This is a genomic window from Phreatobacter sp. (assembly GCF_030691135.1).
Taxonomy (GTDB): domain Bacteria; phylum Pseudomonadota; class Alphaproteobacteria; order Rhizobiales; family Phreatobacteraceae; genus Phreatobacter.
The window spans coordinates 1-55,986 of the sequence record NZ_JAUYFA010000075.1 but is presented as its reverse complement, the minus strand read 5'-3'; the positions used below and the strand labels follow the sequence as shown (position 1 = coordinate 55,986).

Sequence of the window (55,986 nt, the reverse complement as noted above, 5' to 3'; positions counted from 1 at the left end):
GCGCCGATATGATCCTCGTGCGCATGGGTGATGACCAGCGCCCTGAGGCGCTTCTTCTCGTCACGGAGAAAGCGCGGATCCGGCATGATCAGGTCGATGCCCGGCAGGTCGGGACCGGCAAAGGCGACCCCGCAGTCGACCGCCAGCCAGTCCTTCTTCGCCGGCGAGCCGAAGCCGTAAAGCGAGAAGTTCATGCCGATCTCGCCAACGCCGCCGAGCGGACAGAAGACGAGCTCCTCGGCCGTTCCTGGATTGGGTCGTCTTGCCATGTCAGTGCACCGTGCCGGCCAGCGCGGGAACGACCTCGCCGACGGTGATCATTTCCCGGCCGTCCGGGGTATCGAGGAGAAGGCGCCCTTCGGTGTCGAGCCCGACGAAGACGCCTTCGATGCGTCTGTCGCCGTTCTTCGCCACCATGGGGCCGCCGAGATTGTGGGCGCGGGCGAGCCAGCCGGCGCGGATGGCGTCGAAGCCCTCGCCGCGCCGCCAGATGGCGAGCGCCGTCACCATCGAGCGGCTGAGCGCCGAGAAGACCGCACCGCGGTCGACGGCGATGCCAGCCGCCCTGAGGCTCTGCGTCGGATAGGGCATGCCGTCGGGATGATGGGCGACATTGACGCCGATGCCGATGGCGACCTGTGTCGTGGAACCACGCGTCGTCGCTTCGATCAGCGTGCCGGAGACCTTGGCTCCGTCGAGCAGCGCGTCGTTCGGCCACTTCACCTTGAACCGGCTTTCCAGATCGGGCGCCAGCGTCAGGAGCGCGTCGTCCAGCGCCAGGGCACCGACGAAGCAGAGCTGGGCGATGCGGGCCGGCGGCGCCGGATCGGTCAACAGGAGCGTCGCGAAGAGATTGCCCTCGAAGCCGGCCCAGGAGCGGCCCCATCGCCCTCGACCTGCCGTCTGCCGGTCCGCCACCACCCAGGTCGGCCGCGTCTCGCCCGCTGCACCGCGCGCCAGCGCCTCCGCATTGGTCGAGCCGACCTCGGCGAGATGGACGAGTTGGAAGCCTGCCGCGTTGGCGGTGTCGGAGAGGGTCAGCACGAAATCCTGCTCAAGAGACGACGGACCGGGGAGGTCCACCCGCGAGAAAACCACCGCAAGACCGCCCGCATGTGCCGGCAGTCCTATAAGCCGCGAAAGGCCGGGACAAGCCCGGCCGTGCTGCAACGCGGCAGGAGCGAGGCCGGATCGGCCGCCGGGCTCAGAACAACGCCCGCGCCGCGGCGGCGGCCGCGGCGACGAGAGGGGCCGGATAGACGACGAAGAACGTGTTGAACAGCGCCGAAGCGACGAGAACCGTCTTCAGCTCGATCCGGACCGGCGAGAAGGCCGGCGCCGGTTCGTCGAAATACATCAGCTTGATGATCCGCAGATAATAGTAGCACCCGACGACGCTCGACAAAACGCCGATCACCGCCAGCGTGTAGAGCTGGGCCTCGATGGCCGCCGAGAAGACGTACCACTTGGCGAAGAAGCCGGCGAGCGGCGGGATGCCGGCGAGCGAGAACAGCAGCGCCGCGAGAGCCGCCGCCATTAGCGGATTGGTGCGCGACAGTCCCGCCAGATCGTCGATGGTCTCGACCGCCTCGTCGCCGCGCCGCATGGCGATGATGCAGGCGAAGGTGCCGAGCGTCATGATCATGTAGATGGCGATATAGGCGGCGACGCCCTGCACGCCGGCGGCCGTGCCGGCGGCGAGGCCGACCAGCGCGAAGCCCATATGGCCGATCGAGGAATAGGCCATCAGACGCTTGATATTGGTCTGGCCGATCGCCGCGAAGGCGCCGAGCAGCATGGAGCCGACCGAGACGAATACGACGATCTGCTGCCACTGCTGCGTCGCCGCCGGAAAGCCGGTGACCAGGACGCGGGCGAAGATGGCGATGGCCGCGACCTTCGGGGCCGCCGCGAAGAAGGCGGTCACCGGCGAGGGCGCGCCCTCATAGACGTCGGGCGTCCACATGTGGAACGGCACGGCGGAGACCTTGAACGCCATGCCGGCGATCAGGAACACGAGGCCGAAGATGAGACCGAGGCTGATCGGACCGGTCTTCAGGGCAGCGGCGATACCGGCGAGCTGAACCGTGCCGGTGAAGCCGTAGATCAGCGAGCAGCCATAGAGCAGCATGCCCGACGACAGGGCGCCGAGGACGAAATATTTCAGGCCGGCTTCCGTCGATTTCGCATTGTCGCGATGGATGGAGGCGATGACGTAGAGCGCCAGCGACATCAGCTCCAGGCCCATATAGAGCGCGATGAGATCGCCGGCCGAGATCAGCACGCCCATGCCGGTGGTCGACAGAAGGATGAGGATCGGGAACTCGAACTTCTCGATGCGCTCCCGCCGCAGGAAGTCCTGCGACAGGACGAGCGCCACCGCCGCGCCAAGGAAGGCGAGAACCTTCATGAACCGCGCGAAGGCGTCGAGGACGAAGGAACCGTTGAAGGCGCTGCGCGGCGTTCCGCCGATGAGCATCACCGTCACCGCCGCCGCGACCAGCAGCACGATGGCGCCGACGGTCACGGTGCGGGCCGAACGGTCGCCGGTGAAGACGCCGTACATCAGCAGCGCCATGGCGCCGAGCGCCAGGATCAGCTCGGGAAGGATGGGGACGAGGTCGAGGACAGGAGCGTTCATCGTCGACACCATCAGCGCGGCGGAACGGCAGCGGCCGTGCGGGCCGCTCCGTTCGCCTGTTTGTAGGATTCCACCAGCGCGTTCACCGCGACCTCGGACGTCGCCAGGATCGGGCGCGGATAGACGCCGAAGAAGATGGTCAGCACCACCAGTGGGACGAGGATCGTCAGTTCGCGGCGGTCGACATCGGCGATGCCCTTGAGCGACGGCTTGGTCAGTTCGCCCCAGACGACCTGGCGGTAGAGCCAGAGCGCATAGCCGGCCGACAGGATGACGCCCGTCGTGGCGAGGAAGGCGGCGAGCGTCGAGCTCTTGAACGTGCCCATCAGCGTCAGGAACTCGCCGACGAAGCCCGACGTGCCGGGCAGGCCGACATTGGCCATGGTGAAGACCATGAAGATCACCGCATAGATCGGCATGCGGTTGACCAGACCGCCATAGGCGGCGATCTCGCGGGTGTGCATCCGGTCATAGACGACGCCGACGCACAGGAAGAGCGCGCCCGACACGATGCCGTGGGAGATCATCTGGAACACGGCGCCCTGGATGCCCTCGGCATTGCCGGCGAAGATGCCCATCGTCACGAAGCCCATATGGGCGACCGAGGAATAGGCGATCAGCTTCTTGATGTCCTCCTGCATCAGCGCCACGAGCGAGGTGTAGATGATGGCGATGACGGACAGCGTGAAGACGAAGGGCGCGAAGAAGGCGCTCGCCTCCGGGAACATCGGCAGCGAGAAGCGCAGGAAGCCGTAGCCGCCCATCTTCAGCAGCACGCCGGCGAGGATCACCGAGCCCGCCGTCGGTGCTTCCACATGGGCGTCCGGCAGCCAGGTATGAACCGGCCACATCGGCATCTTCACCGCGAAGGAGGCAAAGAAGGCAAGCCACAGCCAGAACTGCATGTCGCGCGAGAAGATCTGCGGGCCGGTCTTGATCAGCTCGGCGATGTCGGAGGTCCCGGCGGCGAAGATCATCGCCATGATGGCGAGGAGCATCAGCACCGATCCGAGCAGCGTGTAGAGGAAGAACTTGTAGGCCGCGTAGACCCGCCGCTTGCCGCCCCAGATGCCGATGATGAGGAACATCGGGATCAGGCCGGCCTCGAAGAACAGGTAGAAAAGGACGATGTCGAGGGCGCAGAAGACGCCGATCATCAGCGTCTCGAGCACCAGGAAGGCGATCATGTATTCCTTCACCCGCTTGTCGATGGAGACCCACGAGGCGAGGATGCAGAAGGGCATCAGGAAGGTGGTGAGGATGACCAGCGGCAGCGAAATGCCGTCGACGCCCATGCGGTAGCTGATGACGCCGCCGAGCCAGGCGGCACGCTCGACGAACTGGAACTCGGCGGTGGCCGGGTTGAACAGCCAGACCGGGATCAGCGACAGGCCGAACGTCACCAGAGTGGCGAACAGCGCGATCATGCGGATGTTGCGCTTCGCCGCCTCGTCGTCGCCGCGCACCAGGAGGATCAGCGCGGCGCCGAGCAGCGGCAGGAAGGTGATGATCGAAAGGATCGGAGCGTTCGACATCAGCGGACTCCTGCGACGCCGCCGGAGAACATGAACCAGGTGGCGAGCGCCGCGACCCCGATCAGCATGGCGAAGGCATAGTGGTAGAGGTAGCCGGTCTGCAGCCGCACGACGCCGCGGGTGACGTCCACGACCCTTGCGGCGATGCCGTCGGGGCCGAAGCCATCGATCAGCCAGCCGTCGCCCTTCTTCCACAAGAACCGCCCGAGCCAGCGCGCCGGCCGCACGAAGATGCGGTCGTAGAGCTCGTCGAAATACCACTTGTTGAGCAGGAACTGGTACAGGCCGCGGTGCTCGCGGGCGAGCTGTGCCGGCACGTCCGGCCGCTTGATGTACATGTACCAGGCCAGCGCGAAGCCGATCGCCATCATCACGAAGGGCGTCCAGGGGACCCAGCCGGGCACCGCGTGGAAGTTGTGGATGATGTGGTTCTCCGGCCGCATGAAGATCGAGTCGCGGAAGAACGACTTGATGCCGTCCCCGTAGAGGAAACTCTTCGCGAAGACGAAGCCGGAGAACACCGCGCCGACCGCCAGGGCGCCGAGCGGGATCAGCATGACCAGCGGGCTCTCGTGCGGCTTGTGGGCATGGCCGTGACCATGGGCGGCATGATGATCGTCATGGGTGCCGTGGGCGGCGACATGCGGATCGGCATGGCCGTGGGCATGAAGTTCCGCCGGGGCGTGCGCGTGGTCGTCGTGGCCCCAGCGCGGCTTGCCGTGGAAGGTCATGAAGATCAGGCGCCAGGAATAGAACGAGGTCATCAGCGCCGCGGCGACCGTCATGAAGAAGGCATAGGGCCCCATGGCGCCGTGAGCGGCATAGGCGACCTCGATGATCGCGTCCTTCGAGTGATAGCCGGCGAAGCCGATATGCAGGAACGGCAGGCCGAAGCCGGTCAGCGCCAGGGTGCCGATCACCATCATCGCATAGGTGAACTTGATATGGCCGGCGAGGCCGCCCATCCGGCGGATGTCCTGCTCGTGGTGCATGGCGTGGATGACGGAGCCGGCCCCGAGGAACAGGAGAGCCTTGAAGAAGGCATGGGTGAAGAGGTGGAAGACGCCGACCGAATAGGCCCCTGCCCCGAGCGCCACGAACATGTAGCCGAGCTGGGAACAGGTCGAATAGGCGATGACACGCTTGATGTCGTTCTGTACCAGGCCGACGGTGGCGGCGAAGAAGGCCGTCGTCGCGCCGAAGAACATCACCACCTGCAGGGCGGTCGGCGCATATTCGAAGACCGGCGACAGCCGCGCCACCATGAAGACGCCGGCGGTGACCATGGTCGCCGCATGGATGAGGGCGGAGACCGGGGTCGGCCCCTCCATCGCGTCGGGAAGCCAGGTGTGCAGCAGGAACTGCGCCGACTTGCCCATGGCGCCCATGAAGAGCAGCAGGCAGACGACGGTGAGCGCGTCGACCTGGTAGCCGAGGAACTCCATCGGCTTGCCGGCGAGGCCCTGGGCGGCGCCGAAAACCGCCTCGAAGCTGACCGAGCCGGTGAGCATGTAGAGCCCGAAAATGCCGAGCAGGAAGCCGAAATCGCCGACGCGGTTGACGATGAAGGCCTTCATCGCCGCGGCATTGGCCGAGGGCTTCTTGTACCAGAAGCCGATCAGCAGATAGGAGGCGAGACCGACGCCCTCCCAGCCGAAGAACATCTGCAGCAGGTCGTTGGCCGTCACCAGCACCAGCATGGTGAAGGTGAAGAACGACAGATAGGCGAAGAACCGCGGCCGGTCCGGATCCTCGTGCATGTAGCCGATGGAATAGAGGTGGACGAGGAACGAGACCGAGTTCACCACCACCAGCATGACGACGGTGAGCGTATCGATGCGCAGCGACCACGACACGTTGAGCGAACCGGCGCTGATCCAGCGGAACAGCTCGACCGTGGTGCCCTGGCCGGCGTAGCCGACCTGGTAGAAGGCGACCCAGGACAGCAGCGCGGCGATGCCGAGAAGGCCCGTGGTGACGATCTCCGAAGCGCGCGCCCCGATGGCCCGGCCGAACAGGCCGGCGATCAGGAAGCCGACGAGCGGAAGGAAGACGATGGCCTGATACATGGACCGGTCAGCCCTTCATCATGTTGACGTCTTCGACCGCGATCGAGCCGCGGTTGCGGAAGAAGACGACGAGAATGGCGAGCCCGATGGCCGCCTCGGCCGCCGCCACCGTCAGCACCATGAGCGCGAAGACCTGGCCGACGATGTCACCCATATGGGTGGAGAAGGCGACGAGATTGATGTTCACCGCCAGCAGGATGAGCTCGATCGACATGAGGATGACGATGATGTTCTTCCGGTTGAGGAAGATGCCGAGCATCCCGAGCGTGAACAGGATGGCCGCGACGGAGAGGTAGTGGGAGAGGCCGATGGTCAGCATGGTTCAGACCCCCTCGCCCGTCTTGACCTTGACGACCTCGATCGCCGTCTCCGGCGTGCGGGCCGACTGTGCGCCCGGATCCTGCCGCTTCACGCCGGTGCGGTGGCTGAGCGTCAGCACGATGGCGCCGATCATGGCGACCAGCAGCACCAGCCCCGAGAGCTGGAAGAAATAGACATACTGGGTGTAGAGAACCCGCCCCAGCGCCTCGGCATTGGTGATGTCGGGCGGGATCGGCGCGGTGATCGTCTTGGGCGACACCCCGCCGAGGGTCCAGGCGCCGATCACCATGAACAGCTCGGCCAGCACGACGAGGCCGACCAGCGCCCCCACCGGCAGATATTGCAGGAAGCCCTGGCGCAGCTCGACGAAGTCGACATCGAGCATCATGACGACGAAGAGGAAGAGCACCGCGACGGCGCCGACATAGACCACCACCAGGATCATCGCCAGGAACTCCGCGACCATCAGGACGAAGAGCCCGGAGGCGTTGACGAAGGCGAGGATCAGGAACAGCACCGAGTGCACGGGATTGCGCGCGGCGATGACCATCACGGCCGAGGCCACCAGCACGGAGGCGAAGAGGTAGAAGAAGAGACCGGCGAGCATCTGCCCCTTTGCCCCGTTCCTGTTGCGGAGGGCGCGCTTGTGACAGACTCGGGGGGAGCCCTGCGCGCGCCTCTCTTAAAGTCCAAGTTGCAACGCGTCCAGACGGCGCTCCGCCGGGCTGCGTCCCTGCGTCGTCACCTGTAGGGCGCGTCCTTCTTCAGGCTGTCGGCGATCTCGCGTTCCCAGCGGTCGCCGTTGGCCAGAAGCCGTGCCTTGTCGTAGTAGAGTTCCTCGCGGGTCTCGACCGCGAATTCGAAATTCGGCCCCTCGACGATGGCGTCGACCGGACAGGCCTCCTGGCAGAAGCCGCAATAGATGCACTTCACCATGTCGATGTCGTAACGGGTCGTGCGCCGCGTTCCGTCGTTGCGGCGCGGGCCGGCCTCGATGGTGATGGCCTGGGCCGGGCAGATCGCTTCACACAGCTTGCAGGCGATGCAGCGTTCCTCGCCGTTCGGATAGCGGCGCAGCGCATGCTCGCCGCGGAAGCGCGGCGAGATCTGCCCCTTCTCGAAGGGGTAGTTGATGGTCGCCTTCGGCTTGAAGAAATAGCGCATCGACAGGAGGAACGCCGAGACGAACTCCGTCAGAAACAGGGCTTTGGCCGCGCGGTCGAGCCGGAACGTCGACGCCATGGACCTCTTCTCCTCAAATGCCCCAGCCGCTGAGCGTGCGGCCGAGCCAGTAACCAAGGCCCGCGAAGGCGGGCACGATGACGACCATCAGGATCCGCTGCGCCAGGACGATCCGGCGCTCGTAATCCTGCCGCTCGGCCTCGGTGGTCGAGCGGTCGGTCTGCCTGAGCTTGCCGACCAGCAGACCCGAGACGATCCGGTAGTCGACCCAGCCGACCGCGGCGCCGATCAGGGCGCCGAGCAGTCCGGCCGGGTTGAACAGGCTGTCCATGCCGGGCCCCTTACGGCGCCCAGCCGGTGAATTGCAGCACGCTCGCCACCACGACGACCATCACCAGCGAGATCGGCAGGAACACCTTCCAGCCGAGGCGCATCAGTTGGTCGTAGCGGTAGCGCGGCACGAAGGCCTTCACCATGGCGAACATGAAGAAGACCAGCGAAATCTTGAGAACGAACCACACCACCCCCGGCACCCAGGTGAAGGGGGCGAAGGGGAACGGCGGCAACCAGCCCCCGAGGAACAGGATGGTGATGAGCGCGCACATGGTAATGATGGCCACGTATTCGGCCAGCATGAACATCATGTAGGGGGTCGAGGAATATTCGACCATGAAGCCGGCGACCAGCTCCGACTCGGCTTCCGGCAGGTCGAAGGGCGGGCGGTTCGTCTCCGCCAGCGCCGAGATGAAGAAGATCACGAAGACCGGGAACAGCGGCAGCCAGAACCAGCCGAACAGGCCGATGCCCTTGTCCTGCGCCCTGACGATGTCCGACAGGTTCAGCGAGCCGACGCAGAGCAGCACGCAGATGATCACGAAGCCGATGGAGACCTCGTAGGACACCATCTGCGCCGCCGAGCGCAGGGCGCCGAGGAAGGGATACTTCGAGTTCGACGCCCAGCCGCCCATGATGACGCCATAGACGCCGAGCGACGACACCGCGAAGATGAAGAGGATGCCGACATTGAGGTCGGCGATGGCCCAGCCCTCGTTGAGCGGGATGACCGCCCAGGCAGCCAGCGCCAGCAGCACCGAAACGAAGGGCGCCAGCAGGAACACACCCTTGTTGGCCCCCGACGGGATCACCGGCTCCTTGAAGACGAATTTCAGAAGGTCGGCGAAGCTCTGCAGCAGGCCGAAGGGGCCGACGACATTGGGGCCGCGGCGCAACTGCACGGCCGCCCAGATCTTGCGGTCGGCGAGCAGGATGAAGGCGACAAAGACCAGCAGCGCCGCCATGAGCACGAGGCTCTGGATGGCGATGAGCAGGATAGGCCAGATCAGGGTCCAGAAATTGTCCATGGCTCTGCCTTACTCCGCCGCCTGCCGGTGGGTGCCCTTGGCGATCGCCGAGCATTCGGCGAGCGTCGCGGAGGCCCGCGCGATCGGATTGGTCATGTAGAAGTCCTCGATGGCGGCGGTGAAGGGCGCCGCCTCCACCTTGCCGCCGAGGCCGGCGAGCGCACCGATGGCGGCGGCGTCGACGGGCGCCAGCGCGCCGATGCGCAGCGTATGCGGGTGGTCCTTCGCCATCGCGGCGCGCAGCTGGGCCAGCGAATCGAAGGGCAGCTTGACGCCGAGGACGTCGGACAGCGCGCGCAGGATTGCCCAGTCCTCCTTGGCGTCGCCCGGCGGGAAGCCGGCGCGGTTCACCACCTGGATGCGGCCTTCGGTATTGGCGGTGAGGCCGGACTTTTCCGTATAGGTCGCGCCCGGCAGGATGATGTCTGCCCGGTGCGCCCCGCGGTCGCCATGGGTGCCGACATAGACCACGAAGGGGCCGTCACCGATGGTGATCTCGTCGGCACCGAGGTTGAACAACACGTCGACACCGCCGCCCGCCATGGCCGCGGCGTCGAGACCGCCCTCGCCCGGCACCAGGCCGAGGTCGAGCGCGCCGACCCGGGACGCCGCGGTGTGCAGGACCGCGAAGCCGTTCCAGCCCTCGGCCACTGCGCCGAAGGCGGTCGCCGCATGGGCGGCAAGCGACAGCACCGCGGCGCCGTCGGCACGGGCGAGCGCCCCCTGTCCGACGACGACCAGCGGCTTCTTGGCGCCCTTCAGCACTTCGGCGAAGGAATGCTTGCCCGACACGACCTCGGCGAGCGTCTCCGGCCCGGCGCCGAGATAGTCGTGGCGATAGGTGAGGTCCACCACCTCGCCGATGACGGCGATCTTGACCCCGCCCATGCGCCAGCGCTTGCGGATGCGGGCATTGATGATCGGCGCCTCGCGCCGCGGATTGGTGCCGACCAGCAGGATCGCATCCGCCTCCTCGATGGCGGCGATGCCGGGATTGAACACATAGGAGGCGCGGCCGAGGGCCGGGTCGAGCTTCACCCCGTCCTGGCGGCCGTCGATGCTCCTGGAGCCGAGGGCACCGACGAGGCTCTTCAGCGCGTACATTTCCTCGAGCGTGGCGAGATCGCCGGCGAGAGCACCGATCTTCTCCGGCGCCGTCCCCTTCACCTTGGCAGCAATGGCGGCGAAGGCCTCCGGCCAGGTCGCGGGGCGCAGCCGGCCATTCTCGCGGATATAGGGCTGGTCGAGGCGCTGGGTGCGCAGGCCGTCAGCGACGTGGCGGGTCTTGTCGGAGATCCACTCCTCGTTCACCGCCTCGTTGAGGCGCGGCAGCACGCGCATCACCTCGCGGCCGCGGGCATCGACACGAATGGCCGAGCCGACCGCGTCCATCATATCAGTCGATTCGGTCTTCAGGAGTTCCCAGGGCCGGGCGTTAAAGGCGAAGGGCTTGGAGGTCAGCGCGCCGACCGGGCAAAGGTCGACGACATTGCCCTGCAGCTCGGACGTCATCGCCTGTTCCAGATAGGTGGTGATCTCGGCATCCTCGCCGCGGCCGATCAGACCGAGCTCGGAGATGCCGGCGACCTCCGTGGTGAAGCGGACGCAGCGCGTGCAGTGGATGCAGCGCGTCATCACCGTCTTCACCAGCGGGCCGATATACTTGTCCTCGACGGCGCGCTTGTTCTCCGAGTAGCGCGACTTGTCGACGCCATAGGCCATGGCCTGGTCCTGCAGGTCGCACTCGCCGCCCTGGTCGCAGATCGGGCAGTCCAGCGGGTGGTTGATGAGCAGGAACTCCATCACCCCCTCGCGGGCCTTCTTCACCAGTGGCGTCCGCGTGTTGATGACGGCCGGCTCGCCGTTCGGGCCGGGACGCAGGTCGCGGACGTTCTGGGCGCAGGACGCCACCGGCTTCGGCGAGCCCTTCACCTCGACGAGGCACATCCGGCAGTTGCCGGCGATCGACAGCCGCTCATGGTAGCAGAAGCGCGGAATCTCGGCGCCCGCGGCCTCACACGCCTGCATCAGCGTGTACTCGCCCGGCACCTCGATCTCCTGCCCGTCGACGATCACCTTCGCCATCGGCTCAATCCATCCGCTCCTGGCCGAAACCGCACGACGGCGGCTCCGGCATCCTCGTGAGGCGGCTCGCGCCACCCCTCATCTCAAATCCACCTGCCCTTGCGAGGCCGGCGGAGGCTTCAGTCCTTGCCGGGCTCGGAGCCCGGATTCTTCTGAATCGACAGCTTGGGCAGCGAAATGCCCTTCGACGTCGATGTGGTCGCTATTGTCAGCGCTTTCGGCGCTTTGGGGACAACTTTTTTTGCAGGGGCTGCGGCAACCGGGGGCTCTGCCGTTGAAGGCATTGCCATTTTCGGCTTCGGCGGTGATCCACCAGGCCGCGAAGGCTTCGGCGGTATCCCCGTCGGCTTGGCCGACACGGGCTTGGCAGCCTCGACCGGAGCAACGGCCGGGACTTCCGGCACCGCCGTCTTGACAGCGGCGGCCTTCGGGGCGGCGGGCGCATCCTTGGGCGACACGACCTTCATCGCCTTGGGCTTCGGCGGCGAGCCGCCGGGGCGCGTCGGCTTCGGCGGCGCGGCCGAGGGCTTGGCCGGCACAGGCTTCGCCGCTTCCACGGTGGCGGCCGGAGCGGAAACCTTTGTGGCCGGCAGCGTCACCGCGGCAGCCTGGAGAGCCGGTTCGTTGGCCCGAACGACCTTGGCAGCGACGACCTTGGCAGGGACGACCTTCGTCGGGACGGCCTTCATCGCCTTGGGCTTCGACGACGCGGCCGGCGGCTTGGCCGGCGCAGGCTTCGCCGCTTCGACCGCGGTAAGCGCGACCGGCGGCGGGTTGGAGACGACGAGCCGCGGCGCGGCGGCAGCCGGCGCCGGAGCGCCCTGGTCGCGGCCGATGACCTCGAAGGCCCGTGCGAAGGCGAAGCCAAAGCCGCACATGGTGACGATACCGCCCAGCATCATGGTGCTCGGCAGCATCATCGCGGCCATGGCCGGGCCAGTCAGGGCATCCAGCGACATGTTCGCGCTGGCAGGCAATGCACTCACGGTCTTGGTGGCAGCGGTCATGACCGGCCCTCCATCGCGGTTGCGGTGATGCACTGCCTCCGTCGCCGGGAGTGTCCCGAAGTCGGCTCGATGTGGAAAGGCGGGCTCTTCATCGTCCCGCCATCTGCGTCTCGACCTGCGCCTTGAGTTCGGCGAGGGAACGGTTGCCGGCAGCGACATCCTCGGGCGTCAGCAGCACGGCGCAGCGCGTGCCGTCGCCGTCGATCAGGAAGCGCCGCTCGGTCAGGGCGGTGCGGTTGCCCGCCCCTTCCGTGGAGATCACGATGCTGACGCGGCGGCCTGGCTTGTGCGGGCCGCAGACGGCGGCGAGCGCCGGCGTCGTCTCGGTGATCGGCCGTTCCAGTACGACGGTGCGGGCATTGGGCGTGCGCGCCGACGCCCCACGGGACGCAGCGCGCATCAACAGGGTCTGGCGGACGAAGTCCGGCGAGGCGTTGATGGTGATGCGCAGCGCGGTCTCGCCGGTCGGACGGGGCGGCGGCGGGGCCGCCGTGACGCAGCCGCCGAGCGCGAGGATACCGATCAGGAGAAGGCCGTGCCGGGTCATGCGCGTCACTCCGCAGCGATTCGCACGGGTTCGCCGTGCGGGTTGGCCGAATAGGCGTCGATCTTCTTCTCGATCTCGTGACGGAAGTGCCGGATCAGGCCCTGGACCGGCCAGGCCGCGGCGTCGCCGAGCGCACAGATCGTGTGGCCTTCGACCTGCCCCGCCACTTCGAGGAGCATGTCGATCTCCTTCTTCTGGGCGCGGCCTTCCGACATGCGCGTCAGCACGCGCCACATCCAGCCGGTGCCCTCGCGGCATGGCGTGCACTGGCCGCAGCTCTCGTGCTTGTAGAAATAGGAGATGCGGGTGATCGCCTTCACCACGTCGGTCGACTTGTCGAGGACGATGACCGCCGCCGTGCCGAGGCCCGACTTCAGGGCGCGCAGCGAATCGAAGTCCATCGGCGCGTCCCAGATCTGCTCGGCCGGCACCAGCGGCACCGAGGAACCGCCGGGAATGACGGCGAGGAGGTTGTCCCTGCCGCCGCGGATGCCGCCGCAATGCTTCTCGACGAGTTCCGAGAAGGGCACCGACATCGCCTCCTCGAAGGTCGCCGGCTTGTTCACGTGGCCGGAGACGCAGAACAGCTTGGTGCCGACATTGTTCGGCGCACCGAAGGAGGAGAACCAGGTCGCCCCGCGCCGCAGGATCGTCGGCGTCACGGCGATCGACTCGACGTTGTTCACCGTCGTCGGGCAGCCGTAGAGGCCCATATTGGCCGGGAACGGCGGCTTCAGCCGCGGCTGGCCCTTCTTGCCCTCGAGGCTTTCGAGCAGCGCCGTCTCCTCGCCGCAGATATAGGCGCCGGCGCCGTGATGGACGTAGAGGTCGAAGTCCCAGCCGTTGGTGTTGCCCTTGCCGAGGAGGCCGGCGTCGTAGCACTCGTCGATGGCGCGCTGCAGCGCCTCGCGCTCGCGGATGAACTCGCCGCGCACGTAGATGTAGCCCACATGCGCGCCCATCGCGCACGCGGCGATCAGGCACCCCTCGATCAGCGTATGCGGGTCGTTGCGCAGGATCTCGCGATCCTTGCAGGTGCCCGGCTCCGACTCGTCGGCATTGACCACGAGGTAATGCGGCCGGCCGTCCGACTGCTTCGGCATGAACGACCATTTCAGACCGGTCGGGAAGCCGGCGCCGCCGCGGCCGCGCAGCCCCGAATCCTTGATCTGCTGGATGATCCAGTCGCGGCCCTGGGCGATGAAGCCTTTGGTCCCGTCCCAGTTCCCGCGCGCCATCGCGCCTTTCAGGCTCTTGTCCTGGAAGCCGTAGATATTGGTGAAGATGCGGTCCTTGTCGGCGAGCATGCTCTCACTCCTTGACGGACGGCAGACCCGCCGCCAGCGCCTTGGCCTGCACCGTCCACTCTTCGCGGTCGATACGGCCGGGGAACGACAGATAAGTGCCGACCCAGCGGATTTCTTCGCGGGTCAAGGCGGCGATCTGGTCGAAATGGAAAATGCCGAGGGCGTTCAGCTTGCCCTCGTTGACCGGCCCGATGCCCTTCACCTGCTGAAGCTTGTCGGCCTTCGCCTCGCGGGCCGCCGGCAGACCCTGCGGCCGAATGCCGACCGCGTCGGCCTTCTGCTCGGGCGTGGCGTCGGCAGCGAGCGTCGCCAGCTTCGCCTTGATGTCGGCCTCTTCCCGCGCCGCCAGGGCCAGCGCTTCGGCGGAAGGTCCGGTGTCGGCGACCGGCCTCTCGGCGACCTTCTTCTCGGCGACCATGGCGCCCCCGGGCGCCGCGGCATCATACGGCAGGTCGCGCAGCGTCAGCGCCCCGCCCTCGGGCTCGGCGCCGTGGCGTCCGTTCTGCGGGCCAGGAGCCGGTTTCTCGCCGCGGGCGAAGGCGTCGAGCACCTTCTCAAGGCTCTCCGGCGTCAGATCCTCATAGGTGTCGGAGAAGACCTGGATCATCGGTGCGTTGACGCAGGCGCCGGCGCATTCGACCTCTTCCCACGAGAAGTCGCCATCGTCGGACAGGTGGAACGGCTCGTGATGGATCCGGCTCTTGCAGACCTTGATCAGCGCCTCGGCGCCGCGCAGCATGCAGGGCGTCGTGCCGCAAACCTGAACATGTGCCTTCTTCCCAACCGGTTGCAGCTGGAACATCGTGTAGAAGGTCGCCACCTCGAAGACCCGGATATAGGGCATGTCGAGCATGTCGGCGATATATTCGATGGCCGCCTTCGGCAGCCAGTAGGCGTGCTGCTCCTGCGCCCGCCACAGGAGCGGGATCACGGCGGAGGCCTTCCGCTCGGACGGATAATTGCCGACCGTCTTCTGCGCCCATGCGAGATTGTCGGGGGTGAAGGCGAAGGAGGCCGGCTGGACCTCGTCTGGCGCCAGTCTGCGAACGCTCACCGGTCAACCTCTCCGAACACGATGTCGATGGAGCCGAGAATGGCGGAGACATCCGCCAGCAAATGGCCCTTGCACAGGAAATCCATGGCCTGCAGGTGGGCGAAGCCCGGCGCCCTGATCTTGCAGCGATAGGGTTTGTTGGTCCCGTCGGCGATCAGATAGACGCCGAATTCGCCCTTCGGCGCCTCGACCGCGGCGTAGATCTCGCCGGCCGGCACGTGGAAGCCTTCGGTGTAGAGCTTGAAGTGGTGGATGAGCGCCTCCATCGAGCGCTTCATCTCGCCCCGCTTCGGCGGCACCACCTTGTTGTCCTTGGTCGAGACCGGGCCGGGCGTCTCGCGCAGCAGCTTGCAGCACTGGCGCATGATCTTCACCGACTGGCGCATCTCCTCCATGCGAATGAGATAGCGGTCGTAGCAATCGCCGTTCTTGCCGATCGGAATGTCGAAATCGAGCTCGGCATAGCACTCGTAGGGCTGCGACTTCCTGAGGTCCCAGGGCGCGCCGGAACCGCGCACCATCACGCCCGAGAAGCCCCAGGCCCAGCACTCGTCGAGCGTGACGACGCCGATGTCGACGTTGCGCTGCTTGAAGATGCGGTTGGGGGTCAAGAGCGCGTCGAGGTCACCGACCACCTTGAGGAAGGGGTCGCACCAGGCCTCGATATCCTCGACGAGACCGACCGGCAGGTCCTGGTGAACGCCGCCGACGCGGAAATAGGCCGCGTGCATGCGCGAGCCCGAGGCGCGCTCGTAGAAGATCATCAGCTTCTCGCGCTCCTCGAAGCCCCACAGCGGCGGCGTCAGCGCGCCGACGTCCATCGCCTGAGTCGTCACGTTGAGGAGGTGCGAAAGAATGCGGCCGATTTCGCTGTAGAGCACGCGGATCAGCTGGCCACGCCTCGGCACGTCAATGCCCAGCATGCGCTCGATCGCCAGGCAGAACGCATGTTCCTGGTTCATCGGCGCGACATAGTCGAGCCTGTCGAAATAGGGGAGCGCCTGCAGATAGGTCTTGGTCTCGATCAGCTTCTCGGTGCCGCGATGCAGCAGCCCGATATGCGGGTCGCAGCGCTCGACCACCTCGCCGTCGAGTTCCATGACGAGCCGGAGAACGCCATGGGCCGCCGGGTGCTGCGGACCCCAGTTGAAGGTGAAGTTGCGAATCTCGGCTTCGGCCATGCTCAGTTCGCCTTGGCTTTTTCGTCGCCGGGCAGGACATAGTCAGTCCCTTCCCAGGGCGACAGGAAATCGAACTGGCGGAATTCCTGCGGCAGCCGGACCGGCTCGTAGACGACGCGCTTGACCTCATCGTCGTAGCGCACCTCGACGAAGCCCGAGGTCGGGAAGTCCTTGCGCAGCGGATGGCCGTCGAAACCGTAATCAGTCAGCAGGCGCCTCAGGTCCGGATGGCCGGTGAACAGCACGCCGAAGAGATCGTAGGTCTCGCGCTCGAACCACAGCGCGCCGGGAAACACGTCCGTCGCCGAGGCGATCGGCGTCGTCTCGTCGGTCTGGATCTTGATCCGGACCCGGCGGTTAAACTTCGGCGACAGCAGGTGATAGACCACGTCGAAACGCTTTGCGCGGCCCGGATAGTCGACGCCGCAGATGTCGATGATGTTGCGAAACAGGCAGCCGGGATCATCGCGCAGATGGGTCAGAATACGGACGATGTCGCCCGCCTCCGCCTGGAGCGTCAGTTCGCCATAGGCGACGCGCGCACCCGTCACGGCGCCCGGCAGCGCCGCCTTGATCGTCTCGCCGAGCTCTTCAAGCGACATCGTGTCCCCTCACCGCTCGATCGTGCCGGTGCGGCGGATCTTCTTCTGCAGCAGCAGCACGCCGTAGAGCAGCGCCTCGGCCGTCGGCGGGCAGCCCGGCACATAGATGTCGACCGGGACGATCCGGTCGCAGCCGCGCACCACCGCGTAGGAATAGTGATAATAGCCGCCGCCATTGGCACAGGAGCCCATGGAGATGACGTAGCGCGGCTCCGGCATCTGGTCGTAGACCTTGCGCAGCGCCGGGGCCATCTTGTTGGTCAGCGTTCCCGCCACGATCATCACGTCCGACTGGCGCGGCGAAGCGCGCGGCGCGAAGCCGAAGCGCTCGACGTCGTAGCGCGGCATGGACAGCTGCATCATTTCGACGGCGCAGCAGGCCAGCCCGAACGTCATCCACATCAGCGAGCCGGTCCGCGCCCAGTTGATGAGCTCGTCCGTCGCCGTGACGATGAAGCCCTTGTCGGCCAGTTCGTTGTTGACGCCGGTAAAAAACGGATCGGAGGCGCCCAGCGGTCGCCCGTCGGCGCCGATGAGGCCCTTAGGGGCCGGAGCGACGAGCGGAGCGCCGCGATCGATTGCGGTGGGCATGGTCAGAACCTCAATCCCACTCCAGGGCGCCCTTCTTCCACTCGTAGACGAACCCGATCGTCAATACGCCGAGGAAGGCCATCATGGACCAGAAGCCGAACAGTCCAACCTCCTTGAAAGCCACCGCCCAGGGGAACAGGAAGGCGACCTCGAGGTCGAAGATGATGAAAAGGATGGCGACGAGATAGAACCGCACGTCGAATTTCATGCGGGCATCGTCGAAGGCGTTGAAACCGCACTCGTAAGCCGAGAGCTTCTCGCTGTCGGGCCTCGAGAAGGCGACGACGAACGGAGCGACGAGAAGGGCAATTCCGATGAAGCCGGCCAGCGCGATGAAGATCACCAGCGGCAGATAGTCGTTCAGCAGCGCGGATGTCGCAGCCTGCATCGAAGGCCCTCCTGCATGACCGGCAAGGGGCGCGCGAGCCCCCGAACCGGCTATGCCCTGTGCCTTACTCCCTCCCCTGTTGCGGTGCAAGCAGCGGGCAGACCTTCAGGAGTCGCTTTCCTTGGAAACGTTATGAAAATCGCGCGGCATCCGTCCTCACTTCGAGGCGAGAACCGGAAAAGCGGCGAATCACCCGCGAAACGTATCGGCATTCCGACCAGCGAGGCGAAGCAGAGGGGCCGCCGGATGCTGGAACAAATGCCCGCGAAAGGACAGGTCCGGCGAGAACAATGGCGCGGGCGACGGGACTCGAACCCGCGACCTCCGGCGTGACAGGCCGGCACTCTAACCAACTGAGCTACGCCCGCGCGTTGCTCGGCGCGCTTGATGTGCGCCGGTCGAGGTGGCGGGAATTACGGGAGGCTCATGAGCCTGTCAAGGCGAATTGCGGATATCGCCGCATTTGCCCACCGATGCGTCAGGGCATGGGATGAACGGGAGGCACGCCGGACATGGCTTCATGTCTCTTTTGACGCCTTCCCGCTCATTTGAGTCTTCTTTAACCAGAGTCGCGCGAAATACCTCCGCAATCAGGTGCGCGAATGTGCCGAACAGCGGATGGACGCGTTCATGGCCTTGGGAAGTCTTCTGCAACTGCGCACGATCGGCGTGAAGCTGATGGTAACGGTAACGGCCACCGCCCTCGTCGCGGCGGGCGTTGTTGGCACCGCCGGCTACTTCCAGCAGGACGCTCTCAGCGATCAGGCCATCGAGTCGGCTCTCGTCCAGCGTTACGAGGCTGTCGTCGCAGCCATGACCGAGCAGGGGCAGCGCGCCGCCGCTGCCTCCCAGGCCATCGCCAACGATCCGCGCGTCGCGGAGAGCTTACTGAAGGACGACCGCGCCGGGCTCCTCGCCGCCATGAAGGATCTCGGTGAGCCGATGAGGACCGGGCTCGGCCTCGGCCTCCTGAGCTTCCAGAGGCCCGACGGCACGGCCTTCGCCCGCGTCCACGCTCCGCAGGCCTTCGGCGACAACGTGCTGAGCCGCCGCAACACTATACGCTCCGCCATTTCCTCGGGCGCACAGGTTGTCGGCATCGAGCCGGGCCGCGACAACGTCTCGATCTTCGCCGTCACGCCGGTACGCTCCGGCGGGCAGATCGTCGGCGTCACGGATATCGGCGCGGCGCTCGGCCTTCCCTTCCTCACCGACCTGAAGCGCCGCTTCAAGGCCGACATCGCCATGCACCTCATCCAGGACGGCGCGCTGAACTCGCTGGGGGCGACCTTCGCCGAGAAGACCCTCCTCCCCCTACCCGTCCATCAGGCGGCGCTCCAGGCTCCGGGGCTGTGGCGCGAATCGACCATCGGCGGCCATCCCGTCGCCGTGCTGGCGGGACCGCTACGGAACTTTTCCGGCCAGCCGATCGGCACGCTCGAGGTCGCCATCGACACCCGCGCCTTCGTCTCCGCCCGCAACACCGCCATGCTGACGCTGCTCGCTGTCCTGCTGGCGGTGGCCGTCGCCGGCATCGGCATCGCCACCTTGCTCACCCGCCACCTCGGCAAGCCTATCCGCGAGCTCAATGCCACCATGACGGCGCTCGCCGCCGGCGACCATGCGCAGCACGTCACCTCGGTCGACCGCCGCGACGAGATCGGCGACATGGCGCGCTCGGTGGAGGTGTTCCGCGAGAACGCCGTCGCCCGCGCCCGTCTGGAGTCGGAAACCGAGGCGGAGGCCCGCGCCCGCCAGGCCCGCCAGGCCCGTATCGACTCTCTGGTGCGCGACTTCTCCGAATCGATCGGCACCGTGCTCCAGGGGGTCGGCGACAATGCCGGCCGGATGGAAGAAACCGCCCGCACCCTCACCGGCATCGCCGCCGGCGCATCCGGGCAGGCCGACCAGGCTTCGGGCGCCTCGCGCCAGGCTTCGGCCAACGTCCAGTCGGTCGCGGCCGCATCGGAGGAACTGTCGGCGTCGATCAACGAGATCGCCAACCAGATCGGCCAGACCAATTCCGTCGTCGAGCGCGCCAGCGCCGAAGCCGACGGCGCCAACCAGCGCGTCAAGGCGCTGGCCGAGGCGGCGGGCCGGATCGGAGAGGTCCTCAACCTCATCCGCGCCATCGCCGAACAGACCAATCTCCTCGCCCTCAATGCCACCATCGAGGCGGCGCGTGCCGGTGAAGCGGGCCGCGGCTTCGCCGTCGTCGCCAGCGAGGTGAAGTCCCTCGCCGGTCAGACCGCCAAGGCGACCGAGGAGATCGCCGCGCAGATCAACGCGGTGCAGCAGGAGACGACGACGGCGGTCGGCTCCATCGAGGCCATCGCCCAGACCATGACCGAAGTCGCGAGCTATGCCTCGGCGGTCGCCGAGGCCATCGAGCAGCAGCGGGCGGCCACCGACGAAATCTCACAGAACGTCCAGGCCGCCGCCACCGGGACGGCCCGCGTCGTCGACAACATCACCGCCGTCACCTCCGCTTCGGCCGAAACCAACAGCTCGGCCTCGCAGGTGCTGACCGCCGCACGCAGCCTCTCCGAACAGGCCACCACCCTGTCCCGCTCGGTCGAGACCTTCCTCCGCGAGGTCAAGGCCGCCTGACGCCTGTCGGCGCCACGGGACCATCCGGCAACACGCTGGCCGGGGGCGGACACGCCTCCGGCCTGTCGCCTCTGCGGGTCAGGGCCGTGGCCCGGCTCCTGCACCGAGCCAGCGGAACGTCAGCGGCGCGGCGATCATCGTCAGGAAGACCCGGATGATGTGGAAGGCGGCGACGAAGGCGACCTCGGCCTGCAGGGTGACCGCGATCAGCGCCATCTCCGTCAAACCGCCGGGCGAATATGCGAGGATCAGCGTCACGGTGGAAAAGCCCGACAGGTGAGAGAAGGTCACCGCGAACAGCGTCATCCAGAACAGCAGGATGGCGGTCGATCCGACCGAGAGCGCCAGCACACGCCAGACCACCCTGCCCGCCGTTCCCGCAAAGCGGCAGCCGATGGCGACCCCGAGCACGAGCTGGGCGGCATTGACGATCTCATAGGGCGGCTTGAAGTCGGACAGGCCGGAAACATGCACGGCGGCACTCGCGATCATGCAGCCGAGCAGCGTCTTGGCCGGAAGCCGCAGGACGTGGCCGAGGAAAGCGCCGGCAAAGCAGCAGACGACCAACCAGAGTTCCGACGTGAGCGGAGCGTCGAACATCGACACGCCACCGACCGGACGGTCCAGCCGGATGCCCTGGCTGAACTGGATGATGAAGGGCAGCGTCAGCACCACCAGCAGGATGCGCGCCGAATGGACGAGCGCGATGACGCGCGCGTCGCCGCCGCGTTCCTCGCCGTAGATGACCATCTCGACGAGCCCGCCGGGCATGCCGGAGAAAAACGACGTGACCCAGTCGTAGCCGCCGACCCGGCGGTAGTACCAGACGACCGACAGGCCGCAGGCCATCATGAACAGCACCAGCCCGGCCAGCGGCACGAGCCATTGCGGCAGCTGGTAGACGATGTCCGGCGAGAAGCCCGAACCCAGCATGACGCCGATGATGGCGGACATCGGCGAACGGATGACGTTGGGGGCCGCGACGGGCGCCCGCGCCAGCGCGGCGATGGTGCAGACCGTCATCGCACCCAGCATCCAGGGCAGAGGCAGGCGCAGGGCATGGAAGATCACGCCGCCCAGGATGCCGAGGGCGAGGGCGAAGGCGAAGCGGCGATAGGGGAAAACGGTGGGAGACAGTTCCGCGAAACCGTTGCGGACTTCGGCGAGCCAACCCGTCACATCCCTGCCCTCTCACGCTGTCGGCCGCTGCGCCGCGACGTGCCGCCGCTTAGCACGGCACCAGGACCACAACGGACGCGATTTCGACAAGCCAGCTGCCCGTGCCCGAGGCCGCCGCAGCATCGCGGCCGGGAGATCGACAGGTCAGCCGATGGGGAATGGTGGGCAGTGACGGGCTCGAACCGCCGACATCCTGCGTGTAAAGCAGGCGCTCTACCAACTGAGCTAACCGCCCCCGGGGATCATGGTGCTCCCGCCATGTAGACCGCTCCCGCCGCCGGGACAAGAGGCGCCTCGGCCCCGGACCGGCACGACGCGGCAAGACGAAAACGCCGCCGCAGCCCCAGGCCGCAGCGGCGTTTCGCCAATACGGCGTCAACGGATCAGGAGTTGACGGCGTCCTTCAGGCCCTTGCCGGCCGAGAACTTCGGCGCGTTGGAGGCCTTGATCTGCACGGGCTTGCCGGTGCGCGGGTCGCGACCCTCGCGGGCGGCGCGCTTGGTCACCGAGAAGGCACCGAAACCGACGAGCTTCACGTCGCCACCGGCCTTCAGCGTGGCGGCGATGGCGTCGAACGTGGCATCCACTGCTGCACCCGCCTGCGCCTTCGTCAGGCTCGCCGCATCGGCGACCGCGGCGATCAGTTCGTTTTTGGTCACGGGCTGTTCTCCTTCAGTTTGCGCCGGTCCGGGAATGCGGATTCCGTTGCCGGCGGGCGTTCCCTTTGCCGCGCCAGCAGTCCGAAAGCAAGGAAAATGCTGGATTTTCCGCCCGCTGCCGGTTGATTTTCGAGGCTTTCAACAGAAAACCCCGGGCCTCGGCCCGGGGTTTGCGATCATGAGCGGAAGGCTGGGTTCAATGCGCGACGACGCCGGACGGGTCCTCTTCGCCGGCCTTTCGCTGCGTCATGGGCTCGGTTTCCTCGTCCCATTCCACCGGCTCGGGCACGCGGATCAGCGCGTGCTTGATCACCTCGTCCATATGCGAAACCGGGATGATCTCCAGCCCGTTCTTCACATTGTCCGGGATCTCCGCGAGGTCCTTGGCATTCTCCTCGGGGATGAGGACCGTCTTCAGACCACCGCGCAGCGCGGCCAGCAGCTTCTCCTTCAGGCCCCCGATCGGCAACGCCCTGCCCCGCAGCGTGACCTCGCCGGTCATGGCGATGTCCTTGCGGATCGGGATGCCGGTCAAGACCGAGATGATGGCTGTTGCCATCGCAATACCAGCCGACGGACCGTCCTTCGGGGTCGCCCCCTCGGGCACATGGACGTGGATGTCGCGCTTGTCGAACAGCGTCGGCTTGATGCCGAAGGCGAGCGAGCGCGACCGCACATAGGATGCGGCGGCACTGATCGATTCCTTCATCACGTCCTTCAGGTTGCCCGTCACCGTCATGCGGCCCTTGCCGGGCATCATCACGGCTTCGATGGTCAGGAGCTCGCCGCCAACCTCGGTCCAGGCGAGGCCCGTGACGGCGCCGACCTGATCCTCGGTCTCCGCCATGCCGAAGCGATAGCGAGGGACGCCGAGATACTCCTCGACCACCTTCGGGGTGACCTTGATCGTCTTCTTCTTGGTCAGCGTCAGGTCCTTCACGCCCTTGCGGACGAGGTTGGACATCTCACGCTCCAAGTTGCGGACGCCCGCCTCCCGCGTGTAGCGGCGGATGACGGTCATCAGCGCCTCGTCGGTGATCGACCAGTCCTTCTCGCTCAGGCCGTGCTTGGTGACGGCGTTGGGGATCAGGTGCTTCTTGGCGATCTCGCGCTTCTCGTCCTCGGTATAGCCGGCGATGCGGATCGTCTCCATGCGGTCCAGCAGGGGCGGCGGGATGTTCAGCGTGTTCGCCGTGGTGACGAACATCACGCTCGAGAGATCGAAATCGACCTCCAGATAGTGATCGTTGAACGTCGCGTTCTGCTCGGGGTCGAGCACCTCGAGGAGAGCCGCGGAGGGATCGCCGCGGAAGTCCTGGCCCATCTTGTCGATCTCATCGAGCAGGAACAGCGGGTTCGCCGTCTTCGCCTTCTTCATCGACTGGATGATCTTGCCCGGCATCGAGCCGATATAGGTGCGCCGGTGGCCACGGATTTCGGCCTCGTCACGCACGCCGCCGAGCGAGATGCGCACGAATTCGCGCCCCGTCGCCTTGGCGATCGACTTGCCGAGCGAGGTCTTGCCGACGCCGGGAGGACCGACCAGGCAGAGGATCGGGCCCGTCAGCTTGTTGGCGCGCTGCTGCACCGCCAGGTACTCGACGATGCGGTCCTTGACCTTGTCGAGGCCGAAATGGTCGGCGTCGAGCAGTTTCTGCGCGGCCGGCAGGTCCTTCTTGATCTTCGACTTCTTGCCCCAGGGCAGCGACAGCATCCAGTCGAGATAGTTCCGCACGACCGTCGCCTCGGCCGACATCGGCGACATCTGGCGCAGCTTCTTCAGCTCGTGGTTGGCCTTGTCGCGGGCCTCCTTCGAGAGCTTGGTCTTCTTGATCTTGTCCTCGAGCTCGACCAGCTCATCACGGCCGTCCTCGTCGCCGAGTTCCTTCTGGATCGCCTTCATCTGCTCGTTGAGGTAGTACTCGCGCTGCGTCTTCTCCATCTGGCGCTTGACGCGGGTGCGGATCTTCTTCTCGACCTGCAGGACCGAAATCTCGCTCTCCATCAGGCCGAGCGCCTTCTCCAGCCGCTTGGCGACGTCGATCGTCTCCAGCACCGACTGCTTGTCGGAAATCTTCACGGCAAGGTGCGAGGCGACCGTGTCGGCTAGCTTCGACGGCTCGTCGATCTGGCTGACCACCGAGACGATCTCCGGCGAGACCTTCTTGTTGAGCTTCACGTAGCCCTCGAACTCGGTGATCACCGAGCGCGCCAGCGCCTGGACCTGGACCTTGTCGCCGATCTCGTCGGCAATCGCCCCGGCCTCGGCCTCGTAGAACTCCTCGCGGCCGGAATAGGCACCGATGCGGGCGCGCGAAACACCCTCCACCAGCACCTTCACGGTGCCATCGGGCAGCTTCAGGAGCTGGAGGACGGAGGCGAGCGTGCCGATCTCGTAAATGGCCTCGGGCTCGGGATCATCGTCCTGCGCCTTCATCTGGGTCGCGAGCAGGATATGCGTCTCGGCGCGCATCACCTCCTCGAGGGCGCGAATCGACTTCTCGCGGCCGACGAAGAGAGGCACGATCATGTGGGGGAAGACCACGATGTCGCGCAGCGGCAGGACCGGGAAGGTCTTGACCTCGCCGGGGTTGAGGGGCGGACGCTTCTTGGCATCGCTCATGGTTCACTCGTCCTTTCCTCGACACGCCGCGAAGCGGCCCTTGCGGGCCCGCGCCGACGGCGGCGCTCGGATGATTCCTGGCTAGGGTGACGCGGAATTACGCTTTTGTCGCGCGGGGACGGCGGCGGGATTGAGGCCGGCCGGGAAGCTCTGCCGGCTTCCTTCGGAGGTCTCGAGGCGCTTGGCCGACCTCGGGCACAAATCCCTGCCCGGGGGTCTGTCGGTGTTCATTAGGTGGCGCTGCACACCCCGGGTGTCAAGGCAACTAAAGGCCGGGGAGCAAAGCCGTTCGAAACACGGCGGGAAAGCGCGATACCGCGGGCTACCGCCCTGCCCCGCAACGCGAAAGAGCGGGCCCGTGGACCCGCCCTCGCAATGCTCGCAGACACGTGGAATCAGGCGCTCTGCGCCTTCTCCTTCTCCGCATAGATGTAGAGGGGACGCGCCTTGCCCTGCACGACCTCGTCGGAGATCACCACCTCTTCGACGCCTTCGAGACCCGGAAGATCATACATCGTGTCGAGCAGGATGCTCTCCATGATGGACCTGAGGCCGCGGGCGCCGGTCTTGCGCTCGATGGCCTTGCGCGAGACCGCGCCGAGCGCGTCCTCGTGGAAGGTGAGGTCGACATTCTCCATCTCGAAGAGGCGCTGGTACTGCTTGACGAGCGCATTCTTCGGCTCGGTCAGGATCTTCTTCAGCGCCGCCTCGTCGAGATCCTCGAGCGTCGCCAGAACCGGCAGACGGCCGACGAACTCGGGGATCAGACCGTACTTCAACAGGTCCTCGGGCTCGACATACCGGAAGATCTCGCCGGTGCGGCGCTCTTCCGGCGCGCGCACGGTGGCGCCGAAGCCGATCGAGGAGCCCTGCCCCTTGGTCGAGATGATCTTCTCCAGGCCGGCGAAGGCGCCGCCGCAGATGAACAGGATGTTGGACGTGTCGACCTGCAGGAACTCCTGCTGGGGGTGCTTGCGCCCACCCTGCGGCGGCACGGAGGCGACGGTGCCCTCCATGATCTTCAGCAGCGCCTGCTGCACGCCCTCACCCGAAACGTCGCGGGTGATCGACGGATTGTCGGACTTGCGCGAGATCTTGTCGATTTCGTCGATATAGACGATGCCGCGCTGCGCCCGCTCGACATTGTAGTCTGAGGCCTGCAGCAGCTTCAGGATGATGTTCTCGACGTCCTCGCCGACATAGCCGGCCTCGGTGAGCGTCGTCGCATCGGCCATCGTGAAGGGCACGTCGAGGATGCGGGCCAGCGTCTGCGCGAGCAGCGTCTTGCCCGAACCGGTCGGTCCGATCAGCAGGATGTTCGACTTCGACAGCTCGACGTCGTTGTGCTTGGTCGCGTGGTTGAGCCGCTTGTAGTGGTTGTGCACCGCCACGGAGAGCACGCGCTTGGCGTGGAACTGGCCGATCACGTAATCGTCCAGGACCTTGCAGATCTCCTTCGGAGTCGGAATGCCGTCCTTGGACTTGACCAGGGACGATTTCGACTCCTCGCGGATGATGTCCATGCAGAGCTCGACGCACTCGTCGCAGATGAACACCGTAGGCCCGGCAATCAGTTTGCGGACCTCATGCTGGCTCTTGCCGCAGAATGAACAGTAGAGGGTGTTCTTCGCGTCGCTGCCGGCCTTGCTCATCATCTCTCTCCAACGCAACCCGTCACCCGTGGGCTCAGGATCGTCTGACGCGAGACCCATCTGGTCTCTCGGTGTCTCGGCCCCCGGTACGCCGTTTGGCTCACTAGCCAAACATGGTGCGCACTGCGGGATCAAGAAAGGATTAACGCTATTTCGTCACATACGGTTCATTGAGGGACCGCAGGCGCGCTCGGATCAGTCTATGCAAAGGGCGGACCGCCAGTGGTGACCCAAAAGTGACACCCCGGGGGATGCCGGTGCCCGGCATCCCGTCCACCCTGCGCCGTTCGTCAAACCTTGGCAGGCTCGGCTTCCTCGGCCCGTTCCTCGATCACCTTGTCGATGAGACCGAACTCCTGCGCCTTCTGCGCCGACATGAAATTGTCGCGCTCGAGCGCCTCCTCGATCTCCTTCAGCGACCGGCCCGTGTGCTTCACATAGACCTCGTTGAGGCGCCGCTTCAGTTCCTTGACCTCTTCGGCGTGGATCAGGATGTCGGTCACCTGGCCGCGATAGCCGCCCGAGGGCTGGTGCACCATGATACGCGAATGCGGCAGGGCGAAGCGCTGGCCCTTGGCGCCGGCCGTGAGCAGCAGCGAGCCCATCGAGGCGGCCTGCCCCATGCAGAGCGTGGTGACGGCCGGCTTGATGAACTGCATCGTGTCGTAGATCGACATGCCCGCCGTGACGACACCGCCCGGCGAGTTGATGTACATGTTGATCTCCTTCTTCGGGTTCTCCGCCTCGAGGAACAGGAGCTGGGCGACGATCAGCGTCGCCATGCCGTCCTCGACCGGGCCCGACAGGAAGATGATCCGCTCCTTCAGGAGGCGGGAATAGATGTCGTAGGACCGCTCGCCGCGGTTGGTCTGCTCGACCACCATCGGCACCAGGTAGTTCATCAGCGTGTCGTGCGGGTCTCTCATCGTCTTCGGTCCTTCGGGGTCGCGATTCGGACGGAGCATCGCCCGAATCTCTTTGACGCCATCCTAACGGCAATGCGCATCCGCGGTGAATCCACACGGTTGCCGGAAAAAGAGAAGGGCCGCACGCGGCGGCCCTTCCTTCACAAGGAATTGTCCGGTCGCAGCGCCTTTCAGGCGGCTTCCTCGCCGTCGTTGTCCTTGAACAGCTCATCCTTGGAGACGGGCTTCTCGGTCACGTCGGCGAGTTCGAGAATGTAGTCCACGACCTTCTCCTCGAAGATCGGAGCGCGGAGCGAGGCGAGAGCCTGGGGGGTCTTGCGGTAATAGTCCCAGACCTGCTGCTCCTGACCGGGGAACTGGCGCGCCCGCTCGACCACGGCGCGCGACACTTCCTCGTCGCTGACCTTGATCTGGGCCTTCTCGCCGATTTCCGCAAGGACGAGGCCGAGGCGGACGCGACGCTGGGCGATGCTGCGATACTCCTCGCGCGCCTTCTCCTCGGTCGTCTCTTCGTCGGTGAAGGTCTTGCCGCGGGATTCGAGATCCTGGCTGACCTGGCGCCAGACGCTCTCGAACTCCTGATCGACCAGCGTCTGCGGCAGGTCGAAGGCGTGCTTCTCGTCGAGCGCGTCGAGCAGCGCGCGCTTCACCTTGCGGCGCGAGGCGCCGGCATATTCGCTCTTCAGGCGGTCGGTGACGGCGGCCTTCAGCTTCGCGAGGTCCTCGAAGCCCACCATCTTGGCGAACTCCTCGTCGATGGCGCGCTCGCCCGGCTTCTCGATCGACTTCACCGTGACGGCGAATTCCGCATCCTTGCCGGCGAGGTTTTCTGCCATGTAGTTCGACGGGAACTTGACCTTCACGACCTTGTCCTCGCCGGCCTTGATGCCGATGAGCTGGTCCTCGAAGCCCGGGATGAAGGAGTTGGAGCCGAGCTCCAGCTGGATGTCCTCGGCGGTGCCGCCCTCGAACTTCTCGCCTTCGATGGTGCCGACGAAGCCGATGGTGAGGCGGTCGCCGTTCTCGCCGGCGGCACCCTCGGGCTTCGCCTCGAACGGGCGGTTCTGCTTCGCCATGGTCTCCAGCATCGACTGGACGTCGGCCTCTGCCGGCTCAACCACCGGACGCTCGACCTTGATGCCCTTGAAATCGGCGAGCTGGATCGTCGGCAGCACCTCGAAGGCGACCGTGTAGTCGAGGTCGGCGGTCCCGTCGAAGACGGCCTTCGCCTCCGACTCGGCCTCGGGCAGCTTCACCGAGGGCTCCTGGGCGAGCTTGAAACCGTTGTCGGCAACGATCTTCTGGTTGGCTTCGCCGACCAGCGCTTCGATGGTCTCGGCGAGCACGGCGCGGCCGTACAGCTTCTTCAGATGGGCCGTCGGTACCTTGCCGGGGCGGAAGCCGTTGATGTTGACGCGGCCCTTGAGGTCGTCGAGGCGGGCATCGGCGCGGGCGGCAAGGTCGGTCACAGGAACCACCACGCGGAATTCGCGCTTCAGACCTTCGGACAGGGTGGCGGTCACCTGCATGGCTTCGTTTCTTTCGTGTTCGTGATCGGCGCGGCCGGCAGGATGGTGCGGGCGGAGGGACTTGAACCCCCACGACTTTCGCCACGGGAACCTAAATCCCGCGTGTCTACCAATTCCACCACGCCCGCCGAGGGCCGCTCGAAATAGCTTCTCGCCCCGGCAGATGCAAGTCATTCACCGGGCGCGGCCTCATAACACCGGCATTTGGCGATTGCATCAAGAAAATCGCGCCTTCGCCGTCAGGTGCGGGCGAAGAGGCCGATCCAGACCATGACGACCGTGGCACCGGCGGCGCCAAGCGCGACCGTCGCCTGGCTGTGCGGCACCAGGCCGAAATAGCCGGCTGCCACCAAACCGGCGATGCCGATCAATGCTATTTTCACCATGGAACGCCTCCATTCGGGACAGGGACGCTCTCCACCTCAAGTCCCGTGCCATCCCGTTGTGAGACAGGGCCGCCCTTGCCTTCCGATATTCCCCGATCGCCCAGCGCCCGCACCTTGAGTCGGCGCCACCTGCTCGCCGCCCCGGCGGTCCTGACCCTCGCCGCGCTGGCGACGCCGGAACGCGCTGCGGCGCAGGGCCTGCGGCTCACCGCCGCAGCGGGCGAGGCCCGGCTCGGGGCCCCAGACGGCCCGGTGACGCCCGTCCTCGGCTATGACGGCGTCCTGCCGGGTCCGGTGCTGCGGGCGAAGCGCAGTGTGCCGCTGGCGATCGACGTCACCAATGCGCTGGCCGAACCGACCGGCCTCCACTGGCTGGGCCTCAGGGACCCGGCCGTCGGCAGCCTGCCCGACATCGCTCCCGGCGCCACGCAGCGCCACGACCTGACGCCGCGCGACGCCGGCACCTTTCTCTACCGGCCGCGGCTCGCCGGGGGCGAGGCGCAGCTGCGGGCGGGCCTTGCCGGGCTGCTGGTCATCGCCGACGAGACGTCGCCGCTCCACGATCGCGAAATTCCCCTGCTGCTCTCGGAGCCGCCCGGCGGCGCGGCGTCGCCGCAGGCGGGCCTCCTCGTCAACGGCCGGCCCGACCTTTCCCTCTCCGCCCGCCCGCACGAGCGGCTCTGGCTGCGCTTCGCCAACGCCACGGCAAGCCGCATCCTGCAATGGACCGTGCCCGACCAGCGCCTCACCCTCGTCGCCCTCGACAGCCAGCCCTGCGAACCCTTTCCGCTCGACGAGGGCCGGCTGATGCTCGCACCGGGACAGCGTGCGGAGGTCATGTGGGATGTCGCGGCGGCGGCCGGTACGACCTTGCCAATCGCCCTCGCCAGTTTCGCCGGCACGACCCTCGCCGGTCGCATGAGTGTGGAGGGCTCGCCCTTGCGCGCGGCGCCCTTGCCACCCCCAGCCCCGTTCCCTGCCAATCCGCTACCGCAGGCCATGGATTTCCGGCGCGCGACGCGGCTCGACCTGCCGATCGGGGCGACGACCTTTGCCGGCCGCAGCGCTCGTGACGCCGCGGGCGCACCGGCCCTGCGCCTGCGCCGTGGTGCGGTGGTCCTCGCAGCGATCCGTAACGAGGGCGCGGCCTTTCACGCCGTCCACCTCGAAGGCCATCCCGCCCGCCTTCTCGACGGCCTCGACGACGGCTGGAAGCCCTTCTTCCTCGATACGGTCCTGGTGGCGCCCGGCAGCACCGCCCGGATCGCCTTTGTGGCGGAGACTGCCGGACGGTTCCGCGTGACGGCCCAGGCGATCAACGGCGCGGATGATCCCCTCGTCGCCCTGCTGGACGTCGGCTAGTCGTCGTCGGCAGCGTCAGCTTCTCTCGCCTCGGCGAGGCGGCCCGCCAGCGCACCGAGGACCCGCGGCAGCACCTCCGGCAGATCCTCGGCAATCAGCCCGAGACCTGCGGCCTGCCCGGCCTCGCCATGCAGCCAGACCGCGGCGCTCGCCGCTTCGAAGGGTGCCATGCCCTGCGCCAGAAGGCCCGTCACGATGCCCGCCAGCACGTCGCCGGACCCGGCCGTCGCCAGCCAGGGCGGCGCATTGGCGGCGATGGACACGGTTCCGTCGGGCATGGCCACCACCGTATCCGGCCCCTTGAAGATCACAGCGGCTCCCGAAAGCGCCGCCGCCCGGCGCGCCGCTTCGGGCTTCGACAGGGCGGGGTCGGCTCCGAACAGCCGCGCGAACTCCCCGCCATGGGGCGTTAGCACCACCGGACGACCGGGCCAGGCGCGGATGCCGGCGAACAGCGCGCTGGGTTCCTCGGCGAAGGCGGTGAGGCCGTCGGCGTCGATGACGGTCGCCGCCCCGCTCGCGAGCGCCTCGGCGACCAGCGCCCGCGTCGCCTCGCCGGTCCCCAGCGCCGGACCGAGACAGACGGCGTTGCGCCGCCGGTCGGACAGAATGGCGGCGAGGCCGGCAGGCCCGTCCATCCGCTCCAGCATGACGGCGGTGAGATGAGACGCGTTGACGGCGAGCGCCTCGGGCGGCGAGGCGAGCGTCACGAGGCCCGCGCCCACCCGCAACGCCCCGCGTGCCGCGAGGCGCGCCGCGCCGGTCCGCGCCAGCCCGCCCGACACCACGACCGCATGACCGCGATGATACTTGTGCCCGTCCGCCCGCGGGAACGGAAAATGGTCGCACCAGAGCGCAGGGTCGTTGGCGAAATCGCGGATGGCGAGCCCGTCCAGAACTGCGGGCCGAATGCCGATATCGGCGACCCGGACCGTTCCGCAATGCAGGCGTCCAGGCATCAGCAGATGGCCGGGCTTGCGGCGGAAGAAGGTGGCGGTTTCCCGCGCCATCATCGCGACGCCGCGCACCGCGCCCGTCTCACCGTCGATGCCCGAGGCGATGTCGGCAGCGACGACCCGGCAGCCCGAGGCGTTGACGGCGGCGACGACATCCGCCTCGACACCGGCGATTGCGCGGGAGAGGCCGGCGCCGTAGAGCGCGTCGACCACAACGGCGGGCCGGCCGGCAGCCCAGTCCCGCAGAGGGACCGGCGCCCTCCCCCAGGCCTCCGCCGCAGCCGCGGCGTCGGGCGCCTGCGGCGGCCTACTGGCCGCAACCGTCACGCCGAAGCCGCGTTCGCGCAGGACCCTGGCCGCCACATAGCCGTCGCCGCCATTGTTGCCGGGCCCGCACAGCACAACGATGCGGGTGCCGAGGGCCGTGGCGCGCGCCACCGCATCGGCGACCGCGACGCCGGCGCGGTGCATCAGAACCGCCCCCGGCGTGCCCGCCGCGATGGTCAGGCGGTCGGCCTCGGCCATGGCCCGGGGCGTCAGGAGAGCGCTGGAACGGCGTGTCATGCCGCCACCTTCGGGAGGCTCCCGGTCCGGGTCAATCGCCCCGGTTGCCGGAACGACAATTTTGTTTGCCTATTTTTACGGCAAACATGACGCATCGGCCGACGGCAACCCGCCGCGCGGCAGGCAGAGCGACTATTTTTTAATCCTGATGCGCATTTTTGCGGCACTGACTTGACGGCGTGGCCGGCCATGGGCCAAGGAGCGCTGGCTTTCTCCTTGCAATTGCAGCACAATTGCCTCGTGAAGCCTCTGGCACATCTCCTGCTAGCCCGCGAAAGCGGTTCGGGAGCGGGAGCCAGATCCGGCGATCGGACCACAGGAGCAGGATCGGAATGAAGAAGATCGAGGCGATCATCAAGCCTTTCAAGCTCGATGAGGTGAAGGAGGCGCTGCAGGAGGTCGGACTTCAGGGCATCACCGTTACTGAGGCGAAGGGGTTCGGCCGCCAGAAGGGTCATACCGAACTCTACCGCGGCGCTGAATATGTCGTGGATTTCCTTCCCAAGGTGAAGATTGAGATCGTCATGCCCGACGACATGGTGGACAAGGCGATCGACGCCATCCGCCGTGCGGCCCAGACCGGCCGGATCGGCGACGGCAAGATCTTCGTCTCGACCATCGAGGAAGCCATCCGCATCCGCACCGGCGAATCCGGCCTCGACGCGATCTGAACGAAATTCGGCGGGTCCGCCTGTCGCAAATGCAAACGTGCAAACCAAGAGGAAGCACTAAATGACGACTGCCAAGGATGTCCTGAAAATGATCAAGGAGAACGACGTGAAGTACGTCGATCTCCGCTTCACCGACCCGCGTGGCAAGTGGCAGCACGTCACCTTCGACATCACCATGATCGACGAAGAGATCTTCGCCGAAGGCACGATGTTCGACGGTTCCTCGATCGCCGGCTGGAAGGCGATCAACGAGTCGGACATGCTCCTCATGCTCGACCCCTCGACCGCCCAGATCGACCCGTTCTTCGCCGAGACGACGCTCTCCATCGTCTGCGACATTCTCGAGCCCTCGACCGGCGAGTCTTACAACCGCGACCCGCGCGGCATCGCCAAGAAGGCCGAGGCCTACCTGAAGTCGACCAAGATCGGTGACACCATCTTCGTCGGTCCCGAGGCCGAATTCTTCGTCTTCGACGACGTGAAATTCGCCGCCGAGCCCTATCACACGGGCTTCAAGGTCGACTCGTCGGAGCTGCCGACCAATTCCTACACCGACTACGAGGGCGGCAATCTCGGCCACCGCGTCCGCATCAAGGGCGGCTACTTCCCCGTGCCGCCGATCGACAGCCTGCAGGACATGCGCGGCGAAATGCTCGCCTCCATGGCCAAGATGGGCGTGAAGGTCGAGAAGCATCACCACGAGGTTGCTTCCGCCCAGCACGAGCTCGGCATGAAGTTCGACACGCTGACGCACATGGCCGACCAGATGCAGATCTACAAGTACTGCATCCATCAGGTCGCCAACATCTACGGCAAGACCGCCACCTTCATGCCGAAGCCGGTCTACGGCGACAACGGCTCGGGCATGCACGTGCACCAGTCGATCTGGAAGGGCGGCAAGCCTCTGTTCGCCGGCAACAAGTATGCCGACCTCAGCCAGGAGTGCCTCTGGTACATCGGCGGCATCATCAAGCACGCCAAGTCCCTGAACGCCTTCACCAACCCGTCGACCAACTCCTACAAGCGTCTGGTCCCCGGCTATGAAGCCCCGGTGCTGCTGGCCTATTCGGCCCGCAACCGTTCGGCCTCCTGCCGCATTCCGTGGACGGCCAACCCGAAGGCCAAGCGCGTCGAGGTCCGCTTCCCCGACCCGACCGCCAACCCCTATCTGGCGTTCGCGGCCATGCTGATGGCCGGCATCGACGGCATCACCAACAAGATCGATCCGGGCGCTGCCATGGACAAGGATCTCTATGACCTGCCGCCGAAGGAGCTGAAGAAGATCCCGACGGTTTGCGGCTCGCTGCGCGAGGCTCTGCAGAACCTCGACAAGGACCGCGCCTACCTCAAGGCCGGCGGCGTCTTCAACGACGACTTCATCGACAGCTACATCGAGCTGAAGATGACCGAGGTGATGCGCTACGAGATGACGCCTCACCCGGTCGAGTACGACATGTACTACTCGGTCTGATGCGGACGGGGCGGGCTTTCGGGCCCGCCCCTTCTTTCTCAAGACGTTTTACCGCCAAGAAGCCCTGTTGATCCCAGAAGTCCGGCGCCCCGCTGCTCGACCTTCAAGGCCCTGTCACGGAACCGGCAGCGTCATATCCCCGAGCGGCCGCCAACGCTGTGTCGTGGTCATTTCGACACCGCTGAACCGGGAGATCGAGACCGCCTGCGTCGAGATACCGCTCTCGCGGCTGATCCAGTAGCGGTTGTGCATCTCGACCCGCACCGCGCCCTCCATGGTCATGCGCGCATCGAATGTGTCATGCACCACGCCGTCGAGCGTCTCGGTTCCGCAGACCACTCCCGTCGCCGACCGCGCCTGTGACCTGATCGCCTCCCTGGCTTCGGCATGCTGCTTGTCACGGTCGAAGCTGTGAACCTTCGTCCAGGTGCGTACCTGGTCGGCGGACTGGTACATCGCGCCCTGATACGTGAGCACCCAGGGGATGTTCTCCGGATTGACCGGCTTGAACATGTGGTGGTCGCGGGAGACGAAGATGAAGGCGCTCTCTGTGGTCGACGCGCCCTGCTGGACCGTGTTGAGGCTCTGGCCAGGCCGGCCGTCGAGGGCACCCTCGAGATAGCGCACGAGACGGTCGCGGCATTCGTCGGCGCCCGCGGCGCCCATGGCGACGAGGATCAGCGTCGTCGCGACAGTCAGCGTCTTCATTCCAGCCTCTCTCTCCGATCAACGGCAGGGCATCGATCCCCTTCCTGAGAGCGAGCCACGAACCTGAACCGGAAGCAACACCCGACATCAGCTTCGGTGCGAACGGCCCGGAACCACCGACGTCCATGCCTAGGTCGCGGGGTTGACCCCGAGCGCCTCGCTCCGCTGGCGCTGCTCGGCGACGATCCCTTGCAGAGCCTGCGCATCAACCGGGCGGTAGAACAGCCAGCCCTGCGCATAGGCCACCGCCTGCCCGACGAACCATGCCGCCTGCTCTTCCGTCTCGATCCCCTCGACCACGAGATCGATCTCGAGAGCCCTCGCCATGTCGAGGATCTGCGGCAGGACCGGTGACCCCTTCTTGCCCGCCCCGACTGTCACGGTGAAGCTCCGGTCGACCTTGAGGGCGTCGATCGACAATTCGTTGAGATAGGACAGGTTCGAAAAGCCCGTGCCGAAATCGTCGATGTAGATGCGGTGTCCCCTCGCCCGCAGCAGCCTGGTGCCGTCGATCGCCTGATCCCGGCGTGTGGCGGCATGTTCGGTCAGTTCCAGGATGATGCATCGCGGCTCGATGTGCGTGCGTTCGAGCATGGAGGCGAGGGTCTCGTAGAAGTCGGGATCGTCGAGATCGCTGGCCGAGATGTTGATGCTGACGCAGAAATCGGGATGGCTCTTTATGAACCCGGCGAGTTCGAACATCACCCGGCGGAGCATGAAGTGGGTGATCTGACCGATGAGCCCGGCCTCCTCGGCGACGGGGATGAAGGTCGCCGGCGGGACCTGATCGCCATTTTCGTCGCGCCAGCGAATGAGCGCTTCCGCGCCGACCACCGATCGATCGGCGAGCCTGACGATCGGCTGGTAGACCACGTCGAAACTGCCTTGGGCGATCGCCCGCTTGAGCTTTTCGGGCAGGGACCGCCGGGCTGTCTGCCGGTGAATGATGAGAAGGCCGAGGCCGAGACCGATGATCGTCCCGAGCCATCCGCCGGCCGCCATAATCGGCCACTGCAGGCGGAGGATCTCGGACTTCGGAAGCGACGTGACGACGCAGATCGAGCGATCGCCGTCGCAGGCCGGATGGAACAGCGTGCCGTCGCGGTCCACCGGTCGGCCTGCCAGCAGTTCCGCGCCGCCGAGGGCCAGGGGCTTGCCGAACAGCCGGACGAACCTGCCGTCCGCTCCCAGATAGCCGGCGACGAAATCGACCCCGACCAGCACATCATGCGCCAGGGCGTCGGGATCCAGAACGACATTGGCCTCGCCTTCACCGAGGATCGGCGCACGGCTGTGGCGCACGACGAGAAGGGCTTCGGCCGCGTGGACGGAAAGGCCCTGCCGGGACACGAGGTCGGGGGGTGCGATGATGGCCGGCGACGGCAGCGTCTGCAGCGCCGCCGAACAATGCAGCGCGCCTCCCCGCACGCGGCCGATATCCTTGATGAAGCGCGTCAGAAAGACCCGCTCGCGCAGCTGCTCGAGTTCCGCCGCCGAACAAAAGGCTGCCGGCTGCCGGTTGAAGAGATCGAGGGTCTGCCGCGCCTCGAGATCGAGGGCCGCGAGTTGGTTGAGGACGGCGTGCCCCACGGAGGCGATGCGGTCCTGCGAGATCGCCACCAGCAGCAGCCATGCGGCGAAGGCCGCGAGCAGCGACGCGGCGACCGTGGAACCGAAGACGATGACGATCTGCTGGAGCCGGCCGGGTCGCCGGGTCGGGGCCACGACCGACGCACGCTGAGAGATGGATGTCACTGCGGCCTGCTGATGCCAACGGTGCTGGCGTGCTGAAAACGATGGAGAAACGTCTGTTCCTCAAGGGAAGTTTGAACTGTGCAGCCTTTGCATATTTCTGACAAGGGTATCCGCGAAGCCGCGAGTGCAGCATCTTCGTGGCTGGACCACGGGTCGAGATCGGTCTGTGGATTATCAGTGCGACACGCCGGACAAGCGGGCGCCGCGTCGTCACGCTGGCGTGCTCAAAACGCTGCGTCGTCGTCTGTGGCTTGGGCTTCGATCGCGAAGAGGAACGTCGATGGCGGCGCCCGCTAGCCAGCCTGTCACAACACCAGGAACGTCGCCGACAGCGCCACGGTCACGACCCAGGCGCCGATCCGCCCCAGCGTCCATTCCGCGCTCTTTTCATCGCCGGGGAGCACGAGGCTGGTCTCCTCCGGGTCGATGCAACCGAGGGCCAGGCCGGCGCGCTCGGCAGCGCGCATCAGCTTCGCCAGATCCTGTTCGACGGTCACCAGTCCCAACACGCGGTCCATGACGCAACTCCGGAACGCCTCGCCTGCCCTGTCGCGAACTCTGGACCTGCAGGCGTAAACGAGGTCTTTGCACGGGGCCGCTCGCCATGGGCAGTGGCGCCGGAACGAGACGGAAGCGGCGAGGGTGTGACATTTTGGTGCCAGGCACGACGGGCCTGCCGTCACCGTGATGTCGCAGTCTGCCGTTGAGGTTGAGGTTCACTGCCGACCCGGAGCCCGTGATGACCGACACGACCCACCGCGCCGACGATCCGGCCCTCGTCCGCTCGCAGGCCGCCGAACGCGCCGAGGACATCGGCCTCAGCCCGGCCGGCGCGCCGACCTTCGGCGACGTCGTTGCCGCCCGCTTCCACCGCCGCGACCTGATGAAGGGCGTCCTCGGTGTCGGCGCCATCACCGCGGCGCTCGGACCCGCCGCCCTCGCCTCCCGGACTGCCGCGGCGCAGACGGCCGACACCACGCCGTCCTTCGGCTTCCGCGAACTGTCCTCGACGCCCACCGAACGCGCCGAAGTGGCCGAGGGCTATGCCGCCGACGTGCTGATCCGCTGGGGCGACGGGGTCCTCGCCGATGCACCGGCCTTCGATCCGCGCGCCCAGAGCGCGGCGGGCCAGGCGCGCCAGTTCGGCTACAACAACGATTATCTCGGCTATTTCCCCGTCCCCGGCGCATCCGACCCGTCGCGCCACGGCCTGCTCTGTATCAACCACGAATATACCAACGAGGAGTTGATGTTCCCCGGCCTCGGCCGGCAGGACTGGGGCGGACCGCTCGGCCGCGCGAGGGCCTTTTCCGGCATGACCCCGGAACTCGTCGCGATCGAGATGATGGCCCATGGCGGCAGCGTGATCGAGGTCCGGCGCGAGGGCGGGCGCTGGCAGGTGGTCGCCGGCTCGCGCTATGCCCGCCGCATCACCGCCGACACCGCCATGGAGATCACCGGGCCCGCCGCCGGTCATCCGCGGATGCGCACCGCCGCCGACCCGGCAGGCCGGCGCGTCCTCGGCATGCTCAACAACTGCGCCGGCGGCCGCACGCCCTGGGGCACCTGGCTGAGCTGCGAGGAGAACGTCAACGGCTACTTCACCGGCCGCCTGCCCGAGGGCCATGCCGAGGCCGTCAACTACCGCCGCATGGGCATTCCCGCGCGCTGGTACAACTGGGGCGACCATGTCGAACGCTTCGACCTCGCCAGGGAGCCGAACGAGGCCAACCGTTTCGGCTGGGTCGTGGAGATCGACCCCTTCGACCCCACATCGACGCCGAAGAAGCGCACCGCTCTCGGACGTTTCAAGCATGAGGGCGCGGCGGGCATCGTCGCCCGCGACGGGCGCTACGTGCTCTATTCCGGCGACGACGAGCGCTACGACTACGTCTATCGCTTCATCACCGAAGGCCGCGTCACCGGCGACCGGGCACGCGACGGCGACCTCCTCGATGCCGGGACGCTCGCCGTCGCCCGCTACAACGCCGACGGCACGGGCGACTGGCTGCCGCTGGTGTTCGGCGAAGGACCGCTCACCGCCGCCAATGGCTTTACCTCCCAGGCGGACGTGGTGATCGAGACGCGCCGGGCCGCCGATCTCCTCGGCGCCACCCGCATGGACCGGCCGGAGGACGTCGAGGCGAACCCTGCGACCGACAAGGTCTATGTGATGCTCACCAACAACAGCCGCCGCAAGCCCGAGGAGGTCGATGCCGCCAATCCGCGCGCCGACAACCGCTTCGGACATATCGTCGAGATGCTCCCCGACGGGCGCGACCACGCCGCGCCGCGCTTCACCTGGGACATCCTCGTGCGCTGCGGCGACCCGTCCGTGGCCACCGTCGGCGCCACCTTCAACAGCCGCACCTCACGGGACGGCTGGTTCGGCATGCCCGACAACTGTGCCATCGACGCCGACGGGCGGCTGTGGGTCACGACCGACGGCAACTTCCCCTCGCGCACCGGCCGCAACGACGGCGTCTGGGCGATGGAGACCGAGGGCGCGGCGCGCGGCACCTCGAAGCTCTTCTTCAAATGCCCCTTCGGCGCCGAACTCTGCGGACCGGAATTCACCCCGGACGGCGAAACCTTCTTCGTCGCCATCCAGCATCCCGGCGAGGCCGATCCGGAAGATGCGAGGGCGGCACCCGCGACCTTCGAGAACCCCGCGACCCGCTGGCCGGACTTTTCGCCCGACATGCCCCCAAGGCCCTCCGTCCTCGCCATCACCCGGCAGGGCGGCGGCAAGATCGGCAGCTAGTGACCCTCGGCAGCTAGCGGGCGAGATCGAGCAGCGCCCGCGTCAGCGCGCCGTCCGGGCGGCGCATCGTCTCGAGGATGGAGAAATGGTCGGCATCGGCGACCGGCAGGATGGACCCCGGTGCACCGGCACGCAGCCGCGCCGCATGCATGGCATGGGAGTTCGCCACCAGCGCCGGCAACTCCTGCGCGCCATAAGTGATGGCGAACGGCTTCATCACCGGTGGCCGGCGCAGCGGCGACAGGTCAGCGATCTCGGCCGCCGAGAGCTTGAGGGTTTCGTTCAGATAGGTGTCGGCCAGCGGCGCGAGTTCGAAGATGCCGGAAATGCCGAGCCCGGCCGTCACCGCCGCGTGGCTCAGCGCCATCGCGGCGAGGTGCCCGCCCGCCGACCAGCCGGCAACGATCAGCGGGCCGGCGATGCCGTGCGCGGCAGCATTCGCCGCCAGCCAGTCGAGCGCCGTGCTGCATTCGCCGACGATCTGCGCCAGAGACGCCTCGGGCGCCAGGGTGTAGCCGGGAATCGCCACCGACCAGCCATGGGCCGCCACCCCCTCGCCCAGCACCGCGAACATCTCGCGGGAGTTCCGCATCCAGTAGCCGCCGTGGAAATAGATGAGACAGGGCGCGCGGGGGTCCCGCCCGGGATAGAGGTCGATCTTCTGCCGCGCGGCCGTGCCAAAGGGCAGGTCCATCGTCGCAGCGAAGCGCCCGCGGATATCAGCGGATTCCGCGGTCCAGCCGGCGAATGTCTCGACCCAGCTCGGCACGGCCTGGCCGTTGTTGTAGGCGGCGTCGCGCAGGGCCTGCGGAACGGGAGAGACGTCTATGGCCATGATCGGGTATCCGGTCGACAACAATGGCCACTGTCGCATGGATCGCGCCGGGGTGAACCGCCGCGGCCGCATGCGGTTCACCCGCGGATGAGGAGATCTCCATGACCCGACCGGCCAGCCAGCCCGCCGACCATTCCACCGTCTCGGCCTATGTGATGGCGCAGGGCGCGCGCGACCTGATGGACTTCCTCGGCACCGTCTTCGGCGCGACGACGCTGATGGCCATCGCCCGCGAGGATGGCAGCCTCATGCACGCCTCGCTCAAGATCGGCGATTCCGTGGTGATGATCGCCGAGGCCACCGCCGACCACCCCGCCTTCCCCGCCTGGCTGCATGTCTATGTCGACGACGTCGACGCCACCCATGCCGCGGCGCTGGACAAGGGCGCCACCGAGGTCGAGGCCCCCTCCTCGAAGGGCGACGGCGACCGGCGCGGCGGCTTCCGCGACGCCTGTGGCAATGTCTGGTGGATCGCGACGCCAGTCCGTCTCTGACGCTGGGATCGGAGCGAGCGACATGGACCCGCTCGCAATCAGGCGAAAGGCCAGATTTCGTCGACCGGATCGGAAGGCTCAGATCAGCAGTTCGGCCCAGCCCTTGAAGCTCCGCCGCGCTGACCCGTCGGACCGCGCCAGGTCGCCGCGGATCACGGCCATGGCGAACCCGCCGGTCCGCCAGTCTGCGACCTCCTCGAGCGCTACCGTCTCAGCCTCCAGCCGCCAGGGCGCCCCCCGATGGGTGAAACCGACCTGCCAATGCGTCGGCCAGCGATAGGGGCGGTCGCTGACGGGGCGGCTGTCGCGGATTTTGAAATCGATGTCCGACATCACGCCTTCGCCGTCGACGGTGGTCATGCCGCTCTCGCGCGGCACGCCCGGCTGGGCGCGGTCGTGGTAGCGCAGATAGATGTCCCGGTTGTCCTCGGTCCATAGGTAAAGGCCGTTGAAATTGTTCCAGTTCGCGCCGAAATCGCTGGTGAACCGGTTGAAGCCCGTGCGTGCGATGAACTCGAAGATGACCCGCCCGCGGAGCTCCCGCCCCTTCCAGCGCATCGTGGCAGAGGCCGCGCCGATCCAGTAGTCATTGTCCGGCGTCTGCCGCCGCAGGATCGGCGTCAGTCCTTCGACCACCATGTCGATGTCGTTGGTCGCGCTCACCATGCGCATGCCGCCGGCAACCGTCCCGCGAAACTGGAAGTGCTCGGAATCCGGGATGGACTCGAGGATCTTGTCCGGATTGGGATAATGCGCGCTGCCGGCGACAGGCACGACACCCTGCCCCTCGGCGAACATCGCGATCCAGTGGTCGGCGAAGAAGCGTTCTCCGGTCTGGCCGCGATTGTTGTCATGCGCGAGGTAGACGGTGCCCTGCGCGTCCGAGCCGACGAAGGAAAAATAGTCGGAGTGATAGCGCCGGGTGACCTCCGCCTGCAGCAGCCTAGGCGCCGAGGCGACGAGTCCCGCGCCCACGAGCAAGACATGACGACGATCCAAAGACATGAGCCGACCCCTCTCGACATGCCCACGATGGCGACAAAACCCTGTTCCGCAATTCACGTCTTATTGACGCGAAACACGATCGCGGCCCCGGCGGCTGAACCTCGGACACGGCCGCGACCGGCCGGGCCGGAACAACCGGGGCGCCCTGATGTTGTGGATCAGCACGACAAAGGAGGACCCGGCATGCAGGACGAGACGAAGAGCGTGACCGCCCGCGAGACGACGACCCGCACGGCGCATACGACAGCGACCGAGAAGGGCACCACGATCCCGGCCCACGACAAGCCGGTCGAGAAGGGTGCCGAGGGCGTGGAGCGTCGCACGGCGGGCGGCGGCGGGGACGACGAGGGGTCCCGGACGGTGCTGAAGGAAGCCCATTCGACCGCCACCGAGGCCGGCACCACGATCCCGGCCCACGAACGGCTCGTGCCGAAGGGCGAGTAGGCGCCGCCCTGCGGCCTCGGCCTGCCCAAAACGAAAAAGCCGGGCACAGGGCCCGGCTTTCTGATGTCGTGAAGAGCGATCAGCGCTTCGAGAACTGGAAGGACCGGCGGGCCTTGGCCTTGCCGTACTTCTTGCGCTCGACCACGCGGCTGTCGCGCGTGAGGAAGCCGCCCTTCTTCAGCGCGCCGCGCAGATCCGGCTCGTAATAGGTCAGAGCCTTGGAAATGCCGTGGCGCACTGCGCCGGCCTGGCCGGAGAGGCCGCCGCCGGCGACCGTCACGTTGATGTCGTACTGCGTGTCGCGGCCGACGAGAACGAGCGGCTGGCGGAGCAGCATGCGCAGCACCGGACGGGCGAAGTAGACTTCGAGCGTGCGGTCGTTGACGGTGATCTTGCCGGAGCCCGGCTTGACCCAGACGCGGGCAACCGCGTCCTTGCGCTTGCCGGTGGCATAGGCGCGGCCCTGCTTGTCGAGCTTCTGCACATGCCGGGGGGCGTCAGCGGTCGCCGGCTTGAGAGCGCTCAGGCCTTCGAGAGACGAAACGGTCTCAGCCATGGTCATGCCCTCACGTTCTTGGAGTTCATCACGCCGACGTCGAGGACGACGGGCGTCTGGGCCTCATGGGGGTGCTTGTCGCCACCATAGACGCGCAGGTTCGACATCTGCCGGCGGCCGAGCGGACCGCGCGGGATCATGCGCTCCACGGCCTTCTCGACGATGCGCTCGGGGAACTTGCCGTCGCGGATGGTCTTGGCGATCCGCTCCTTGATGCCGCCCGGATAGCCGGTGTGATGGTAGTAGGCCTTCTGGTCCCACTTGCGGCCGGTGAAAACCACCTTGTCCGCATTGATGATGATGACATTGTCACCGCAATCGACATGGGGGGTATACGTGGCCTTGTGCTTGCCGCGCAGGCGCGTCGCCACGATCGTCGCGAGGCGGCCGACAACAAGGCCCTTCGCGTCGATCAGAACCCACTTCTTGTCGACCTCGGCGGGTTTCGCCACATAGGTCTTCATGGTCGTGTCTTCCGGAATTGAGAAATCGGAAGCGGCGGTGCGCAGATCGCCCGTCGCGTCGGGAGGGCTATAGGCGAGACCGGCTGCCGCGTCAACGCAGGCAACCGGCAAAAAGAAAAGCAAAACCAGATACTTATAAAATAGGTATTTTAATACCTTGTTTTTATGGCCGATTTTGCAAGGGCTTGCCCCCGTCCTGGCTCAGGGGCGCGCCGGGATCTCGAGGCCCCGCTGGACCGCGGGACGGGCGAGACAGCGCTCGAGCCAGGCCGGAACCTCCTTGAGTTCGTGATAGGCGACGAGATCGCCGGCCCCATAGAAGCCGACGAGGTTGCGCACCCAGCCTATCAGCGCGATGTCGGCGATGGTGTAGTCGTCGCCCATGATGTAGCGGCGCCCGGCGAGCCGCGTCTCCAGCACCCGGATCAGACGGTGGGCCTCGGCGCGGTAGCGCTCCAGGGGGCGCTTGTCCTCGTATTCCCGGCCCGCAAACTTGAAGAAGAAGCCGAGCTGGCCAAACATCGGGCCGACAGCTGCCATCTGGAAGAACACCCACTGGATGGTCTCGATCCGGGCGACCGGATCGGCCGGCAGGAAGCGACCGGTCTTCTCGGCGAGATGGAGCAGGATCGCACCGGATTCGAACAGCACGAGCGGCTGTCCGCCGGGCCCGTCGGGGTCGATGATCGCCGGGATCTTGCCGTTCGGGTTGAGCGCCAGGAATTCCGGGGTCCAGGTTTCGTTCTGGCCGATATTGATCGCATGCGGCTCGTAGGGCAGCCCCGTCTCCTCCAGCATGATCGACACCTTCACCCCGTTCGGCGTCGGCAGCGAATAGAGCTGGATGCGGTCGGGATGGGCGGCGGGCCAACGGCTCGTGACGGCGAAGGCGGAAAGGTCGGACATGGCAGCTCCTGGCCGGTCAGTGTAACGGGACCCGGTTGTCAGATGGACCGCGAGCCTCGGCGATCACAGGGCGCGGCGCAAGCATCGCGCCATCGTGATCGGCCGGCTCCGCCGCACGGCCCAGTTGAGCGACCCATCCCCTCTGCGCCACGCTCATCCGGTCCGGGAGGCGGGATCAACCCGCCCCGCATGAGTCCCGAGGAAAGCCCATGCCGATGGTCACCCCGCCCGCGGGCCATGTCGGACCCTTCGCCGGCCTCGACGTGCCCTGGCTCCTGAAGCTTCGGGCCCGCACCCGCCGCGACCATCCCTTCATCGTCTGGACGCCCTTCGGGCGGCCCTCGGTCACCCTCACCTACGGCGCATTCTACGCCCGTGTCGGCGCCCTCGCTGCGGGCCTGGCGAAGCGCGGCGTCACGCCCGGCGAATTCGTGCTGATCCACCTCGACAACTGCCTCGAAGCCCTGCTCGCCTGGTATGCCTGCGTCGAACTCGGCGCCATCGCCGTGACCACCAACACCCGCTCGGCCGGTCCGGAGGTCGCCTATTTCGCCGGCCATTGCGGGGCGGTGGCTGCCATCACCCAGCCTGCCTATGCCGGCGCGGTGGCCGCCCATTGCCCGGACCTCCGGTGGATTGCCGTCACCGACAATGATGGCGGCGAGCCCGCCCCGGCCGCCGCGCTTCCCGAAAAGGCGATGCGCTTCGACGCCCTCTTCGCGGACGATTCCGACCGCCCGTCACGGCCGCACGACCCCGCATGGCCCTGCTCCGTCCAGTACACCTCCGGCACCACGGCCCGGCCCAAGGCCGTGCTCTGGACCCACGCCAATGCGCTGTGGGGTGCCAAGGTCAACGCGGTCCACGAGGACCTCCGGCCCGAGGACGTCCATCTCGTCCACCTGCCGCTCTTCCACACCAACGCCCTCGCCTATTCGGTGCTCGCGGCGCTCTGGGGCGGCGCCACCGCCGTCGTCATGCCGCGCTTCTCGGCGAGCCGCTTCTGGACCATTGCCGCCGCGCACCGCTGCACCTGGACCTCCGTCGTGCCCTTCTGCACCCGCGCCCTCATGGAGCGGGACATTCCGAAGGCCCACACGTTCCGGCTCTGGGGCAGCGCCGTCTGCGAACCGCCGACGGACGCCCACTTCGGCGTCAAGACCATCGGCTGGTGGGGCATGACCGAGACCATTACCCACGGCATCATCGGCGAGGCGAACCAGCCGAACACGCCCATGGCCATCGGCCGGGCAGCGCCGGAATACGAGATCCGGGTGAGTGACGACGATGGCCGGCCGACGCCGGCCGGCGGCACCGGCCACCTGCGCATCCGCGGCATTCCCGGCCTGTCGCTGTTCAAGGAGTATCTTTTCAACGCCAAGGCCATGGCCGACAGCTTCGACGAGGACGGCTATTTCATCACCGGCGACCGCATCACCCTGCTGCCCGACGGCTTCCTGAAATTCGCCGACCGCGACAAGGACATGCTGAAGGTCGGCGGCGAGAATGTCGCGGCGTCCGAGATCGAACAGGTCATCTTGGCGGTTCCGGGCGTCCGCGAGGTGGCGGTGGTGGCGAAGAAGCATCCGATGCTCGACGAGGTGCCCGTCGTCTTCATCATCCCGCAGGGCGGCGTCGCTGGCGCGGCGCCGGGCCTTACCGACAGGGTTCTCGCCGCCTGCCGCGCCGCCCTCGCCGATTTCAAGGTGCCGCGAGAGGTGCATCTCGTCGACGACATGCCGCGCTCGACGCTGGAGAAGATCGCCAAGGCCGAGCTGAGGAAGCGGCTGGAGGCGTGAGGCGAGCAAGGATCAGGAACGGCCCCACCCTCACCCTCCCCGCGCGGAGCGGGAGACTACCGCGTCGAGCATGCGCCGCCCGGTAGAGCCTGGCCCGACCGAAGAAATTGGGCGCGAGGCCGAAGTCCCCCTCCCCGCGCGGAGCGCGGGGAGGGTGCGGGTGGGGCATTCTTCCATCCGAAGGTCGACGGCGGTCCCCTCACCGGTCCGGCGGGATCGAATAGGTGCCCGTCGCATGAGCGACGAGCTCGTACGGCTCGCCTTCCGACCAGATCGACACCTCGCCGACGGCCAGCCGCTTGCCGAGCTTGATGAGCCGGCATTCGGCGATCAGGTCGCGCTGGTCGGGCTTCCTGAGGAAGTTGATGTTGAGATTGGTCGTCACCGCCAGCGCTACCGGCCCGATCGAGGCGAGGATCGCCACATAGAGCCCGGTATCGGCCAGCGTCATCATGGTGGGACCGGAAATGGTTCCGCCGGGACGGAGCTGGCGGGGATCATAGCGGCAGCGCATGCGGGCGAAGCGGTGCTCCACCGCCTCGACCAGGAAGGTCTTGCCGGCGCCGAAGACCTGCGGGAACTCCCTCTCCAGGAAGGCCTCCATCGCGGCGGCATCGAGTTTTGGCGGCGGTTTGGTCTGTGACATGGCACAAGCGGATCCCGACGGCGGTCGTTCGACAGCCTTGCGGGCGCGACGATAGCGGGCGACAGTCCCGGCCGCTCCTCTTGCGAAAGGCGGATGGCGATGCACGCGCCGGCCCTCTCGACGCGCCCGATCCTTGACCGCCGTGACCAGGACGGCGTGACGACGCTGACCCTCGACGATCCCACCAGCCGCAACGCGCTGTCGGAGGCGATGCTTGCCGGCCTTTCCGACGCTTTCACCGCCATCGCCGCGGACCGGTCCGTGCGCGCCGTGGTCCTCACCGCCGTCGGCCCCTGCTTCTCCTCCGGCCACCACCTCAAGGAAATGACAGCCCGCCGCGCCGACCCGGACCGCGGCCGCGCCTATTTCACCGAAGTGCTGGCCCGCTGCTCCGCCATGATGCAGCAGATCGTCCATCTGCCCCAGCCGGTCATCGCCGCCGTCCAGGGCCTCGCCACCGCCGCCGGCTGCCAGCTCGTTGCCACCTGCGACCTCGCCGTCGCATCCGCCGCCGCGCGCTTCTGCACGCCGGGCGTCCATATCGGCCTCTTCTGCTCGACGCCGATGGTGGCCCTGTCGCGCAACGTCGCGCCCAAACACGCCATGGAAATGCTGCTGCTCGGCGACATGATCCCGGCGGAGGAGGCGCTGCGCATGGGCCTCGTTAACCGGGTCGTCCCGGCCGGCGAGGAGGTCGCCGCAGCCGAGGCCCTCGCCGCCCGCATCGCCGCGAAATCGACGCTCACCGTGAAGATCGGCAAGCGTGCCTTCTACGACCAGAGCGGCATGCGCCTGTCAGACGCCTACGACCACGCTAGCGCCGTCATGGTCGAGAACATGCTCGCCCGCGATGCCGAGGAGGGCATCGGCGCCACCCTCGCCAAGCGCCAGCCCCGATGGGAAGACCGGTGAACCACGACCACTATCCCGACGCCTACATCCGCGCGATCCTTGGCGAGGCCAAGGTCGTCGCCATGGTCGGCGCCTCGGCCAATGCCGTGCGTCCTAGCTATTTCGTGCTGAAATACCTCCTCGACCGCGGTTACCGCGTCCATCCGGTTAATCCCGGCCTCGCCGGCCAGGAGATCCTCGGCTGCCGGGTCTATGGCAGCCTTGCCGCCATTCCCGAGCCGGTCGACATGGTCGACATCTTCCGCAATGCGGAGGCCGCCGCGGCCGTCGTCGACGAGGCCCTCGCCTTGCCCACGCCGCCGAAGGTCGTCTGGATGCAGCTTTCCGTCCGCAACGATGAGGCCGCGGCGCGGGCCGAAACCGCCGGCCTGAAAGTGGTGATGAACCGCTGCCCGAAGATCGAACTCGGCCGCCTCTCCTCGGAAATCTCCTGGATGGGTGTCAATTCGCGCACCATCTCGGCCAAGCGCGCCCCGCAGCTGAAGTCCGGCAAGTTCCAGAAGCTCGGCCTGCGGCAGACCTTCGAGGGCAGCGACTGAACGCCGGCTCGCGGCCCCCGGGAAACCGCACATCTCCCATCGTGACGGAAAAGAAAATTCTCTTTCCTTGACCGGGGATGCGGGCGTTCGATAAAAAGAACACAACGTTCGTCAATGAAACCAGCCGCACGACGGCACCCCAAGGAGGACTCCCCATGGCCGACCGCGCTCCCGGTTTCGCGACCCTCGCCGTCCACGCCGGCGCCCAGCCGGACCCGACCACGGGCGCCCGCGCGACACCCATCTACCAGACGACGTCCTTCGTCTTCGACGACGTCGACCACGCCGCCTCGCTCTTCGGACTGCAGGCCTTCGGCAACATCTACACGCGCATCGGCAACCCGACCAATGCGGTGCTCGAGGAGCGTGTGGCGGCTCTGGAGGGCGGCACGGCGGCCCTCGCCGTCGCCTCCGGCCATGCCGCCGAATTCCTCATCTTCCACGCCCTGCTGCAACCGGGTGACGAGTTCGTCGCCTCGAAGAAGCTCTATGGCGGCTCGATCAACCAGTTCAACCATTCCTACAAGAGCTTCAACTGGAACGTCGTCTGGGCCGATCAGGACGACGTGTCCTCGTTCGAGCGCGCCATCACGCCGAAGACCAAGGCGATCTTCATCGAGAGCATCGCCAACCCCGCCGGAGAGATCACCGACATCGCCGCCATCTCGGCCATCGCGAAGAAGCACGGCCTGCCGCTCATCGTCGACAACACGCTGGCGACACCCTACCTTATTCGCCCCTTCGAGCATGGCGCCGACATCATCGTCCATTCCGCCACCAAGTTCCTCGGCGGCCACGGAAATTCCATCGGCGGCGTGATCGTCGATGGCGGCTCCTTCGACTGGATCAAGTCCGGCCGCTACCCCTTCCTGACCTCGCCCCGGCCGGAATATGGCGGCATCGTCCTCGCAGAAACCTTCGGAAACTTCGCCTTCGCCATCGCGACCCGCGTCCTCGGCCTGCGCGACCTCGGGCCGGCGCTTTCGCCCTTCAACGCCTTCCAGATCCTGACCGGCATCGAGACCCTGCCGCTGCGTATGGAGCGCCACTGCGCCAATGCCCTGAAAGTGGCCGAATTCCTCTCCACTCACGCCAAGGTCGCCTGGGTCTCCTATCCCGGCCTGCCCGGCGACAAGGGCCATGCCCTGGCGCAGAAATACACCCCGAAGGGCGCCGGCGCGGTCTTCACCTTCGGCCTGAAGGGCGGCTTCGATGCCGGCGTGAAGCTGGTCTCCGAGGTGCAGCTCTTCTCCCACCTCGCCAATGTCGGCGACACGCGCTCCCTCATCATCCACCCCGCCTCGACCACCCACCGCCAGCTCTCCGACGCGCAGAAGACCGTGGCCGGCGCCGGGCCGGAAGTGGTGCGCCTCTCGGTCGGTATCGAGGACCCCGCCGACATCATCGCCGACCTCGACAAGGCGCTGGGAGCGGTGTGAGGACGCCCGACGCCATCCGTCATCATGCCCGGCCTCCTGCCGTACATGACGCGAGCGGGTGGGTTCCTTCACCTCTCCCCAGCGGGGAGAGGTGAAGAACTCCGGTCGACGATCTGGCCCGTCCCTACTCCGCCGGCACCGCACGCCCGACCGGCGCCACCTGCATCCGCGGCGCGTGGGTCAGGGCGAAGACATGCGACAGCGCATGTCCCAGCAGGACCACCGCGAAGCCCTGGTGCAGCAGGCCCGCCCAGAGCGGCACGACCAGCATCAGCGTGACGATACCGATCACCGCCTGCACCAGCATCAGCCCGAACAGTACGGTCGCGCTCTTGAAATAGGCCGTGCCACGCGCCGACAGCATGTGCCAGAGCGCCAGGGCGACCAGCCCATAGGCGACGAGGCGGTGGTTGAACTGGACGAGGGCCAGCGAGTCGATGAAGGCCTCGAAGGTGCTCGGCTTGTCGAACAGCACGGCCATGGGCGGAATGAGAGCGCCGTCCATCAGCGGCCAGTCATTGAAGCGCATGCCCGCCTTGTTGCCGGCGACCAGCCCGCCGAGGGCGATCTGCAGCGCCAGTACCGCAAGCACGGCGATGCCGCCGCGGCGCACCGCGTCGGGCACCGGCTCGCGCCGGTGGGGCGCACCGAGCATCAGCGCCGTCCAGACCAGCAGCGCGAAGATGAGACAGGCCAGCGACAGGTGGAACATCAGCTTCAGCGGCGCCACATAGACCATGCCCGGCTGCAGCCCCGAGGCGACCATCAGCCAGCCGACGAAACCCTGCAGGCCCATCATCAGGCCGATGGCGAAGGTGCCAGCGGCGAGGCGCACCGACATCCAGCCCTTGGCAGCGAAGAACAGCCAGGGCAGCAGCATGGCGGCGCCGAGGAGGCGGCCGAGGAAGCGATGGCCCCATTCCCACCAGTAGATGAACTGGAAGTCGGCGAAGCTCATGCCGCGGTTGATGGCTTCATATTGGGGACTGGCGCGGTATTTGGCGAATTCCTCCGCCCATTGCGCCGCACTGAGCGGCGGCAGGGCGCCGGTGACCGGCTTCCATTCGGTGATCGACAGGCCGGAATCGGTGAGGCGCGTCGCGCCGCCCACCACCACCATGGCGAAGACGAGCGCGGCCACCACCAGCAGCCAGAGTCGGATGATGCGATCGGTATCGGGGCGGGACGGAAGGTCCGCTGTCGCCGTCATGCGGCGATCCTCCAGCTTGTGATGAGCGTACGGTGGGAGATATAGCCCTCACCTCCCGCCCGACAAGGCGGCAACCTGACCCGGTCTTCACGCATGCGTCAACGCACCCGCAAACTCATCGGCACGCTCCTGCTCCTGGCCTGGGTGACCTTCTACGCGCTCATCGTCATGGCGATCACGCACAATGCCGTCCGCCGTTTCGGGCCGATCGGCGAGCCGGTCTTCTATGCCGTCGCCGGCTTCGCCTGGATCCCGGTCGCCATGCTGGTGATCTGGTGGATGACCCGGCCGGACCCGGAAGACGACGACGAGGCCTGAGAGCCGCTCACAGCAACCCCAACTCCGCCAGTTCCTTCGCCAGTTCCGGCGGCATGCCCTTTGTGGCACCGGAATTCAGGTCCGGCGGCGCATCGGCGGCGGCGAGGTAGCGCCAGCCCTGGAAGGGCCCCTTGCGACGCGGCTGCACCCGGTGGATCACCGGTTCGAGGATCAGGTCGCAGCGCGAGATGCCCTCGCCATCGGTGAAGGGACGCACGCCGAGCAGCCTCTGCCGGCAGAGCACCTGGCCCTTGATCACCCAGTAGAGCGACCCCTCGCCGATGATCTCGTCAGCGCGCTTCGGCTGCATCCGCGTCGTGTGGACCTGCTCGCCGAAGCTCTTGATGCGCCAGTCGATCCATTCCTGCAGATCCTCGACGGAATCGGCGCCGACGCAGAGCTTGATGAGGTGGAGGGTCATGCCGGCAACCTAGCGCGCCGCAGCCGCCGCCCCAAGGGGCGCGGCGTCAGCGGCTGGGGACAACCGGCAGCGGCCGCAGCCCCAGCGCCATGCAGAGGTCGGTGCGCCAGACCGGCCCGTCGCGCCGCGCCGCGACGATCACCCGCTGCGGCACCTGGAAGCTGACGCCGCAGGCGGCGGCACTGAGCGGCGTCAGCAGCGTGATGGAGGTGAGCTCAGGGCCCTTTTCCAGCCGCTGCACGTCGATCGTCGCCTGCAGCTGGCCGCGCGCCACGGTGACGACCGCCACCGTGCCCTCGAAGACGATGTCGGCGCGCTGGACGATCTCGGCGCGGGAGAAATTGAAGCACTGGCAGGCCGAGGCGGGAGTGGCGGCGAGCAAGGCCACGAGGGCGGCGACAGGGCTTGGTCTCATCGCATCCTCCCTCGTTGCCATCCACCCGGTGTGCGGGGGGTCATGGGAAAGGCCCCACCCTCACCCTCCCCTCGCTGCGCGAGGAAAGGGGGACTACGACGTTCCGCCTCGCGCCAATACGTCGGGCCAGGCGCGCCGGGTCGATGCCAGGACGCGACGCGGTAGTCCCCCTCCCCTTGGAGCGGCGCGACAAGGGGAGGGTAAGGGTGGGGCCGACCAGAAGCACCACCCTCACGCCGCCCGCGCCTCGGCCACCTCGATGGCGGCGACCGGTGCCCCCTCGGCGACCTGCTCACCGGCCAGCACCGCAACCATCGTCACGGTCCCGTCGGAGGGCGCCACCAGCGTGTGCTCCATCTTCATCGCCTCGATGACAGCGATGCGGTCGCCCTTGGCCACCTGCTGCCCGGCTTCGACGAAGACCTGCACGACCTTGCCGTGCATCGGCGCCTTCACCGAACCGCCGCCGTTGAGATGGTCGAGGTCGACGTCGAGCGGGTCGAAGGCGCGGATTTCGGTCTGGCGGCCATCGCGGATGACAAAGACGCGGTCGGCAACAGGCATCACACGCGTATCGTCCAGATAGAGATGTTCCTCGTGACCGAAAATGAAGCCCCCGAGCCTTCCCAGCCGATGGTGACCGGGCAAATCAGGAACATCAACGGACTGGCCATCGACGCGGACCGTCGGGCCGTTCGCAGACCAATTGACCGTGGCAACCTTGCGCTCGCCATTCAACTCGAACGCAAGCTGCCGGGACCATTCTTTGGACGAGAGGAGGAAGCCGTCGGCCTCGATTGGACTCCATGGTCCAACGTGAGGTCCCAAACCATGGAAAGCCAGCCGGCCAAGCTCCCCCTGGATCAGCCGCAACACCCCCACCGCCGCCGCCTTGGCATCCATCGGCTGCGGCACCGCCCCCAGCGCCTCGACATTCCGGTCGATGAACCCCGTGTCGAAATCCCCTTCGCGGAACCCCTCCGCCTCGGTCAGCGCCTTCAGGAACCGCACATTGGTGCGTGGCCCCGCCACCACCGTTCCCGCCAGCGCCTGACCCAGCCGGTCCAGCGCCTCGTCGCGCGTCGCGCCATGGGCGATGACTTTCGCGATCATCGGGTCGTAATAGGGCGAGACCTCCGCCCCCTCTTCCACACCCGTATCGATGCGCACGCCCTCCGCCGTGCCGAACTCCAGCGCGTGCAGCGTACCGGTCGACGGCAGGAAGCCCTTCTCGGGATCCTCGGCATAGAGCCGCGCCTCCACGGCATGGCCCTCGATCGACAGATTGTCCTGCAACAGCGGCAGCCGCTCGCCGGAGGCGACCCGGAGCTGCCACTCCACCAGGTCCTGCCCGGTGATCGCCTCCGTCACCGGATGCTCCACCTGCAGGCGGGTGTTCATCTCCATGAACCAGAACCGGTCCGGCTGCAGCCCCTGCGAGCCGTCGGCGATGAACTCCACGGTGCCGGCGCCGACATAGCCGACGGCCCGCGCCGCCTCGACCGCCGCGCGGCCCATGGCCTCGCGCATCGCCTGCGGCATGCCCGGGGCGGGAGCCTCCTCGATGACCTTCTGGTGGCGGCGCTGCAGCGAGCAGTCGCGCTCGAACAGGTGGACGACATTGCCGTGGGTATCGCCGAACACCTGGATCTCGATATGGCGGGGCGAGAGCACATATTTCTCGATGAGCACGCGCGGATCGCCGAAGGCGCCTTGCGCCTCGCGCTGCGCCGAGGCCAGCGCATCGTCGAAGTCCATCGCCTTGTCGACGCGCTTCATGCCCTTGCCGCCGCCGCCGGCGACCGCCTTGATCAGCACGGGATAGCCGATCTCGTAGGCCTTCTCCTTGAGGAATTTCGCCTCCTGCATGGCGCCGTGATAGCCCGGCACCACCGGCACGCCGGCCTTCTGCATCAGGGCTTTGGCGCCGTCCTTCAGGCCCATGGCGCGGATGGCGGAGGCGGGCGGACCGACGAAGACGATGCCCGCAGCCTCGCAGGCTTCCGCAAATTCGGCGCGCTCGGAGAGGAAGCCATAGCCCGGATGGATCGCCTCGGCATGGGCTTCCCGGGCGACGGCGATGATCTTGTCGATCACCAGATAGCTGTCGCGGGCCGGGGCCGGGCCGATTGGGTAGGCCTCGTCGGCCATGCGCACATGCATCGCATTGGCGTCGGCCTCCGAATAGACCGCGATGGTCCGGAGCCCGAGGCGCTTCGCCGTCTTCATGACCCGGACGGCGATCTCGCCGCGGTTGGCGATGAGGACGGAGGAGAACATGCGCGCCTCGGCTGCTGGATCAGGGGCGGTGAATGTACCCCGTTCGCGTGCCGATGCCAGCATGCCGAAGGGACGAAGCGCGTGCATGGCATGCCCCCTGCACCGCGGCTTGCACGGCGGCCCGCGCGGCGGGACAAGGGCGCACCTGCCGGAGCCTGCCATGACCGACCTCGCCGACCTCACCGCCGCCGCCCTCTCCAGAGCCTATGCGGCGAAGACGCTCTCGCCGGTGGAGGTGACCCGCGCCGTCCTCGCCCGGATCGAAGCCTGCGAACCCGCCATCAACGCCATGTACATCGTGTCGTCGGATGCGGCGCTCGCCGCGGCGAAGGGCGCGGAGGCCCGCTGGGCGACAGGCGCGCCGCTCTCGGCGCTCGACGGCGTGCCGGTGACGGTGAAGGAAAACATCGGCACCAGGGGCGACCCCGCCCCCATCGGCGTGCCCATCGCCGACATGACGCCGCGGGCCGAGGATACGCCCGTGCCCGCGCGCCTGCGCGAGGCCGGCTGCGTCATCCTCGGCAAGACCACCATGCCCGATTACGGCATGATGTCCTCGGGGCTCTCCTCGCTCCACGGCATCACCCGCAACCCCTGGGACCTCTCGAAGAACCCCGCCGGCTCCTCCTCCGGCGCGGGCGCCGCGGCGGCCGCCGGCTACGGGCCGCTGCATGTCGGCACCGATATCGGCGGCTCCATCCGCCTGCCCGCCGCCCATTGCGGCCTGTTCGGGCTCAAACCCTCCTATGGCCGGGTGCCGATCCACCCGCCCTTTCTCGGCCGCGTCGCCGGACCCATGACCCGCACGGTGGAGGACGGCGCACTGCTGATGAACGTCATCTCCCGGCCCGACCCGCGCGACTATGCGAGCCTGCCCCATGACGGGCAGGATTTCGCCGCGGGTCCGGCGGGCCTGCCCCTGAAGGGCCTGAAGGTCGGCGTCATCACCGCCATGCCGGCGGGCCTGCCCGCCGATACCGCCATCGTCGCAGCGGTGGAGGCGGCGGCCGCGACGCTGGCCGCCGAGGGCGCCGTCGTCACGCCGGTCGAGGGCTATCTGACCCTCGCCATGCTCGACGGCATCTGCCGCTTCTTCGAGGCGCGCTCCCACGGCGACGTGGCGCGGCTCTCCGCGGCGGAGAAGGCGCGTATCCTGCCCTATATCGTCGAATGGGCGACTTGGCGCGCCGGCGCCTTCACCGGCGAGGACGTGATGAGCGGCTTCCTCGCCGTGCAGGCCATGCGCGAGGCGGCGACACAGGCGATCCAGGGGTTCGACTTTCTCCTGTCGCCCTGCACCTGCCCGGTGAACTATGCCGCAGAGGCCCACTCCCCCACCGACGACCCGCACCGGGCGCTGGAGCACATCCCCTTTACCGTGGCGCAGAACTTCTCCGAACAGCCCGCGGCGAGCGTCAACTGGAGCTACGACCGGACCGGCTTCCCCATCGGCGTCCAGGTCACCGGCCACCGCTTCGATGATCGGGGCGTCATGCGCTTCTGTATGGCACTGGAGAAGCTGCGGCCGGCGCAGAGGGATTGGCCGGTGGTGGGGTAGCCGGACGCGCTCAACCTCTTCGCGTCATGCCCGGGCTTGTCCCGGGCATCCACGACTTG

The 55,986-nt window shown here is 67.1% G+C and carries 53 protein-coding genes and 3 tRNA genes (1 of these 56 only partly in view); 13 read left to right on the top strand and 43 right to left on the bottom strand.

The features are described from left to right. From Q8O26_RS13630 to Q8O26_RS13535, 20 genes are all read right to left on the bottom strand, one after another. Window positions 1-269, bottom strand: partial view of a ribonuclease J gene (locus tag Q8O26_RS13630; protein ID WP_305576469.1) — the start only. It extends 1,417 nt beyond the left edge of the window; the window shows 269 of its 1,686 coding nt (coding positions 1-269); the start codon lies at window positions 267-269; its stop codon lies off the left edge, out of view. 1 nt (window position 270) lies between these two features. Then, window positions 271-1,044: a biotin--[acetyl-CoA-carboxylase] ligase gene (locus tag Q8O26_RS13625; RefSeq protein WP_305576467.1), complete on the bottom strand. Its 774-nt coding sequence runs from the start codon at window positions 1,042-1,044 to the stop codon at window positions 271-273. Between the two features lie 160 nt (window positions 1,045-1,204). Continuing rightward, the gene (gene nuoN, locus Q8O26_RS13620; RefSeq protein WP_305576465.1) at window positions 1,205-2,641 is read right to left on the bottom strand and encodes an NADH-quinone oxidoreductase subunit NuoN; all 1,437 of its coding nucleotides are present in this window, start codon (window positions 2,639-2,641) and stop codon (window positions 1,205-1,207) included. 11 nt (window positions 2,642-2,652) lie between these two features. Continuing rightward, the gene (locus Q8O26_RS13615) at window positions 2,653-4,176 is read right to left on the bottom strand and encodes an NADH-quinone oxidoreductase subunit M (RefSeq protein ID WP_305576463.1); all 1,524 of its coding nucleotides are present in this window, start codon (window positions 4,174-4,176) and stop codon (window positions 2,653-2,655) included. Further along, window positions 4,176-6,245, bottom strand: coding sequence for an NADH-quinone oxidoreductase subunit L (gene nuoL, locus Q8O26_RS13610; protein WP_305576462.1), 2,070 nt, complete (start codon window positions 6,243-6,245; stop codon window positions 4,176-4,178). The genes Q8O26_RS13615 and nuoL overlap by 1 nt, the downstream gene beginning before the upstream one ends. Before the next feature lie 7 nt (window positions 6,246-6,252). Beyond that, the gene (gene nuoK, locus Q8O26_RS13605) at window positions 6,253-6,561 is read right to left on the bottom strand and encodes an NADH-quinone oxidoreductase subunit NuoK (RefSeq protein ID WP_305576512.1); all 309 of its coding nucleotides are present in this window, start codon (window positions 6,559-6,561) and stop codon (window positions 6,253-6,255) included. A 6-nt stretch (window positions 6,562-6,567) separates the two neighbouring features. Then, window positions 6,568-7,173 (bottom strand): NADH-quinone oxidoreductase subunit J, encoded by a 606-nt coding sequence (locus Q8O26_RS13600; RefSeq protein ID WP_305576460.1) that lies wholly within the window; start codon window positions 7,171-7,173, stop codon window positions 6,568-6,570. A gap of 134 nt (window positions 7,174-7,307) precedes the next feature. Further along, window positions 7,308-7,808, bottom strand: a complete 501-nt coding sequence (gene nuoI / locus Q8O26_RS13595) for an NADH-quinone oxidoreductase subunit NuoI (protein ID WP_305576458.1) — start codon at window positions 7,806-7,808, stop codon at window positions 7,308-7,310. A 13-nt stretch (window positions 7,809-7,821) separates the two neighbouring features. Further along, on the bottom strand, window positions 7,822-8,079 hold the full coding sequence (locus tag Q8O26_RS13590; RefSeq protein ID WP_305576456.1) for a hypothetical protein: 258 nt from the start codon (window positions 8,077-8,079) through the stop codon (window positions 7,822-7,824). 10 nt (window positions 8,080-8,089) lie between these two features. Next, entirely contained in the window at window positions 8,090-9,109 is a 1,020-nt protein-coding gene (nuoH, locus tag Q8O26_RS13585; protein WP_305576454.1) for an NADH-quinone oxidoreductase subunit NuoH, read from the bottom strand. Window positions 9,110-9,118: 9 nt separating this feature from the next. Next, window positions 9,119-11,194, bottom strand: coding sequence for an NADH-quinone oxidoreductase subunit NuoG (nuoG, locus tag Q8O26_RS13580; RefSeq protein WP_305576452.1), 2,076 nt, complete (start codon window positions 11,192-11,194; stop codon window positions 9,119-9,121). A 119-nt stretch (window positions 11,195-11,313) separates the two neighbouring features. Further along, the gene (locus Q8O26_RS13575; RefSeq protein ID WP_305576450.1) at window positions 11,314-12,360 is read right to left on the bottom strand and encodes a hypothetical protein; all 1,047 of its coding nucleotides are present in this window, start codon (window positions 12,358-12,360) and stop codon (window positions 11,314-11,316) included. Then, window positions 12,290-12,748, bottom strand: coding sequence for a hypothetical protein (locus Q8O26_RS13570; protein ID WP_305576448.1), 459 nt, complete (start codon window positions 12,746-12,748; stop codon window positions 12,290-12,292). The genes Q8O26_RS13575 and Q8O26_RS13570 overlap by 71 nt, the downstream gene beginning before the upstream one ends. A 5-nt stretch (window positions 12,749-12,753) precedes the next feature. After that, window positions 12,754-14,055 carry an NADH-quinone oxidoreductase subunit NuoF gene (gene nuoF, locus Q8O26_RS13565; RefSeq protein ID WP_305576446.1) on the bottom strand — a complete coding sequence of 434 codons (1,302 nt, stop codon included), beginning with the start codon at window positions 14,053-14,055 and terminating at the stop codon, window positions 12,754-12,756. Window positions 14,056-14,059: 4 nt separating this feature from the next. Next, the gene (gene nuoE, locus Q8O26_RS13560; protein ID WP_305576444.1) at window positions 14,060-15,109 is read right to left on the bottom strand and encodes an NADH-quinone oxidoreductase subunit NuoE; all 1,050 of its coding nucleotides are present in this window, start codon (window positions 15,107-15,109) and stop codon (window positions 14,060-14,062) included. Further along, window positions 15,106-16,290, bottom strand: coding sequence for an NADH-quinone oxidoreductase subunit D (locus Q8O26_RS13555; protein ID WP_305576442.1), 1,185 nt, complete (start codon window positions 16,288-16,290; stop codon window positions 15,106-15,108). The genes nuoE and Q8O26_RS13555 overlap by 4 nt, the downstream gene beginning before the upstream one ends. Before the next feature lie 2 nt (window positions 16,291-16,292). Then, a complete protein-coding gene (locus Q8O26_RS13550) occupies window positions 16,293-16,892 on the bottom strand; it encodes an NADH-quinone oxidoreductase subunit C (protein WP_305576440.1) in 600 nt (199 codons plus the stop codon). 9 nt (window positions 16,893-16,901) lie between these two features. Continuing rightward, on the bottom strand, window positions 16,902-17,483 hold the full coding sequence (locus Q8O26_RS13545) for an NADH-quinone oxidoreductase subunit B family protein (RefSeq protein ID WP_305576438.1): 582 nt from the start codon (window positions 17,481-17,483) through the stop codon (window positions 16,902-16,904). Between the two features lie 10 nt (window positions 17,484-17,493). Next, the gene (locus tag Q8O26_RS13540; protein WP_305576436.1) at window positions 17,494-17,871 is read right to left on the bottom strand and encodes an NADH-quinone oxidoreductase subunit A; all 378 of its coding nucleotides are present in this window, start codon (window positions 17,869-17,871) and stop codon (window positions 17,494-17,496) included. Between the two features lie 291 nt (window positions 17,872-18,162). After that, window positions 18,163-18,239, bottom strand: a tRNA-Asp gene (locus tag Q8O26_RS13535). A 262-nt stretch (window positions 18,240-18,501) separates the two neighbouring features. Between Q8O26_RS13535 and Q8O26_RS13530 the strand changes: the two genes are divergently transcribed. Next, window positions 18,502-20,481: a methyl-accepting chemotaxis protein gene (locus Q8O26_RS13530; RefSeq protein WP_305576434.1), complete on the top strand. Its 1,980-nt coding sequence runs from the start codon at window positions 18,502-18,504 to the stop codon at window positions 20,479-20,481. Between the two features lie 78 nt (window positions 20,482-20,559). Here the strand turns inward: Q8O26_RS13530 and Q8O26_RS13525 are convergent, their stop codons facing one another. The 9 genes from Q8O26_RS13525 to Q8O26_RS13485 all read right to left on the bottom strand — a co-directional run bounded on the left by Q8O26_RS13525 (window position 20,560) and on the right by Q8O26_RS13485 (window position 29,435). Continuing rightward, on the bottom strand, window positions 20,560-21,660 hold the full coding sequence (locus Q8O26_RS13525) for an AbrB family transcriptional regulator (protein WP_305576432.1): 1,101 nt from the start codon (window positions 21,658-21,660) through the stop codon (window positions 20,560-20,562). Between the two features lie 159 nt (window positions 21,661-21,819). After that, a tRNA-Val gene (locus Q8O26_RS13520) sits at window positions 21,820-21,895 on the bottom strand. A 148-nt stretch (window positions 21,896-22,043) separates the two neighbouring features. After that, window positions 22,044-22,355, bottom strand: a complete 312-nt coding sequence (locus tag Q8O26_RS13515; RefSeq protein ID WP_305576510.1) for an HU family DNA-binding protein — start codon at window positions 22,353-22,355, stop codon at window positions 22,044-22,046. Window positions 22,356-22,515: 160 nt separating this feature from the next. Then, entirely contained in the window at window positions 22,516-24,942 is a 2,427-nt protein-coding gene (gene lon, locus Q8O26_RS13510) for an endopeptidase La (RefSeq protein ID WP_305576430.1), read from the bottom strand. A gap of 395 nt (window positions 24,943-25,337) precedes the next feature. Continuing rightward, window positions 25,338-26,594: an ATP-dependent Clp protease ATP-binding subunit ClpX gene (gene clpX / locus Q8O26_RS13505; RefSeq protein WP_305576428.1), complete on the bottom strand. Its 1,257-nt coding sequence runs from the start codon at window positions 26,592-26,594 to the stop codon at window positions 25,338-25,340. Window positions 26,595-26,884: 290 nt separating this feature from the next. Next, on the bottom strand, window positions 26,885-27,520 hold the full coding sequence (gene clpP / locus Q8O26_RS13500) for an ATP-dependent Clp endopeptidase proteolytic subunit ClpP (RefSeq protein WP_305576426.1): 636 nt from the start codon (window positions 27,518-27,520) through the stop codon (window positions 26,885-26,887). A 170-nt stretch (window positions 27,521-27,690) separates the two neighbouring features. Continuing rightward, the gene (gene tig, locus Q8O26_RS13495; protein WP_305576425.1) at window positions 27,691-29,049 is read right to left on the bottom strand and encodes a trigger factor; all 1,359 of its coding nucleotides are present in this window, start codon (window positions 29,047-29,049) and stop codon (window positions 27,691-27,693) included. 43 nt (window positions 29,050-29,092) lie between these two features. Continuing rightward, window positions 29,093-29,177: transfer RNA gene (locus Q8O26_RS13490), tRNA-Leu, on the bottom strand. Between the two features lie 111 nt (window positions 29,178-29,288). Continuing rightward, on the bottom strand, window positions 29,289-29,435 hold the full coding sequence (locus Q8O26_RS13485; RefSeq protein WP_305576423.1) for a hypothetical protein: 147 nt from the start codon (window positions 29,433-29,435) through the stop codon (window positions 29,289-29,291). A 114-nt stretch (window positions 29,436-29,549) separates the two neighbouring features. Between Q8O26_RS13485 and Q8O26_RS13480 the strand changes: the two genes are divergently transcribed. Continuing rightward, window positions 29,550-30,797 (top strand): multicopper oxidase family protein, encoded by a 1,248-nt coding sequence (locus Q8O26_RS13480; RefSeq protein WP_305576421.1) that lies wholly within the window; start codon window positions 29,550-29,552, stop codon window positions 30,795-30,797. On the opposite strand, the gene Q8O26_RS13475 is transcribed toward Q8O26_RS13480, so the two are convergent. Next, window positions 30,794-32,317 carry an NAD(P)H-hydrate dehydratase gene (locus Q8O26_RS13475; protein WP_305576419.1) on the bottom strand — a complete coding sequence of 508 codons (1,524 nt, stop codon included), beginning with the start codon at window positions 32,315-32,317 and terminating at the stop codon, window positions 30,794-30,796. The genes Q8O26_RS13480 and Q8O26_RS13475 overlap by 4 nt on opposite strands. 332 nt (window positions 32,318-32,649) lie before the next feature. On the opposite strand from Q8O26_RS13475, the gene Q8O26_RS13470 reads away from it, so the two are divergent. Continuing rightward, complete coding sequence (locus Q8O26_RS13470) at window positions 32,650-32,988, top strand: P-II family nitrogen regulator (protein WP_296576966.1); 339 nt, start codon at window positions 32,650-32,652, stop codon at window positions 32,986-32,988. A 61-nt stretch (window positions 32,989-33,049) separates the two neighbouring features. Then, window positions 33,050-34,459, top strand: a complete 1,410-nt coding sequence (gene glnA / locus Q8O26_RS13465; RefSeq protein ID WP_305576417.1) for a type I glutamate--ammonia ligase — start codon at window positions 33,050-33,052, stop codon at window positions 34,457-34,459. A gap of 114 nt (window positions 34,460-34,573) precedes the next feature. Here the strand turns inward: glnA and Q8O26_RS13460 are convergent, their stop codons facing one another. From Q8O26_RS13460 to Q8O26_RS13450, 3 genes are all read right to left on the bottom strand, one after another. Then, a complete protein-coding gene (locus Q8O26_RS13460; RefSeq protein ID WP_305576415.1) occupies window positions 34,574-35,167 on the bottom strand; it encodes a hypothetical protein in 594 nt (197 codons plus the stop codon). Between the two features lie 129 nt (window positions 35,168-35,296). Then, window positions 35,297-36,922: an EAL domain-containing protein gene (locus Q8O26_RS13455; RefSeq protein ID WP_305576413.1), complete on the bottom strand. Its 1,626-nt coding sequence runs from the start codon at window positions 36,920-36,922 to the stop codon at window positions 35,297-35,299. Between the two features lie 305 nt (window positions 36,923-37,227). After that, the gene (locus tag Q8O26_RS13450; RefSeq protein WP_305576411.1) at window positions 37,228-37,440 is read right to left on the bottom strand and encodes a hypothetical protein; all 213 of its coding nucleotides are present in this window, start codon (window positions 37,438-37,440) and stop codon (window positions 37,228-37,230) included. 221 nt (window positions 37,441-37,661) lie between these two features. Here Q8O26_RS13450 and Q8O26_RS13445 point away from each other — a divergent pair, with 221 nt between their 5' ends. Continuing rightward, window positions 37,662-39,686 carry a PhoX family phosphatase gene (locus Q8O26_RS13445; RefSeq protein WP_305576409.1) on the top strand — a complete coding sequence of 675 codons (2,025 nt, stop codon included), beginning with the start codon at window positions 37,662-37,664 and terminating at the stop codon, window positions 39,684-39,686. Window positions 39,687-39,699: 13 nt separating this feature from the next. On the opposite strand, the gene Q8O26_RS13440 is transcribed toward Q8O26_RS13445, so the two are convergent. Next, window positions 39,700-40,521: an alpha/beta hydrolase gene (locus Q8O26_RS13440; RefSeq protein ID WP_305576407.1), complete on the bottom strand. Its 822-nt coding sequence runs from the start codon at window positions 40,519-40,521 to the stop codon at window positions 39,700-39,702. Window positions 40,522-40,622: 101 nt separating this feature from the next. Between Q8O26_RS13440 and Q8O26_RS13435 the strand changes: the two genes are divergently transcribed. Further along, window positions 40,623-41,015, top strand: a complete 393-nt coding sequence (locus Q8O26_RS13435) for a VOC family protein (RefSeq protein WP_305576405.1) — start codon at window positions 40,623-40,625, stop codon at window positions 41,013-41,015. Window positions 41,016-41,093: 78 nt separating this feature from the next. On the opposite strand, the gene Q8O26_RS13430 is transcribed toward Q8O26_RS13435, so the two are convergent. Beyond that, on the bottom strand, window positions 41,094-42,020 hold the full coding sequence (locus tag Q8O26_RS13430; RefSeq protein ID WP_305576403.1) for a hypothetical protein: 927 nt from the start codon (window positions 42,018-42,020) through the stop codon (window positions 41,094-41,096). Window positions 42,021-42,203: 183 nt separating this feature from the next. Here Q8O26_RS13430 and Q8O26_RS13425 point away from each other — a divergent pair, with 183 nt between their 5' ends. Next, on the top strand, window positions 42,204-42,464 hold the full coding sequence (locus Q8O26_RS13425; protein WP_305576401.1) for a hypothetical protein: 261 nt from the start codon (window positions 42,204-42,206) through the stop codon (window positions 42,462-42,464). 79 nt (window positions 42,465-42,543) lie between these two features. Here Q8O26_RS13425 and rpsI read toward each other — a convergent pair whose 3' ends face one another. The 3 genes from rpsI to Q8O26_RS13410 all read right to left on the bottom strand — a co-directional run bounded on the left by rpsI (window position 42,544) and on the right by Q8O26_RS13410 (window position 44,390). Beyond that, on the bottom strand, window positions 42,544-43,020 hold the full coding sequence (rpsI, locus tag Q8O26_RS13420; protein ID WP_305576399.1) for a 30S ribosomal protein S9: 477 nt from the start codon (window positions 43,018-43,020) through the stop codon (window positions 42,544-42,546). A gap of 2 nt (window positions 43,021-43,022) precedes the next feature. Beyond that, window positions 43,023-43,484, bottom strand: coding sequence for a 50S ribosomal protein L13 (gene rplM / locus Q8O26_RS13415; protein ID WP_305576397.1), 462 nt, complete (start codon window positions 43,482-43,484; stop codon window positions 43,023-43,025). Window positions 43,485-43,685: 201 nt separating this feature from the next. Next, window positions 43,686-44,390: a glutathione S-transferase N-terminal domain-containing protein gene (locus tag Q8O26_RS13410; RefSeq protein WP_305576395.1), complete on the bottom strand. Its 705-nt coding sequence runs from the start codon at window positions 44,388-44,390 to the stop codon at window positions 43,686-43,688. Between the two features lie 209 nt (window positions 44,391-44,599). Here Q8O26_RS13410 and Q8O26_RS13405 point away from each other — a divergent pair, with 209 nt between their 5' ends. Next, window positions 44,600-46,189 (top strand): AMP-binding protein, encoded by a 1,590-nt coding sequence (locus tag Q8O26_RS13405; protein WP_305576393.1) that lies wholly within the window; start codon window positions 44,600-44,602, stop codon window positions 46,187-46,189. Between the two features lie 199 nt (window positions 46,190-46,388). Here the strand turns inward: Q8O26_RS13405 and Q8O26_RS13400 are convergent, their stop codons facing one another. Then, window positions 46,389-46,835 carry a PaaI family thioesterase gene (locus Q8O26_RS13400; protein ID WP_305576392.1) on the bottom strand — a complete coding sequence of 149 codons (447 nt, stop codon included), beginning with the start codon at window positions 46,833-46,835 and terminating at the stop codon, window positions 46,389-46,391. Window positions 46,836-46,934: 99 nt separating this feature from the next. Between Q8O26_RS13400 and Q8O26_RS13395 the strand changes: the two genes are divergently transcribed. From Q8O26_RS13395 to Q8O26_RS13385, 3 genes are all read left to right on the top strand, one after another. After that, complete coding sequence (locus Q8O26_RS13395; RefSeq protein ID WP_305576509.1) at window positions 46,935-47,747, top strand: enoyl-CoA hydratase; 813 nt, start codon at window positions 46,935-46,937, stop codon at window positions 47,745-47,747. Next, on the top strand, window positions 47,744-48,286 hold the full coding sequence (locus tag Q8O26_RS13390; RefSeq protein WP_305576390.1) for a CoA-binding protein: 543 nt from the start codon (window positions 47,744-47,746) through the stop codon (window positions 48,284-48,286). The genes Q8O26_RS13395 and Q8O26_RS13390 overlap by 4 nt, the downstream gene beginning before the upstream one ends. A gap of 155 nt (window positions 48,287-48,441) precedes the next feature. Further along, window positions 48,442-49,725, top strand: a complete 1,284-nt coding sequence (locus Q8O26_RS13385) for an O-acetylhomoserine aminocarboxypropyltransferase (protein ID WP_305576388.1) — start codon at window positions 48,442-48,444, stop codon at window positions 49,723-49,725. A gap of 124 nt (window positions 49,726-49,849) precedes the next feature. On the opposite strand, the gene Q8O26_RS13380 is transcribed toward Q8O26_RS13385, so the two are convergent. Continuing rightward, on the bottom strand, window positions 49,850-50,935 hold the full coding sequence (locus Q8O26_RS13380) for a COX15/CtaA family protein (RefSeq protein WP_371134562.1): 1,086 nt from the start codon (window positions 50,933-50,935) through the stop codon (window positions 49,850-49,852). A gap of 93 nt (window positions 50,936-51,028) precedes the next feature. On the opposite strand from Q8O26_RS13380, the gene Q8O26_RS13375 reads away from it, so the two are divergent. Then, a complete protein-coding gene (locus Q8O26_RS13375) occupies window positions 51,029-51,253 on the top strand; it encodes a DUF2842 domain-containing protein (protein WP_305576386.1) in 225 nt (74 codons plus the stop codon). 7 nt (window positions 51,254-51,260) lie between these two features. On the opposite strand, the gene Q8O26_RS13370 is transcribed toward Q8O26_RS13375, so the two are convergent. From Q8O26_RS13370 to Q8O26_RS13360, 3 genes are all read right to left on the bottom strand, one after another. Continuing rightward, complete coding sequence (locus Q8O26_RS13370) at window positions 51,261-51,674, bottom strand: DUF1489 family protein (protein ID WP_305576384.1); 414 nt, start codon at window positions 51,672-51,674, stop codon at window positions 51,261-51,263. Between the two features lie 46 nt (window positions 51,675-51,720). Then, on the bottom strand, window positions 51,721-52,089 hold the full coding sequence (locus Q8O26_RS13365) for a hypothetical protein (protein WP_305576382.1): 369 nt from the start codon (window positions 52,087-52,089) through the stop codon (window positions 51,721-51,723). 231 nt (window positions 52,090-52,320) lie between these two features. After that, window positions 52,321-54,369 carry an acetyl-CoA carboxylase biotin carboxylase subunit gene (locus tag Q8O26_RS13360; RefSeq protein WP_305576507.1) on the bottom strand — a complete coding sequence of 683 codons (2,049 nt, stop codon included), beginning with the start codon at window positions 54,367-54,369 and terminating at the stop codon, window positions 52,321-52,323. 160 nt (window positions 54,370-54,529) lie between these two features. Here Q8O26_RS13360 and Q8O26_RS13355 point away from each other — a divergent pair, with 160 nt between their 5' ends. Next, window positions 54,530-55,927: an amidase gene (locus Q8O26_RS13355; protein ID WP_305576380.1), complete on the top strand. Its 1,398-nt coding sequence runs from the start codon at window positions 54,530-54,532 to the stop codon at window positions 55,925-55,927. Window positions 55,928-55,986: the final 59 nt, after the last annotated feature.

Excerpts from the sequence above, each read along its gene's own strand:
- nuoN (WP_305576465.1), bottom strand. The coding sequence starts at position 2,641 with ATGAACGCTCCTGTCCTCGACCTCGTCCCCATCCTTCCCGAGCTGATC.
- Q8O26_RS13615 (WP_305576463.1), bottom strand. The coding sequence starts at position 4,176 with ATGTCGAACGCTCCGATCCTTTCGATCATCACCTTCCTGCCGCTGCTC.
- nuoL (WP_305576462.1), bottom strand. The coding sequence starts at position 6,245 with ATGTATCAGGCCATCGTCTTCCTTCCGCTCGTCGGCTTCCTGATCGCC.
- Q8O26_RS13600 (WP_305576460.1), bottom strand. The coding sequence starts at position 7,173 with ATGCTCGCCGGTCTCTTCTTCTACCTCTTCGCCTCCGTGCTGGTGGCC.
- nuoI (WP_305576458.1), bottom strand. The coding sequence starts at position 7,808 with ATGGCGTCGACGTTCCGGCTCGACCGCGCGGCCAAAGCCCTGTTTCTG.
- Q8O26_RS13590 (WP_305576456.1), bottom strand. The coding sequence starts at position 8,079 with ATGGACAGCCTGTTCAACCCGGCCGGACTGCTCGGCGCCCTGATCGGC.
- nuoH (WP_305576454.1), bottom strand. The coding sequence starts at position 9,109 with ATGGACAATTTCTGGACCCTGATCTGGCCTATCCTGCTCATCGCCATC.
- nuoG (WP_305576452.1), bottom strand. The coding sequence starts at position 11,194 with ATGGCGAAGGTGATCGTCGACGGGCAGGAGATCGAGGTGCCGGGCGAG.
- Q8O26_RS13575 (WP_305576450.1), bottom strand. The coding sequence starts at position 12,360 with ATGTCGCTGCCGGCAACCGTTCCCTCGCCGAACTCAAGGCGCAGGTCG.
- Q8O26_RS13570 (WP_305576448.1), bottom strand. The coding sequence starts at position 12,748 with ATGACCCGGCACGGCCTTCTCCTGATCGGTATCCTCGCGCTCGGCGGC.
- nuoF (WP_305576446.1), bottom strand. The coding sequence starts at position 14,055 with ATGCTCGCCGACAAGGACCGCATCTTCACCAATATCTACGGCTTCCAG.
- Q8O26_RS13555 (WP_305576442.1), bottom strand. The coding sequence starts at position 16,290 with ATGGCCGAAGCCGAGATTCGCAACTTCACCTTCAACTGGGGTCCGCAG.
- Q8O26_RS13550 (WP_305576440.1), bottom strand. The coding sequence starts at position 16,892 with ATGTCGCTTGAAGAGCTCGGCGAGACGATCAAGGCGGCGCTGCCGGGC.
- Q8O26_RS13545 (WP_305576438.1), bottom strand. The coding sequence starts at position 17,483 with ATGCCCACCGCAATCGATCGCGGCGCTCCGCTCGTCGCTCCGGCCCCT.
- Q8O26_RS13540 (WP_305576436.1), bottom strand. The coding sequence starts at position 17,871 with ATGCAGGCTGCGACATCCGCGCTGCTGAACGACTATCTGCCGCTGGTG.
- Q8O26_RS13530 (WP_305576434.1), top strand. The coding sequence starts at position 18,502 with ATGGCCTTGGGAAGTCTTCTGCAACTGCGCACGATCGGCGTGAAGCTG.
- lon (WP_305576430.1), bottom strand. The coding sequence starts at position 24,942 with ATGAGCGATGCCAAGAAGCGTCCGCCCCTCAACCCCGGCGAGGTCAAG.
- clpX (WP_305576428.1), bottom strand. The coding sequence starts at position 26,594 with ATGAGCAAGGCCGGCAGCGACGCGAAGAACACCCTCTACTGTTCATTC.
- clpP (WP_305576426.1), bottom strand. The coding sequence starts at position 27,520 with ATGAGAGACCCGCACGACACGCTGATGAACTACCTGGTGCCGATGGTG.
- tig (WP_305576425.1), bottom strand. The coding sequence starts at position 29,049 with ATGCAGGTGACCGCCACCCTGTCCGAAGGTCTGAAGCGCGAATTCCGC.
- Q8O26_RS13485 (WP_305576423.1), bottom strand. The coding sequence starts at position 29,435 with ATGGTGAAAATAGCATTGATCGGCATCGCCGGTTTGGTGGCAGCCGGC.
- Q8O26_RS13475 (WP_305576419.1), bottom strand. The coding sequence starts at position 32,317 with ATGACACGCCGTTCCAGCGCTCTCCTGACGCCCCGGGCCATGGCCGAG.
- Q8O26_RS13470 (WP_296576966.1), top strand. The coding sequence starts at position 32,650 with ATGAAGAAGATCGAGGCGATCATCAAGCCTTTCAAGCTCGATGAGGTG.
- glnA (WP_305576417.1), top strand. The coding sequence starts at position 33,050 with ATGACGACTGCCAAGGATGTCCTGAAAATGATCAAGGAGAACGACGTG.
- Q8O26_RS13460 (WP_305576415.1), bottom strand. The coding sequence starts at position 35,167 with ATGAAGACGCTGACTGTCGCGACGACGCTGATCCTCGTCGCCATGGGC.
- Q8O26_RS13450 (WP_305576411.1), bottom strand. The coding sequence starts at position 37,440 with ATGGACCGCGTGTTGGGACTGGTGACCGTCGAACAGGATCTGGCGAAG.
- Q8O26_RS13445 (WP_305576409.1), top strand. The coding sequence starts at position 37,662 with ATGACCGACACGACCCACCGCGCCGACGATCCGGCCCTCGTCCGCTCG.
- Q8O26_RS13440 (WP_305576407.1), bottom strand. The coding sequence starts at position 40,521 with ATGGCCATAGACGTCTCTCCCGTTCCGCAGGCCCTGCGCGACGCCGCC.
- Q8O26_RS13435 (WP_305576405.1), top strand. The coding sequence starts at position 40,623 with ATGACCCGACCGGCCAGCCAGCCCGCCGACCATTCCACCGTCTCGGCC.
- Q8O26_RS13430 (WP_305576403.1), bottom strand. The coding sequence starts at position 42,020 with ATGTCTTTGGATCGTCGTCATGTCTTGCTCGTGGGCGCGGGACTCGTC.
- Q8O26_RS13425 (WP_305576401.1), top strand. The coding sequence starts at position 42,204 with ATGCAGGACGAGACGAAGAGCGTGACCGCCCGCGAGACGACGACCCGC.
- rpsI (WP_305576399.1), bottom strand. The coding sequence starts at position 43,020 with ATGGCTGAGACCGTTTCGTCTCTCGAAGGCCTGAGCGCTCTCAAGCCG.
- rplM (WP_305576397.1), bottom strand. The coding sequence starts at position 43,484 with ATGAAGACCTATGTGGCGAAACCCGCCGAGGTCGACAAGAAGTGGGTT.
- Q8O26_RS13410 (WP_305576395.1), bottom strand. The coding sequence starts at position 44,390 with ATGTCCGACCTTTCCGCCTTCGCCGTCACGAGCCGTTGGCCCGCCGCC.
- Q8O26_RS13405 (WP_305576393.1), top strand. The coding sequence starts at position 44,600 with ATGCCGATGGTCACCCCGCCCGCGGGCCATGTCGGACCCTTCGCCGGC.
- Q8O26_RS13400 (WP_305576392.1), bottom strand. The coding sequence starts at position 46,835 with ATGTCACAGACCAAACCGCCGCCAAAACTCGATGCCGCCGCGATGGAG.
- Q8O26_RS13395 (WP_305576509.1), top strand. The coding sequence starts at position 46,935 with ATGCACGCGCCGGCCCTCTCGACGCGCCCGATCCTTGACCGCCGTGAC.
- Q8O26_RS13385 (WP_305576388.1), top strand. The coding sequence starts at position 48,442 with ATGGCCGACCGCGCTCCCGGTTTCGCGACCCTCGCCGTCCACGCCGGC.
- Q8O26_RS13380 (WP_371134562.1), bottom strand. The coding sequence starts at position 50,935 with ATGACGGCGACAGCGGACCTTCCGTCCCGCCCCGATACCGATCGCATC.
- Q8O26_RS13375 (WP_305576386.1), top strand. The coding sequence starts at position 51,029 with ATGCGTCAACGCACCCGCAAACTCATCGGCACGCTCCTGCTCCTGGCC.
- Q8O26_RS13370 (WP_305576384.1), bottom strand. The coding sequence starts at position 51,674 with ATGACCCTCCACCTCATCAAGCTCTGCGTCGGCGCCGATTCCGTCGAG.
- Q8O26_RS13365 (WP_305576382.1), bottom strand. The coding sequence starts at position 52,089 with ATGAGACCAAGCCCTGTCGCCGCCCTCGTGGCCTTGCTCGCCGCCACT.
- Q8O26_RS13360 (WP_305576507.1), bottom strand. The coding sequence starts at position 54,369 with ATGTTCTCCTCCGTCCTCATCGCCAACCGCGGCGAGATCGCCGTCCGG.
- Q8O26_RS13355 (WP_305576380.1), top strand. The coding sequence starts at position 54,530 with ATGACCGACCTCGCCGACCTCACCGCCGCCGCCCTCTCCAGAGCCTAT.